Source organism: Skermanella sp. TT6, from assembly GCF_016653635.2.
GTDB lineage: Bacteria > Pseudomonadota > Alphaproteobacteria > Azospirillales > Azospirillaceae > Skermanella > Skermanella cutis.
This window is the reverse complement of sequence record NZ_CP067420.1, coordinates 1247501-1305171: the sequence shown is the minus strand read 5'-3', so window position 1 is coordinate 1305171 and position 57671 is coordinate 1247501. Positions and strand designations below refer to the sequence as shown.

Annotated in this window: 47 protein-coding genes, 4 tRNA genes, 2 rRNA genes and 1 CRISPR repeat array (2 of these 54 running past the window's edge); of the genes, 20 read left to right on the top strand and 33 right to left on the bottom strand. The window is 69.4% G+C overall.

The window, feature by feature from the left end:
* The 6 genes in view from IGS68_RS06025 to IGS68_RS06000 are tightly spaced (at most 20 nt apart) and all read left to right on the top strand, a layout consistent with a single transcriptional unit that may run on beyond the window.
* Positions 1-1998, top strand: partial view of a TonB-dependent siderophore receptor gene (locus IGS68_RS06025; protein ID WP_201078101.1) — the 3' portion only. 144 nt of this gene lie to the left of the window's left edge; only the last 1998 of its 2142 coding nucleotides appear in the window; its start codon lies off the left edge, out of view; it ends in the stop codon at positions 1996-1998.
* Between the two features lie 6 nt (positions 1999-2004).
* On the top strand, positions 2005-2784 hold the full coding sequence (locus tag IGS68_RS06020) for an ATP-binding cassette domain-containing protein (RefSeq protein ID WP_201078099.1): 780 nt from the start codon (positions 2005-2007) through the stop codon (positions 2782-2784).
* Complete coding sequence (locus IGS68_RS06015; protein ID WP_201078097.1) at positions 2781-3674, top strand: ABC transporter substrate-binding protein; 894 nt, start codon at positions 2781-2783, stop codon at positions 3672-3674. Before IGS68_RS06020 ends, IGS68_RS06015 begins: the two co-directional genes overlap by 4 nt.
* The gene (gene fhuB / locus IGS68_RS06010) at positions 3667-5700 is read left to right on the top strand and encodes a Fe(3+)-hydroxamate ABC transporter permease FhuB (RefSeq protein ID WP_201078095.1); all 2034 of its coding nucleotides are present in this window, start codon (positions 3667-3669) and stop codon (positions 5698-5700) included. Before IGS68_RS06015 ends, fhuB begins: the two co-directional genes overlap by 8 nt.
* A gap of 4 nt (positions 5701-5704) precedes the next feature.
* Positions 5705-6442, top strand: a complete 738-nt coding sequence (fhuF, locus tag IGS68_RS06005) for a siderophore-iron reductase FhuF (RefSeq protein WP_201078093.1) — start codon at positions 5705-5707, stop codon at positions 6440-6442.
* A gap of 20 nt (positions 6443-6462) precedes the next feature.
* Positions 6463-7068, top strand: a complete 606-nt coding sequence (locus IGS68_RS06000) for an MSMEG_1061 family FMN-dependent PPOX-type flavoprotein (protein WP_201078091.1) — start codon at positions 6463-6465, stop codon at positions 7066-7068.
* A 5-nt stretch (positions 7069-7073) separates the two neighbouring features.
* Here the strand turns inward: IGS68_RS06000 and IGS68_RS05995 are convergent, their stop codons facing one another.
* From IGS68_RS05995 to IGS68_RS05955, 9 genes are all read right to left on the bottom strand, one after another.
* Entirely contained in the window at positions 7074-8612 is a 1539-nt protein-coding gene (locus tag IGS68_RS05995) for an amidohydrolase family protein (protein ID WP_201078088.1), read from the bottom strand.
* Positions 8613-8629: 17 nt separating this feature from the next.
* Positions 8630-9469 carry a carbon-nitrogen hydrolase family protein gene (locus IGS68_RS05990; protein WP_201078086.1) on the bottom strand — a complete coding sequence of 280 codons (840 nt, stop codon included), beginning with the start codon at positions 9467-9469 and terminating at the stop codon, positions 8630-8632.
* Positions 9470-9482: 13 nt separating this feature from the next.
* Positions 9483-10289, bottom strand: a complete 807-nt coding sequence (locus tag IGS68_RS05985; protein WP_201078084.1) for an ABC transporter ATP-binding protein — start codon at positions 10287-10289, stop codon at positions 9483-9485.
* Entirely contained in the window at positions 10286-11197 is a 912-nt protein-coding gene (locus IGS68_RS05980; protein ID WP_201078082.1) for an ABC transporter permease, read from the bottom strand. The genes IGS68_RS05985 and IGS68_RS05980 overlap by 4 nt, the downstream gene beginning before the upstream one ends.
* A 73-nt stretch (positions 11198-11270) precedes the next feature.
* Positions 11271-12341: a substrate-binding domain-containing protein gene (locus IGS68_RS05975; protein ID WP_201078080.1), complete on the bottom strand. Its 1071-nt coding sequence runs from the start codon at positions 12339-12341 to the stop codon at positions 11271-11273.
* Between the two features lie 334 nt (positions 12342-12675).
* A complete protein-coding gene (locus tag IGS68_RS05970) occupies positions 12676-14271 on the bottom strand; it encodes a sulfatase-like hydrolase/transferase (protein WP_201078079.1) in 1596 nt (531 codons plus the stop codon).
* The gene (locus IGS68_RS05965; protein ID WP_201078077.1) at positions 14258-15661 is read right to left on the bottom strand and encodes a hypothetical protein; all 1404 of its coding nucleotides are present in this window, start codon (positions 15659-15661) and stop codon (positions 14258-14260) included. The genes IGS68_RS05970 and IGS68_RS05965 overlap by 14 nt, the downstream gene beginning before the upstream one ends.
* A gap of 3 nt (positions 15662-15664) precedes the next feature.
* Complete coding sequence (locus tag IGS68_RS05960; protein ID WP_201078075.1) at positions 15665-15889, bottom strand: hypothetical protein; 225 nt, start codon at positions 15887-15889, stop codon at positions 15665-15667.
* A gap of 214 nt (positions 15890-16103) precedes the next feature.
* On the bottom strand, positions 16104-16580 hold the full coding sequence (locus IGS68_RS05955; protein ID WP_201078074.1) for a hypothetical protein: 477 nt from the start codon (positions 16578-16580) through the stop codon (positions 16104-16106).
* Positions 16581-16773: 193 nt separating this feature from the next.
* On the opposite strand from IGS68_RS05955, the gene IGS68_RS05950 reads away from it, so the two are divergent.
* A complete protein-coding gene (locus tag IGS68_RS05950; protein ID WP_201078073.1) occupies positions 16774-17562 on the top strand; it encodes a peptidoglycan-binding protein in 789 nt (262 codons plus the stop codon).
* A 103-nt stretch (positions 17563-17665) separates the two neighbouring features.
* Complete coding sequence (locus IGS68_RS05945) at positions 17666-19603, top strand: di-heme-cytochrome C peroxidase (RefSeq protein WP_201078072.1); 1938 nt, start codon at positions 17666-17668, stop codon at positions 19601-19603.
* A gap of 358 nt (positions 19604-19961) precedes the next feature.
* On the opposite strand, the gene IGS68_RS05940 is transcribed toward IGS68_RS05945, so the two are convergent.
* The gene (locus IGS68_RS05940; protein ID WP_201078071.1) at positions 19962-21287 is read right to left on the bottom strand and encodes a DUF3422 family protein; all 1326 of its coding nucleotides are present in this window, start codon (positions 21285-21287) and stop codon (positions 19962-19964) included.
* A 313-nt stretch (positions 21288-21600) separates the two neighbouring features.
* On the opposite strand from IGS68_RS05940, the gene IGS68_RS05935 reads away from it, so the two are divergent.
* From IGS68_RS05935 to ligA, 3 genes are read left to right on the top strand one after another with little or no spacing between them, the layout of a single operon-like run.
* Entirely contained in the window at positions 21601-22425 is an 825-nt protein-coding gene (locus IGS68_RS05935) for an outer membrane protein assembly factor BamD (RefSeq protein ID WP_247881196.1), read from the top strand.
* A gap of 8 nt (positions 22426-22433) precedes the next feature.
* On the top strand, positions 22434-24113 hold the full coding sequence (recN, locus tag IGS68_RS05930) for a DNA repair protein RecN (protein WP_201081123.1): 1680 nt from the start codon (positions 22434-22436) through the stop codon (positions 24111-24113).
* Entirely contained in the window at positions 24113-26227 is a 2115-nt protein-coding gene (gene ligA, locus IGS68_RS05925; protein WP_201078069.1) for an NAD-dependent DNA ligase LigA, read from the top strand. Before recN ends, ligA begins: the two co-directional genes overlap by 1 nt.
* 3 nt (positions 26228-26230) lie before the next feature.
* Here the strand turns inward: ligA and IGS68_RS05920 are convergent, their stop codons facing one another.
* The 9 genes from IGS68_RS05920 to IGS68_RS05880 all read right to left on the bottom strand — a co-directional run bounded on the left by IGS68_RS05920 (position 26231) and on the right by IGS68_RS05880 (position 31974).
* Positions 26231-26515 (bottom strand): acylphosphatase, encoded by a 285-nt coding sequence (locus IGS68_RS05920; protein ID WP_201078068.1) that lies wholly within the window; start codon positions 26513-26515, stop codon positions 26231-26233.
* 97 nt (positions 26516-26612) lie between these two features.
* A complete protein-coding gene (locus tag IGS68_RS05915; protein ID WP_201078066.1) occupies positions 26613-26882 on the bottom strand; it encodes a 2TM domain-containing protein in 270 nt (89 codons plus the stop codon).
* Between the two features lie 14 nt (positions 26883-26896).
* Positions 26897-27538: a phosphoribosylanthranilate isomerase gene (locus IGS68_RS05910; protein ID WP_201078064.1), complete on the bottom strand. Its 642-nt coding sequence runs from the start codon at positions 27536-27538 to the stop codon at positions 26897-26899.
* Between the two features lie 9 nt (positions 27539-27547).
* On the bottom strand, positions 27548-28249 hold the full coding sequence (gene pyrF, locus IGS68_RS05905; protein ID WP_201078062.1) for an orotidine-5'-phosphate decarboxylase: 702 nt from the start codon (positions 28247-28249) through the stop codon (positions 27548-27550).
* A gap of 31 nt (positions 28250-28280) precedes the next feature.
* Complete coding sequence (locus IGS68_RS05900; protein WP_201078060.1) at positions 28281-29429, bottom strand: NAD(P)/FAD-dependent oxidoreductase; 1149 nt, start codon at positions 29427-29429, stop codon at positions 28281-28283.
* Between the two features lie 37 nt (positions 29430-29466).
* Entirely contained in the window at positions 29467-30402 is a 936-nt protein-coding gene (gene lhpI / locus IGS68_RS05895) for a bifunctional Delta(1)-pyrroline-2-carboxylate/Delta(1)-piperideine-2-carboxylate reductase (RefSeq protein ID WP_201078058.1), read from the bottom strand.
* 37 nt (positions 30403-30439) lie between these two features.
* Positions 30440-30847, bottom strand: a complete 408-nt coding sequence (locus tag IGS68_RS05890; protein ID WP_201078056.1) for a lipopolysaccharide assembly protein LapA domain-containing protein — start codon at positions 30845-30847, stop codon at positions 30440-30442.
* 83 nt (positions 30848-30930) lie between these two features.
* Positions 30931-31212 carry an integration host factor subunit beta gene (gene ihfB / locus IGS68_RS05885; RefSeq protein ID WP_037458738.1) on the bottom strand — a complete coding sequence of 94 codons (282 nt, stop codon included), beginning with the start codon at positions 31210-31212 and terminating at the stop codon, positions 30931-30933.
* Between the two features lie 324 nt (positions 31213-31536).
* Positions 31537-31974, bottom strand: a complete 438-nt coding sequence (locus IGS68_RS05880; protein WP_201078054.1) for a DUF6194 family protein — start codon at positions 31972-31974, stop codon at positions 31537-31539.
* A gap of 336 nt (positions 31975-32310) precedes the next feature.
* Here IGS68_RS05880 and IGS68_RS05875 point away from each other — a divergent pair, with 336 nt between their 5' ends.
* Positions 32311-33015, top strand: coding sequence for a hypothetical protein (locus tag IGS68_RS05875; RefSeq protein WP_201078053.1), 705 nt, complete (start codon positions 32311-32313; stop codon positions 33013-33015).
* A gap of 42 nt (positions 33016-33057) precedes the next feature.
* On the top strand, positions 33058-33762 hold the full coding sequence (locus tag IGS68_RS05870) for a hypothetical protein (protein ID WP_201078052.1): 705 nt from the start codon (positions 33058-33060) through the stop codon (positions 33760-33762).
* 68 nt (positions 33763-33830) lie between these two features.
* A CRISPR array of direct repeats spans positions 33831-38088; the repeat unit is 36 nt; unit sequence CCTGGGGCAGCCCCGATTTCGGGGGCTGACGACAGG.
* A 190-nt stretch (positions 38089-38278) separates the two neighbouring features.
* On the opposite strand, the gene IGS68_RS05865 is transcribed toward IGS68_RS05870, so the two are convergent.
* The 3 genes from IGS68_RS05865 to IGS68_RS05855 all read right to left on the bottom strand — a co-directional run bounded on the left by IGS68_RS05865 (position 38279) and on the right by IGS68_RS05855 (position 39485).
* Positions 38279-38431 (bottom strand): hypothetical protein, encoded by a 153-nt coding sequence (locus IGS68_RS05865; RefSeq protein ID WP_201078051.1) that lies wholly within the window; start codon positions 38429-38431, stop codon positions 38279-38281.
* A gap of 130 nt (positions 38432-38561) precedes the next feature.
* Positions 38562-39182 carry a hypothetical protein gene (locus IGS68_RS05860; RefSeq protein ID WP_201078050.1) on the bottom strand — a complete coding sequence of 207 codons (621 nt, stop codon included), beginning with the start codon at positions 39180-39182 and terminating at the stop codon, positions 38562-38564.
* A 117-nt stretch (positions 39183-39299) separates the two neighbouring features.
* Positions 39300-39485, bottom strand: coding sequence for a hypothetical protein (locus tag IGS68_RS05855; RefSeq protein WP_201078049.1), 186 nt, complete (start codon positions 39483-39485; stop codon positions 39300-39302).
* A gap of 1388 nt (positions 39486-40873) precedes the next feature.
* On the opposite strand from IGS68_RS05855, the gene cas6e reads away from it, so the two are divergent.
* The 4 genes from cas6e (at position 40874) to IGS68_RS05835 (ending at position 45518) form a co-directional block, all read left to right on the top strand.
* Entirely contained in the window at positions 40874-41518 is a 645-nt protein-coding gene (gene cas6e / locus IGS68_RS05850; RefSeq protein WP_201078048.1) for a type I-E CRISPR-associated protein Cas6/Cse3/CasE, read from the top strand.
* 81 nt (positions 41519-41599) lie between these two features.
* Entirely contained in the window at positions 41600-42748 is a 1149-nt protein-coding gene (locus tag IGS68_RS05845) for a hypothetical protein (RefSeq protein WP_201078046.1), read from the top strand.
* Between the two features lie 32 nt (positions 42749-42780).
* Positions 42781-44943, top strand: coding sequence for an ATP-dependent DNA helicase (locus IGS68_RS05840; protein ID WP_206379350.1), 2163 nt, complete (start codon positions 42781-42783; stop codon positions 44941-44943).
* On the top strand, positions 44940-45518 hold the full coding sequence (locus tag IGS68_RS05835) for an HNH endonuclease (protein WP_201078042.1): 579 nt from the start codon (positions 44940-44942) through the stop codon (positions 45516-45518). The genes IGS68_RS05840 and IGS68_RS05835 overlap by 4 nt, the downstream gene beginning before the upstream one ends.
* 48 nt (positions 45519-45566) lie before the next feature.
* On the opposite strand, the gene IGS68_RS05830 is transcribed toward IGS68_RS05835, so the two are convergent.
* Positions 45567-46379: an SDR family NAD(P)-dependent oxidoreductase gene (locus IGS68_RS05830; protein WP_201078040.1), complete on the bottom strand. Its 813-nt coding sequence runs from the start codon at positions 46377-46379 to the stop codon at positions 45567-45569.
* A gap of 213 nt (positions 46380-46592) precedes the next feature.
* Here IGS68_RS05830 and IGS68_RS05825 point away from each other — a divergent pair, with 213 nt between their 5' ends.
* On the top strand, positions 46593-47222 hold the full coding sequence (locus IGS68_RS05825) for a glutathione S-transferase family protein (RefSeq protein WP_201078038.1): 630 nt from the start codon (positions 46593-46595) through the stop codon (positions 47220-47222).
* 187 nt (positions 47223-47409) lie between these two features.
* On the opposite strand, the gene IGS68_RS05820 is transcribed toward IGS68_RS05825, so the two are convergent.
* The 4 genes from IGS68_RS05820 to aroA all read right to left on the bottom strand — a co-directional run bounded on the left by IGS68_RS05820 (position 47410) and on the right by aroA (position 51879).
* Positions 47410-47796 carry a hypothetical protein gene (locus IGS68_RS05820; protein WP_201078036.1) on the bottom strand — a complete coding sequence of 129 codons (387 nt, stop codon included), beginning with the start codon at positions 47794-47796 and terminating at the stop codon, positions 47410-47412.
* Positions 47797-47951: 155 nt separating this feature from the next.
* Positions 47952-49676 (bottom strand): 30S ribosomal protein S1, encoded by a 1725-nt coding sequence (gene rpsA / locus IGS68_RS05815; protein WP_201078034.1) that lies wholly within the window; start codon positions 49674-49676, stop codon positions 47952-47954.
* A gap of 138 nt (positions 49677-49814) precedes the next feature.
* The gene (gene cmk / locus IGS68_RS05810) at positions 49815-50480 is read right to left on the bottom strand and encodes a (d)CMP kinase (protein ID WP_201081121.1); all 666 of its coding nucleotides are present in this window, start codon (positions 50478-50480) and stop codon (positions 49815-49817) included.
* 61 nt (positions 50481-50541) lie between these two features.
* Positions 50542-51879: a 3-phosphoshikimate 1-carboxyvinyltransferase gene (gene aroA, locus IGS68_RS05805; protein ID WP_201078032.1), complete on the bottom strand. Its 1338-nt coding sequence runs from the start codon at positions 51877-51879 to the stop codon at positions 50542-50544.
* A gap of 190 nt (positions 51880-52069) precedes the next feature.
* On the opposite strand from aroA, the gene IGS68_RS05800 reads away from it, so the two are divergent.
* Positions 52070-52462 (top strand): TIGR02300 family protein, encoded by a 393-nt coding sequence (locus IGS68_RS05800; protein ID WP_201078030.1) that lies wholly within the window; start codon positions 52070-52072, stop codon positions 52460-52462.
* A gap of 138 nt (positions 52463-52600) precedes the next feature.
* A tRNA-Ala gene (locus IGS68_RS05795) sits at positions 52601-52676 on the top strand.
* 67 nt (positions 52677-52743) lie between these two features.
* Here the strand turns inward: IGS68_RS05795 and IGS68_RS05790 are convergent.
* From IGS68_RS05790 to IGS68_RS05765, 6 genes are all read right to left on the bottom strand, one after another.
* A complete protein-coding gene (locus tag IGS68_RS05790) occupies positions 52744-54108 on the bottom strand; it encodes a ribonuclease J (RefSeq protein WP_247881195.1) in 1365 nt (454 codons plus the stop codon).
* A 493-nt stretch (positions 54109-54601) separates the two neighbouring features.
* Positions 54602-54687, bottom strand: a tRNA-Tyr gene (locus IGS68_RS05785).
* A 38-nt stretch (positions 54688-54725) separates the two neighbouring features.
* Positions 54726-54801: transfer RNA gene (locus IGS68_RS05780), tRNA-Ala, on the bottom strand.
* Positions 54802-54903: 102 nt separating this feature from the next.
* Positions 54904-54978 (bottom strand) — tRNA-Gly (locus IGS68_RS05775).
* A 351-nt stretch (positions 54979-55329) separates the two neighbouring features.
* A 5S ribosomal RNA gene (rrf, locus tag IGS68_RS05770) occupies positions 55330-55444 on the bottom strand.
* 128 nt (positions 55445-55572) lie between these two features.
* Positions 55573-57671, bottom strand: a 23S ribosomal RNA gene (locus IGS68_RS05765); it runs 667 nt beyond the window's last position.

Genomic DNA, 57671 nt, shown 5'->3' with positions numbered 1-57671 from the left:
CCGACCGGCACGAGCCCGGTGCAGGGCTACGTGGCGCCGGTGACCTCCACCGCGACCAAGACCGACACGCCGCTGATCGAGACGCCGCAATCGATTTCCGTCATCACCCGCGACCAGCTCGACGATCGCGCCGTGCAGTCCATCACCGAGGCGCTGGGCTACACCGCCGGCACCTTCTCCAGCACCTTCGCCGACCCGCGCTTCGACGATCCCGTCATCCGCGGGTTCAGCGCCGGCCCCAACCAGTTCCTGGACGGGCTGCGCATCCTGCGCACCTTCGGGGCACCCGCGATCGAGCCCTACGGGCTGGAACGGGTCGAGGTGCTGCGCGGCCCCTCCTCCGTTCTGTACGGCCAGTCGGTGCCCGGCGGGCTGGTCAACATGGTCAGCAAGCGGCCGACCGAACAGAGCTTCGGCGAGGTCAACCTCCAGGCCGGAAGCCACGACCGCTACCAGGGCTCGTTCGACCTGGGCGGCCCGCTCGACCAGGAGGGGCAGTTCCTCTACCGCCTGACCGCGCTGGGCCGGAAGAGCGACACCCAGATGGACCATGTCGAGGACGACCGCTGGTTCGTCGCCCCGGCGCTGACCTGGAAGCCCGGTCCCGACACCAGGCTGACCCTGCTGGGCCGCTTCCAGCACGACGAAGCCCAGTCGCCGCCGGGCCTGCCCGCCGTGGGCACGCTCTTCGGCAGCCCGTTCGGCGACATCTCCACCAGCTTCTATCCGGGCGAGCCGACCTTCCGCGACAGCGAGCTGGAACTGTCCAGCATCGGCTACGACTTCGAGCACCGCATCGACGACACCTTCACGATCCGGCAGAACGCGCGGTACCTGCATCTGAGGTTCGACTACGACACGCTGTTCACGTCCGGCCTCGCCGCGGACCAGCGCACGCTCCGGCGCGGCAGCCTGGTCCAGCGGGAAAGCTCGGACACCGTCAATGTCGACACCTCCGGGCAGGCGAAGTTCGCCACCGGTCCGCTGGGGCACACGGCGCTCCTGGGCGTGGATTACCGCCGCTTCTGGGGCGACACCCGGACCGGCTTCGGCGCGGCCCCGTCGCTCGACCTGCTGAACCCGGTCTACGGGCAGGCGATCGCCCCGCCCCCGATCGGCACCGACAGGGACGACGACCTCAGCCAGCTCGGCATCTATGTCCAGGACCAGGTCAGGCTCGACAAGTGGCTGCTGACCCTGGGCGGGCGCCACGACTGGGTCGAGACCGAGCAGCGCAGCCGGATCACCGGCGCCGAGACCACGCAGGACGACAGCGCCTTCACCGGCCGCGCCGCCCTGATGTACCTGTTCGACGGCGGCTTCGCGCCCTATGTCAGCTACACCACCTCCTTCGACCCGGTGATCGGGACCCAGGCACCCCAGCGCGGCGGCGGCAGTTTCGAGCCGACCGAGGGCGAGCAGTACGAGGTCGGCCTCAAGTACCAGCCGCCCGGCAGCAACAGCTTCTTCACCGCGGCGCTGTTCGACCTGACCCGGACCAACGTCACCACGACCGACCCCGACTTCCCGACCTTCCAGGTCCAGACCGGGGAGGCGCGGGTCCGCGGCATCGAGCTGGAGGCGACCGCCAGCCTGATGCGGGGCCTGGACGTCACCGCCGCCTACACCTACCTCGACTCGGAAGTGACCGAGAGCAACACGGGGACCGAGGGGAACCGGCTCGCCGCCGTGCCCGAGCACCTGGCCAGCCTGTGGGGCGACTACAGCTTCCCCGAGGGCAGCCTGCTGGAAGGCTTCGGCCTGGGCGCCGGCGTCCGCCATATCGGCTCCCGCTTCGGCAACGAGGCCAACGACATCAAGGTGCCGGACGTCACCCTGTTCGATGCCGCGATCCGCTACGATTTCGACCGTTTCCGCGTGGCGCTGAACGCCAACAACCTGTTCGACAAGGAATACGTGACCTCGTGCGGCAGCGTCGGCGGCTGCTACTACGGCAACCGCCTCGCGGTGATCTCCACCCTGACATACCGCTGGTAGCACGCCTTGGACGGAAACCTCTACGAACTCCAGGGCGCCGCCTTCGGCGTGCCCGGCCGCGACCTGCTCCACCCGCTCGACCTGACCCTGGCCGGACGTCGGATCCACGGGCTGATCGGCCCGAACGGGTCGGGCAAGAGCACGCTGGTCAAGCTGCTGGCCGGGCAGCAGAAGCCCACGCGCGGGACCGTCCGGTTCGCCGGCCGGCCGGTCGGCGACTGGGCGGGGCGCGCCTTCGCCCGCAAAGTGGCCTACCTGCCCCAATTCACTCCCGCGGCCGACGGCATGACCGTGCGCGAACTGGTGGCGCTCGGCCGGTTCCCCTGGCATGGCACGCTGGGGCGGGTCACGGCGCTGGACCGGTCGGCCGTGGAGGAGGCGATCGCGCGCACCGGCATGGCGGGCTTCGCCGGGCGGCTGGTCGATACCCTGTCCGGCGGCGAGCGCCAGCGCGCCTGGCTCGCCATGATGCTGGCCCAGGACACCGAATGCCTGCTGCTTGACGAGCCGACCTCCGCCCTCGACGTGGCCCACCAGGTGGAGGTGCTGGCCCTGGTGCGCCGGCTCAGCCTGGAGCGGTCGCTGGGCGTCGTCGTCGTCCTGCACGACGTCAACATGGCGGCGCGCTACTGCGACGAGATCCTGGCGCTCGGCAACGGCCGCCTGGTCGCCCGCGGCTCCCCGGCGGAGATCATGCGGCCGGAGATGCTGGCTCGGATCTACGGCCTGCCCATGGGCGTGCTGCCCCACCCGGCGACCGGCCAGCCGATCGGCTATGTCCAGTGACGGAATCCGCCGCCATTTCCCGCCGGGCCTTCTGCGGGGCCGCCGCCCTGCTCGGCTTGCCGCCGTCCGGCATCGCCGCCGCTCCGGTGCCGTCGCGCGTCGCCGCGGTGGACTGGGCCATGCTGGAGACGGTGCTGGCGCTCGGCCTGATGCCGGTCGCCGGGACGGAGCTGGCCCACTATTCCCGATGGGTCGTGACGCCGCCGGTGCCCGGCCGGGTCGCCGACCTGGGCCTGCGCGGCGCGCCCAACCTGGAACTGCTGCTGCGGACGGCTCCCGACCTGATCCTCAGCTCCCACTTCTATGCCGGCATCCGGCACCGCCTCGGCCGGATCGCGCCGGTGCGGGAATCCTCGATCAACGCCCCGAACGGCCGCCCCTATGCGCGCGCGCTGGCCGAGACCGCCGAGCTGGGCGCGCTGCTGGGCCGGGCCGAGGCCGCCCGGACGCTGGTGGAGGCGACCGAAGCGGCCATGGACGCCCACCGCCGCACCCTGGCCGGAACCGCCCGGCGCCCGGTCCTGCTGATGAATTTCGGCGACAGCCGCCATATCCGGACCTTCGGCGCCGACAGCCTGCTCGGCTCGGCGCTGGAACGGCTGGGCCTGCCCAACGCCTGGACCGACCGGACGCAATACCGGGCCTCGGCCACCGTCGGCATCGAGCGGCTGGCGGAGATGCCGGACGCCGTCCTGGTCGTGGTCGAGCCGACGCCTCCCGGCGTCGAGCGGGTGCTGGACTCCAGCCCGCTGTGGCACGCCCTGCCCAGCGTGCGTGCCGGCTCGCTGGTCCGCCTGCCTGCCGTCAATTCCTTCGGCGCGCTCCCGGCCGCCGGCCGATTTGCGGACCTGCTGGTGCCGCGCCTGACCGGGGAGTCCGCCCATGGTTGACCTCGCCGCCCTGCGCCCGCGCGCGCCGGCCCTCCCGCGCGGACCCGCCCTGCTGGCCCTGGCGCTGGGGCTCACGGCCGCGGTCCTGGCGTTCCGGGAGCTCCATCTCCTGCTGCCCCTGGCCCGCTGGCCCGGCGCGCTGCTGGCGACCGACCTGACGGACATGGACCAGGTGCTGTTCCACTACAGCGCCCTGCCCCGCCTCGCGATGGCGCTGCTGTGCGGCGCGGCGCTCGGGCTGTCCGGCGCGCTGCTCCAGCGGGTGCTGCGCAACCCCATCGCGGAGCCCTCGACGCTCGGCATCTCGGCCGGCGCCCAGCTCGCCCTCGGCGCCGCGACGCTCCACGCGCCCGCCCTGATGGAGGCCTCGCGCGAGGCGGTGGCGCTGGCCGGCGCGGTGACCGCCATGCTGCTGGTCCTGGCGCTGTCCTGGCGGCAGGGGCTTCGGCCCGTCTCGGTCGTGCTGTCCGGCCTGGTGGTCGGCCTGACCTGCGCCGCCCTCGGCGGCACCCTGATCCTGCTGAACGGCGAGTACCTGATGTCGCTGTTCATCTGGGGCGGCGGCTCGCTGAGCCAGCAGGGCTGGAACGACGTCCTGACCCTGCTGCCCCGCCTCGCCGCGGCGGGGATCGCCGCGGCGCTGCTGATGCGCCCGCTGGTCTTGCTGGGGCTGGACGACGCGGCGGCCCGCAACCTCGGCGTGGCGCTCCACGCGACGCGGCTGGGAATCCTGCTGGTGGCGGTCTGGCTGGCGGCGTCCGTGGTGGCGCTGGTCGGGATCGTCGGCTTCGTCGGCCTCGCCGCGCCGACCTTCGCGCGCCTCGCCGGCGCTCGGACGCCGCGGCAGACCGTCGCCTGGGCTCCCGTCATCGGCGCCCTGCTGCTGTGGCTGACCGACGCCGCGACCCAGACCTTCGCCGGCGGCCAGGCCAGCCTGGTCCCGACCGGCGCCATGACCGCCCTGCTGGGCGGGCCGCTGCTGCTCTGGATGCTGCCCCGGCTGCACGCCCTGGCCGGGCCGACCGACGCCGGGACCGCCTCGACCGGCATCGGGCGCACCGTCCCGCATCCCTGGCGGCTGGTCGCCGGGCTGGCCCTGGCGCTGCCGCTGCTGTGCTGGGCGGCGCTGGCCCTCGGGACGGGGCCGGACGGCTGGACCCTGGCGACCGGCGACCAGTTCGACCGGCTGCTGCCCTGGCGCGGTCCGCGCCTCGCGGCATCCGTCGCGGCCGGCGCGATGCTGGCGGCGGCCGGGACCATCCTCCAGCGGCTGACCGGCAACCCGATGGCGAGCCCGGAGGTCCTCGGCATCAGCTCGGGCGCCGGGCTCGGCCTCTCCGTGCTGGTGCTGACGGTGGCGGCCCCCGGCCGGCTGGAGCAGCTCGGCGCCACCTCGGCAGGGGCGATGGCGGCCCTGGCGGTCATTCTCCTGCTGGCCCGCCGCTCCTCCTTCGCGCCGGAACGGCTGCTGCTGGGCGGCGTGGCGCTGGCGTCGTTCTGCGGCGCGGTCCTCGCCGCCATCATGGCGAGCGGCGACATCCGGGCGTTCCAGCTCCTCGGCTGGATCACCGGATCGACCTACGGCATCGAAGCGCAGGACGCCCTGGTGGCCGGCGCCGCCGCCCTGGTCCTGCTGCTGATGGTGCCGCCGACCGCCCGCTGGCTGGAGGTCCTGCCCCTGGGCGAGACCGCCGCCCGGGGCCTGGGGCTTCCCCTGGGGGGCAGCCGGCTGTGCCTGGTCGTCCTCGCCTCGCTGCTCAGCGCCGCCGCGACCCTGGTGGTCGGCCCGCTCAGCTTCATCGGGCTGATGGCGCCGCACCTGGCGCGCCTGGCCGGGCTGCGCCGGCCCCTGGCCCACCTCGCGGGCGCGGTGCTGCTGGGAGCGCTCCTGATGGGCCTGTCGGACTGGCTGGCGCGGACGCTGGCATTCCCCTACCAGCTTCCGGTTGGCCTCCTGGCGACGCTGGTCGGCGGCCCGTACCTGATGTGGTTGCTGGCCCGCCCGGCGGGCTCCGGCCGAGGCTGACGCGATGGAAACTCCCGACCTCACCCCGTTCGATTTCCTGTCCGGCCCGGCCGCGCGGTTCGGCGCCCGGCTGGTGCCGCCCTCATCCGCCCCGGACGCAATCCCGGCCTCCGCCCTGGCCGCCGAGGGCGGCCTGGATCTGGCGCTCGGAACCTTGCGCTCCCGCCATCCCGACGGGGAGGCACGGGCCTTGCTCTCGCTCTGGTCGCGCCACTATTTCTACACGCTGATCCCGCCGGTGGTGCTGGGCGCGCTGCTGGCCGGCCGGACGCTCCCGCTCGACCTCTCCAGGACCGCGGTCCACCTGAACGGCGACGGCGTCCCCGCCGCGATCGTCCTGCCGCATGCGGGAACCGCCGACGGCCCGGTCGCCGCGGCCGACATGCTGCGGGCGCTCGCCCGCGACCACCTGGAACCGCTGATCCAGGGCCTCGCCGCCCAGGCCGCCGTCTCGCCGCGGGTGCTCTGGGCCAATGCCGCCGGCTATCTGCACTGGGTGGTCGAACAGCTCGCCGCGGAGGATCCGGCCTCCCCGGCGGTCGCCGAGGCCGACGCCCTGATCCACGCGGGCGCCTGGCCGGACGGCTGGCGCAATGCGCTGGACGAACCGATGCGCTATACCGACGGCCCCGAGGGCCGGCAGGCCTGGCGGAAGGTCTGCTGCCTGCTGTACCGCGTCCCCGGAGGGACCCTGTGCCCTTACTGCCCCCTGGCTCTGCGGGCGAGCTGCCGCGAACACTGACCCGAAAGGACCCCCGCCCCATGGACCATGCCCCGACGGACTGGTTCGACGACGCCCACGGCATCCGCAGCGTCGAAGAGCTGGCCGCCCGCTATCCCACGCCGCACGAGATGGTGATCGGCAAGCAGATCGACCGGCTGGACGGCCATTCCCGCACGCTGATCGCGGCTTCCCCCTTCCTGGTGATGGCGACGGTCGGACCGTCCGGCACCGACTGCTCGCCGCGCGGCGGCAGGCCCGGCTTCGTCCGGGTCCATGACGACCATACGCTGCTGCTGGCGGACTGGCCGGGGAACAACCGGCTCGACAGCCTGCGCAACATCGTCCAGAACCCGGCGGTCGGCCTTGTCTTCCTGCTGCCGGGCATGGGCGAGGTGTTCCGGGTCAACGGCCGGGCGAGGCTGTCCGCCCATCCCGGCCTGCTCGACCTCTTCGCCGAGGACGGCAAGAAGCCCCGTTCCGCCATCGTCGTCACCGTGGCCGAAGCCTTCATCCACTGTCCGCGCGCCATCGCGGTCGCCGACCTGTGGAACCCGGAGAAGCACGTGGACCGGTCGGCGCTGCCCAGCGCCCGCACCGTCTTCGATGCCCATGTCGCGATGTCGGCCCGCAAGGCCCGGGCCTGAAGCCCTCAGAACATCGCGGACTGGCCGTAGAACGGCTTCGCCTCGCCCTCCCGGATGTAGCCGTCGTAGAAGGACTTGACGTGCGGGAACACGACGTTGCCGAGTTCCCGGCGGGCGACCTCGTCCGGCGTGCGCGGCCGGGAGAGGGTCTCGGCGATCTCCGCCAGGACTTGGTCGCGATCGATGCGGGTGAAGCGGCCCTCGGCGTAGACCAGCTCGCCGTCGATATAGACCGCGTCGACCGCGCTGGTCTTGGCCCGCTGGATCACGGCGTCCAGCATCGGGATGTCGGGGTCCTGGAACGGGTAGGTCGCGGTCTTCCAGTTGATCAGCACCGCATCGAAGAAGCGGCCGGGGTCCAGCCGGCCGATCTGCTCGCCGAAGGCGGTGGTGCGGGCGCCCGACTCCGTCGCCATCCTCAGCACCTGCGGGCAGGTCGGCACGTCGTCCTCCATCCCGGGCGTGCGGTGGACCCGCAGCGCCAGCCTCATCTCCTGGAGCATGTCGCGGTCGTCGTTGATCCCGGCTTCGTCCAGGCCCATGCCGACGGTGATCCCCTTCTTCTCGAAGACGTTCAGCGGCGCGATCCCGGAGCGCAGGCGGAAGTTGGACGAGCAGTTGTGGCAGATGCAGGTGCCGGTATCGGCGGCGATGTCGATGTCCTCCTCCGTCAGCCAGACGCCGTGGCCGAGCGTCATGCGCGGGCTGAGCAGGCCCAGGTCGTGGAGGTGGCGCACGGCGGTCTTGCCGGTGCGGCGCATCGCGTATTCCTTCTGGTACGCGGTCTCCAGCAGGTGCATGTGCATCGGCACGCCGGCGGCCTTCGACTTCTCGTTCAGCGCCAGCAGCCCTTCGTCGGTGCACCAGTGCAGGTTGGCCGGCGCCAGCTGGATACGGGTCAGGCGCTGGCCCTCGTTCTCGCGCGTCAGCTGGTCGAACAGCGTCAGGAAATCCTCGAACGGCAGGGCCTGGGACTTCAGGTATGCCAGCAGCTCGGCACCGAGCGGCCCCGGCAGGCGCGCGCAGAACGCCTCGTCGGCCTCGTAGACCAGCCGGTTCTGCTCGCGGACGGCATAGCAGTAGGACGCCCGCATGCCCAGGTCGCGATAGGCCCCCAGCACCTTCGAGGCGGCGCCGTGGACCGCGTCGTAGCCGCCCTGCATCCAGCCGTGGATATGCTGCACGGTGGTGATGCCGGACGCGATCATCTCGAAGGCGGAATAGAGCGTGTCGAGATAGAGGTCGATCCGCCGGGCCGGCATGCGGCTGGCGAACCACAGTTCCAGCGCATGGTCCGGCGAGCCGAGCTGGAGGGGCGTCAGGCCCACATGGTGGTGGCTGTTGACGAAACCCGGCAGCATGACGTGGTCCGGATAACTCCGCACCGCCGCCTGGGGCGCCAGCCGCTTCATCTCGTCGAGGGAACCGGCGGCGGCGATGGTTCCGCCGCGCGACAGCACCGCGCCGTCCTCGATGACGACGGGGGTGTGGCGATCCTGGATGCCGGTGACGACCCAGCGGGCCTGGACGATGAGGTCTCCCATGGGGGACTCCTTGGAGTTCATGATCGTTGGGGAATAAGAGGGCGGAGCCGGCGGGCCGTCGGGTTGCGTTCCGACGCGAGGGCCAGCCGGGCGGGATCGATGCCGGCCAGGACGGCGGGACCGGGGCCGGCGACGACGGCACCGTCGGGTCCGACCGCGACCGTATCGCCATCGTGGCGGACGGCGCGGCCGGTGACCGTTTCGGTACCGGACCGGGCGGCCGAGACGGCGTAGACCGCGTTGGCCCGGGCATGGGTGCGCAGCTCGGCCAGGAAGATGCCGTCGGGATCGCCGGGCGCCGGCCCCGCCACCGGCACGGCGACCACGTCCGCCCCCGCGGCGGCCGCCGCGCGCCAGCATTCGGGGAACCGCCGGTCGTAGCAGACCAGCGCCGCCAGCCGGATCGGACCGACAGGCACGGCGCCGATCCGTCCCGGTCCGGGCGCGAAGTGATCGGCCTCGCCGAAGCGATCGCCGGGAGCGGCGGGCGGCAGGTGGATCTTCAGCGCGATCGCCTCGGCGGTGCCCTCCGGCCGGGCCAGGACGGCCGCGTTGAACGGCTTGCCCGGCCCGCCGGGGGACAGCGCCATGCCGAACAGGATCGGGACGCCGAGGCGGGAAGCGACCCCGACCGCCCAGGCCGCGGTCGGGCCGTCCAGCGGCTCCGCCGGGTAAGGGCGGCGCCCGGGGTCCTCCGCCGCGGCATAGGGCACGGCGAACAGCTCGGGCAGCACCACCAGGCCGGCGCCCGCCCCGGCGAGCGCCTCGACGGCCCGCTCCGCCCGGGCCAGCGCGCAGGCCGGCCCGTCGTCGGCCGGCCCGAGGGAGGCCGCGCCGACCCGAAACAGTTTTTCCATCCCCGATGCGCCCTCAGACCGCTTCCTGCTCGGCGAAGGCGCGGTCCACCTCGTCGGCCAGCAGCTCGGTGAAGAGGTCGCGGTACTCGTGGTAGCGCGGGTCCCGGCTCGGCCTGGGACGCGGCAGGTCGATCGGGACGATGGTCTTGACCCGGCCGGGGCGCGCGGTGAAGACGACCACCCGGTCGGCGAGCGAGATCGCCTCGTCGATGGAGTGGGTGACCAGGATCACCGAGGCGCCGCTGTCCCGCCAGATCTGGAGCAGGAAGTCCTGCATCTTCGACCGGGTCTGGACGTCGAGCGCCGCGAACGGCTCGTCCATCATCAGCACCTTGGGCCGCATCGCCAGCGCCCGCGCGCAGGCCGCGCGCTGGCGCATGCCGCCTGACAGCTCGTCCGGCTTCTTGTCCAGCATGTCGCCCAGGCCCACCGACCGCAGCATGTCGGCGGCGACGGCGCGCCGCTCCGTCACCGGGACGCCCCGCACCGACAGCCCGAAGGCGACGTTGTCGGCGATGGTCAGCCAGGGGAACAGCGAGGCGTCCTGGAAGATCAGGCCGCGCTCGGCCGACGGTTGGGTCACCGGGATGCCGTCCTGCTCGATACTGCCGCCGGAGGCGCCTTCCAGCCCGGCGATCATGTAGAGCAGCGTGGACTTGCCGCAGCCCGAAGGCCCCAGCAGCACCACGAACTCGCCCGGCATGACGTCCAGGCTGAGGTTGCGCAGCGCGTGGACCGGCGGACGGCCTTCCGGCGTCCAGGTCTTGGCCACGTCCCGGATCGAGACGGCGGGATGGATCTGATCGTCGGCCGCGCTCATCGCGAACCTCCCTGGCCGGGGGCCACCCACCACAGCATGCGCCCCTGGATGGTGCGGAGCGCCCAGTCGAACAGGAAGCCCAGCACGCCGATGATCGCCATGGTGAAGAAGACCAGCTTGGCGTTGAACGTGGCCCGCGCCATGCTGGTGATCTGGCCCAGGCCGGTGCCGACCCCGACCGCCTCGGCGATCAGCACGACCATCCAGGCGGCGAACAGGTTCAGGCGCAGCGTCATGAACAGGCTCGGCAGGATGGCGGGAAGGATCACGCGCCAGAAGGTCTGCGCCTCGGTCGCGCCCATGATGCGGGCGACGTGCAGGTAGTTCTTCGGCACGCTCTCGAACTGGGCGACGGTGGACAGCACGATCGCGAAGAACACGGTGATGAACACCAGGAAGATCGCCGGCACGTCGCCGATCCCGAACACGAAGATCGCGACCGGCAGCCAGGCCACCGGGGAGATCGGCGCCAGCAGCAGGATCGTGGGCAGCAGCAGGTTTCGGACCAGCCTGACGTAATGGACCATGGCGCCGACCGCGACGCCCAGCACGAAGCCAAGCGTCAGGCCCAGCACGACGCGGCTGGTCGTCCACAGGATCGTCAGGAGGAGCCCGGTCAGCCCGCTGCCCGTCCCCCGGCTGCCGACCTTGTTGCTCTGGTCGAAATAGGCCAGCGTGCCGGGAATATCCTGGAGGAACAGGTGCGGCGGCGGCAGCAGCAGCGGGTTGGCCCAGCCGACCGCCCACAGGATCTCCCAGATCGCGGTGAACAGGCCGATGGACGCCAGCCCCCAGCCGAGGGAGACGAGATGGCGGCGAAGCTTCGGCGGGACCGAAGGACGGGCGGCGGCGCCCTGGCCGCTCCCCCGTCCCACGGTGCCGATCTCCGTCTTGGTGGTCATGCTCATGCAGCTTGCTTCCGGTAGCGGGGTGGCCGCGCTTGCGCGCGCGGCCTCTCGTGCCTCGGGTCGAAAAGCGGGATCAGGCGGCGGACTTCAGGTGGAGCGAGCCGTACAGCTCGCCGTTCTCGGCGATCACCTGATCCAGCAGGCTCCAGTCGAAGGCGCCGGCGTCGGGCATGTTGCGGATATAGCCCAACTCCTGCATCGACCGGCCCCGGTCGATGATGAATTGCTGCTGGTTGCGTTGGTCCACGACGATCGGCTGCTTGTTGGACGCGTCCAGCGCCGCTTCCATGGTCGTCTTGTAATAGCTGCCGACGGTGTCGTTGAGGGCGGCCTGCTTGTCGGACTCGGCCTGCGACTGGGCGACCATCAGCGCCTTGATCACCGCCTTGACCGCGCCCGGATTGCTCTCCAGCAACGGAATGCGGGCGGCCAGCACGCAGTCGGAATAGCCCTTGCCGTAGAGGTCGGTGCCGTCCGACAGCACGGTGGCGCCGGGGCGCCCCATCACGCACTGGGAGGCATAGGGTTCGATATGGCAGATCGCGTCCACGGCGCCGGCGATGAAGGCCTGGGCCAGCTCGGGCGAGGTGTTCAGGTAGCGGATATCGACGTCCTGGAAGCTCATGCCGGCCTGCTTCAGGTAGTCGTAGGGCAGCACCTCCAGCGTGTCGGCCTGGAAGGTTCCGAAGCTCTTGCCCTTCAGGTCGGCGGCCGACTTGATGCCCTCCTTCGCCACGATGATGCAGCCCTGGACGCCGCCGCCGGCCACGATGCGGACCGGCGCGCCGGCGTCGTAGAGGGTCATGAAGTTGGAGTACGGGATCATCGAGATGTCGACCAGCCCGGCTCCGAACATGGTCGTGATCTCGGTGTTGGACGGCGTCACGACGAATTCCAGATCGACGCCGTCGGCCTTGGTCAGTTCCCGCTCCTTGGCGAGGAAGATCCCCATGTTGCAGAAGCCCGAGCCGTGGGTCGCCTTGACCGTGGTCGCGGCATGGGCCGCCGTCGGGGTCAGCAGGGCCGCCAGATGGGCGGGGATCGCCACCGTCGCGGCGCCGGCGGCCGAGGTCTTCAGGAAGCCGCGCCGGGAAAATTCGGCCGACGAGAATTTGCGGAAGAAGGTGCCGTCACGATCGCACATGGTCCACTCCAGCCGGTTGAAAGACCGCATGGAGACCGCACGAAGTCAAATCTCCGCCCGACGAGGGGACCGGAGAGGCGCCTGAACTGAAAGTCCATCACTGCGCCTGCCATTGCACGGAGTCCATACAATGGGCACGCCAACCCGAAAGAGCTTCGATCGCTCTGCGCTGATGGATTGTTCTCTGCAACCCACGTGCCAGACCGGGATTCCGCCCCACGCCGCGCGAAGCGGCGCGATACCCGGCGCCTACCGGCCTCGGAATGCCCGGATAAACGCCAAATGCACCGAATCGGTGCATACGCCATTATGCCAGCCGACACCACTGCCCGGCTCACTCCGGTCCGCAGGTCCGGGCCAGTTCGGCCGGCGCGACGACGCGCCGAAACTCCGGCTGCTTCCAGCCGACGAAGACGCTGCGCGCCGGCAGAAGGGGCATCGCCGTACCGAAATAGGTGTTGAAGACCACCCGGTACAGGTTGGCCAGGCCGATGTCGCGGGGCAGGTCCCGCTGAAGCCGTCCGTCGCTGGCATGGACCGCGAGCAGCGGCGAGAACCGCTCCTGCATGCAGCTCCGCTCGGCGCTGTCATGGTCGAACCACAGGCCGCCGCCGTGGTCGCCGTGGATGATGACGACGGTGGGGCGCTTCGCCTCTCCGATGATCCTGCCTACCAGCCCCAGGATGCCGTCGTTGGTATAGAGCAGCTTTTCGACATAGCCGCGCCGGTACGCCTCCCGCTTCTCCGGCCGGTGCTCGGTATAGTGGGCGCCGTCGTTCATGCTCCAGAACCCGCCTTCCGGCGGCAGCGCCTCGCCGGTCCGCGTCACGTCGAAGGGGGGATGCGGCGCCAGCAGGTGCAGGTACAGGAAATACGGCCCCGTCAGCTCCCGCTCGTAAGCTTTGGCGAAGGTCTCCGGCGGGACGCTGGCCTCGCGGAGCCCCGCCTTCAGGGCGATCGGGTAGAAGACGGTCTGGCGAAGCCCGGTGATCTCGAAATTGCTCAGCACGTGCCTGTCCAGCAGCCGGTCGAGCTGGTCCATCCGGACGGGATCGTAGCGGATGTCCAGCGCCGCGGTCTCGTACCCCAGGCGCTCCAGGGTTGCCATCACCGGATTGTGCCGGAGGCGGGCGCGCAGGGCGTCGCGCAGGTCGGCGCCCGTCCTCTCCCCGCCGACGCCGTCGAGGTCCGAGGCGGTGAAGACGCTGGTCATGGTCTGGAGCGTCTGGCTGTAGGGCGAGGTGGCGCCATCCGCCACGGCGAACCCCATCGACCGCAACCCGTCCAGGAATTCCGAATTGTCGAAGCCGTAATAGCGCTCCAGCATGTCGGCGCGGGAATAGCCGTCGAGCACGATATGCACGATGTCGGGCAGGTCACCCCCGGGACGGACCGCCTCGAACGCGGCATCGCCCGGTCCCCGCTCTCCGCCGCCGTCCGCCGACGCCGTGTTGACCATCAATCCGCGATGGACCAGCGTGGCGGCGGGAAAAGCCACCATAACGGCCGCGGCGACGGTGGCGACCCGGCTGAAGTTGGCGCCCGGCCGGGCCCGCCATCCGATAAGCACCGCAGCGGCGACCATGCCGGCCAGGGCGTAGATGCCGGGAAGCTCCTCGATCCAGAAACTGAAGACGCCGTCGATCATCCGCTGGAGCAGACGGAAATCGAAGGTGATCACCAGGCCCAGCGCGACCCAGAGCGCCGCCCGGTGCCGATCGCCCAGCAGCAGGCCCAACCCGGCGGTGGCCGCCAACGCGGCCAGCACGCACACGGCCAGCGGGCGGACGACGTCGGACAGGTTGGTCATGCCCAGGTCGGCCGACATCAGGTAGAGCGGGAAATAGGCCGCGATCAGCAGCGGATACAGGGGAAAGCCAGCCGGCTCGCCGGCCCCGGCCGGCCTGCCGGACCGCTCAGCCCCGGTCATACCAGAACAGCCGGCGGCCGCTGTCTGCGACCGGCATCTCCCGCACGATCCGGGCGCGTCCGAGCAGCGCCGCCGTGAAGGCCTCGACGCAATAGCCGTCGAAGATATCCTCGCGCAGCGCCAGCATGCGCCGGACCGTGGGATCGTCCTTCGGCACGAACTCGATCACCCCGCGCGGGGCGAGCCCGGTCAGCCAGCCGACGGTCTGGTCCAGCGGCACGTTCCGGCCGATCACCAGGTGATGCTCGAAGGCGAGCGCCAGCAGACCGTCGGCCTGGCCGCGCCCCTGGATGCCGCGCCGCTCGTTCTGTTTCCAGCCCTGGTCGGGGCTCGGGTTCGCGGCGTCCTGGAACAGCGGCAGCAGGTTCAGCCGCTCGGAAACCGCCCGGTCGAAAGCCAGTTCCAGCGCCTTCTGGTCGAAATCGAAGCCGATCGCCGCCCCGGCTCCCGCTCCCAGCGCCACCGCCGAATAGTTGCCGCTGTTGCAGCCCAGGTCCCACAGCAGGGTCGGCCGGGTCGCCTCGGCGAACTCGGCGATGAAGCGGCACTTGGTCTCCTCCGCCGCATCCGTATAGGTGTTGTTGCGGGCATAGTCGCCCCAGACCGTCCTGCCGGTGTCGGCCGGCTTCAGCTTCTCGATCCAGCCCCTAAGCTGGGTCAGGATGCCGAGCAGCGACGGCTTCGGCAGGCCCTTGCGCCGGATACCGGCGGCTTCGGCCGTGCCCTTGTCGTTGGCCGACGCCTCCAGCCGCGCCTGGAGAACCACATAGGTCATCACCTGCCAGGACAGCTTCTTGCGGAACGGCAGCAGCCGGTTGAGATCGGCGGTCGGGATGCCCTCCAGGCTGCCGCGGTACCATTGGTTATGGGGAACGCCCAGTACCGCGCGCAGCAGCAGCGGGTTCAGGAACTGCTCGCAGAACTGCCTCAGGCCGGTCCAGTATTCCCCTTCCCGATAGCGCCGGAGCGACAGCAGGTCGATCAGCACCGGGCGCGGCCCGATGAACTGGACATTGTAGGCGCTGGCGTCGCTCAGCATGACATCGTCGGCCAGCAGCTCGATCTGGAGATCGAGATGCAGCAGCGCCGCCGCCTTCAGGGCCGGGAACGGCCATTCGTAGGGATACGACACGAAGGGGATGCGCGGATGCTCGACGACGATCGGCGCTCCCCGGACCTCAGCGCCTAGGGATAACGGCAGCAGGGCGGGATCGACCTCCTCCGACGCCACGAGGCGGCCGTCGGCAGCCAACCGGCGGAGCACCCCGCTGTCGCGGACGAAGGCATAGTCGGCGAGCGCCCGGGCGGCGATGGTGCGGAAAATCCGGCCGTCGGCCTCGAACACGTGTCCGGACGGGTCGCGGAAGGAACCGGGCTCGGCAGCGGTCATGCGTCAGCCGGCCTTGCCGTCGCGGGGATCTTCCCCGTCCCTCGGCGACACGGGCACGCGGCCGAAACGGCTTTTCAGCTTGCTCCAATACAGGCGGATGGCAAACAGACCTCCGGCGATACCGCCGATCAGACCCTGCAGGATCATGCTGCCCGTACCGGGGTCAAGATAAGCGTAAGCATTCCCGGTCGAAACGATCAACATTGCCGGAACCACCAGCAAAGCCATGCATATCCGGTTCATTCCGGTTGGCCTCCCACCATGCTCTTATCCTTGACGAAGACGACACGAGTCTTCGCGCGAATCCATCCGGATCAGACGGAAACGGGATTGGAGCACGGTAGGCGGGGCTCAACAACCCCACCCGACGTACATGAAAATGACACATCAGTGTAATAAACGGACGGGCAGGCTTCGGCGGCGGCGGGACGGTTCCGCCCCGTTACCGCAGGCTGGCCTGGGCCACCTGGCTCTGCCGGGTCAGCTCGTCGGGTCCCATCGCCACGGCGGTATAGAACGGCCCGCGCATCTCAGAGCAGTAATACTGGTCGCCCATGGCCAGCAGGCGCAGGGATTCGCCGTTGGAGATGCGGGTGTGCATCCTGTCGAACTCCGCCATGCCGCCCATCCGGTCCGCCAGCTCGCGCTGGGAACGGCGGAGGATCTCCGCGTTGCGGTTGGTGAAGCTGGCGTACCGGGCGAAAGCCGTGGGATCGCCCCAGACACGCCCGCAGGCGAGGCCCGCCAGCATCGTCCGCGTCTGCAGCGAGACGACCCGGTCGGCCGAGCTCTCGCCCAGCATCAGCGGCGTCTGCGCCGTTTCCAGTACAGGATCGTGTGTTTCCGCGCAGCCGGCCAGGATCAGCGCGCCGAGTAGAATGCTGACGACAGATCCCGCATTCGTGAAAAGGTTTTTCATTTTTGCCCACCGGAAAGTCAAAGCCTTGTGGAGCGTAGCACCTTCCCGCCCCGCAATTCGATAACGCTGACCGCGGGCGGAACCGTTGCCTCCATGAAGACTACCCCGACAGTTCCCCCATTTGTGCGCTGTACCCGGATCGGCGCCGGGGCATTCTTCAGGGACGATGGAATTTTCGATATGGCTGGCGTCGATGCGTGCGATCATCCTGCTCCTCACGATCCTGCTCGCAGGCTGCGTCACCGGCACCGCTCCGGACGCCGGCCCCGGCGTGGGCGCATCGGCAAGCGTCGGGCCGGCGAGCCCGCAGGCGCACGGCCAAGCCCAGGCCCAGACCCAGGCCGACGGGAGCGTGCGGCTGGTCACGCGCGTGCAGGATCTCCTCGCCCTGCTCGGCCATGATCCCGGAGGCGCCGACGGCATCGCCGGCCCGGCGACCAGGTCGGCCATGGCGCGGGCCGCCGCCGACCTCCGCATCCCGGTGCCGGAGGAACCCGACTTCCGCTTCGCCCGCGCGCTCGAAGCGGCCGTGACCGACCGCGTCCGCACCGCCCAGCGGCAGCTTGCCGTCCGGGGATACGATCCGGGGGCCGCCGACGGGCAACTCGGTCCCCGCACCCGCCGGGCGCTCGCCCGCTACCGCGCCGACAACGGCCTGCCGAACGGCCCGGCGATCGTGGCGGACTGGCCGGAGCCGGAACGGGAGGCGAAGCCGGTTCAGCCCGAGGCTCCAGCCCGCGATCCCGCCCCTCCCGGACCGCTGACGCCGGGCCGGCGAATCACCGTCCTGCTGCCCGGGGAGACGGAAGGACGCGTCCTGACGGTCGCGGACGACGGAACGGTGGAGGTGCCGGGCATGGGTACCGTCCAGGCCGCCGGGAGGCATGCGTCGGAGATCGAGAAGGATATCGCGGTCGGAATGCTCGACCGCTACATCGCGACCCTGGTCGGCGCCGTCCGCGTTGATGTCCTGCCGCCGTGAGCCTCCGGGACCCCTGCCCTCTGGGATAGACCCTCTTCCAAAGTAATACCACTTTCGTGTATCTGGAGTAGGTAGCCTCTATTCCAGTGGAAGAGATACGTTAATGAAATACACCCATATGGCATTGCTGGTCACGGCCACGCTGCTCGCGTCGGGCTGCGACAAGATCAAGGAATTCCTCCCGCCCGACCTGCCGCCGGCCCCCGTCGTCAAGGAGGCGAAGTGGCTGGACCAGAACTGGAGCCAGGCGGACCGGCACTGGTTCCACCATGCCACCCAGGGCACCTCGACCTTCCCGATCCCCTATTCCTGGTTCGTGGCCCTGGAGCAGCCGGAGATCACGATCTTCAGCGCCGCCCCCCTGCTCCGGGACGAGACCTACCTGTCGCGCTTCGGCTTCATCCCCAGCCCCAAGGCAACGCCGGGCCTCGCCGCGGCGGACTCCAACCGCTGGGGCCAGAAGGCCGGCGAGGTCAACCCCGACATGCTGCCGGTCGGGTTCGCCCGCACGCCCGGCTACGACGACCCCGCGACCGGCCGCAAGCTGCCCGACCAGGTCGGCCTGACCTGCGCCGCCTGCCATACCGGCCACTTGGAATACAAGGGCGTCAGCCTGCGCTTCGACGGCGGCACGGCGCCGGTCGATTTCGGCAAGTTCCAGACCGTGCTGGGCCTGTCGCTGGCCTATACCAAGTACCTGCCGTTCCGCTTCGGCCGCTTCGCCGACCGCGTGCTGGGGCCGAACCACACCGCCGACCAGAAGGCGGAGCTGAAGGCCCAGCTCGACGCGCTGATCGTCGCCGGCGAGGTGCTGTCCAAGAAGATGAAGGAGCTGCCGGGCGCCGACGCGGCCGAGGGCTTCGCCCGCCTGGACGCCCTGACCCGGATCGGCAACGCAGTCTTCGTCAACGCCCTGGTCGGCGCCAAGGACGCGCCGGGCTTCGACCCCTGGCAGAACTTCGCCCGCATCTCGGCGCCGGTGAAGTTCCCGCACACCTGGAACACCTCCTGGTTCGACTGGGTGCAGTACGACGCCTCGATCATGCAGCCGATGGTGCGCAACGCCGGCGAGGCGCTGGGCGTGGCGGCGAAGATCAACCTGACCAACCCCGGCCGCGAACTCTACGCCTCCTCCGTCCAGGTCGGGAACATCCACGACATGGAGGAGATGCTGGCCGGCTCCGACCCCCTCAGGAAGGTCCCCGGCCCCGACGGCCAGGAAGTGCCCCAGGGCTTCAACGGGCTGCTGGCACCGACATGGCCGGCGAAGGAGTTCGGCGCGATCGACCCGGCCAGGCGGGACGAGGGCCGCAAGCTCTACCGCGACCTGTGCCAGGGATGCCACCTGCCCCCGGTCAACGATCCGGACAAGGAATTCTGGTCCGACAAGTACTGGACCGAACTGCCCCAGGCGACCGGCAAATACCTGAAGGTCACCCAGGTCCCCATCTCCTTCGTCGGGACCGATCCTGGGCAGGCCGAAATCCTCCAGACCCGCACCGTGACGGTGCCGCCCTATGTCGCGATCGACTACAAGGACCCGTGCGCGCCGCCGTCGGCCGACGCGGCGCAGCCCGTGACCACCACCAGCTTCGCCGCGGCCCTGGGCTACACCGTGCAGCGGGCGACCGAGACCTGGTACCTGAACAACAAGGTGCCGCCCGAGCGGCAGGAGGAGATGAACGGCAACCGCGCCAACTGCCTCCAGGCCAAGGCGGTCTACAAGGCCCGCCCGCTCGACGGCATCTGGGCGGTCCCGCCGTTCCTGCACAACGGCTCGGTGCCGACCCTCCATGACCTGCTGCTCCCCGCGGCGCAGCGCCCCAAGAGCTTCTGCCTGGGCGGCCGTGAATACGACCCGAAGAAGCTCGGCTACGAGGCGTCCTGCGCCACGGGCACGACCGTGGTCGACACGACCGTCGCCGGCAGCCTGAACACCGGCCACGAGTTCAAGGACGGCCCCAAGGGCAACGGCGTCATCGGCCGCGCGCTGAGCGAGGCCGAGCGCATGGCCCTGCTGGAGTACCTGAAGAGCCTGTAGACCTCCCAGCTCATCGAGAGCAACCGTAGGTCGGCCTTCGCCCGCAAGGGCGAACGCCGACGCCCTGCATCGACGCGTCTGAGACGGTGTCGGCGTCGGCCTGCGGCCGAGGCCGACCTACGGCAATCCCCTCACCCGCCGCCACACCGGCCGAGAGTCGGCTGCCCTGGGATGGAACGACCTGATCGGGAACCGCCCCGGCGGGGGCAACGCAAGCGTGACTCAGGCTCTTGCCACAGATTACGGCGATGAACGAAGATACGGACCGGATTATCTGGGGATATCGCCGTGATCTGTGGCCGATTTCCTTCATTCCATGCCGGCCGCGAACAAGGCAGGCCGGATGAGGGCCGCCCCCTCACCCATGCCCCTCCCGCCCGGTCACCACCTTGCGGATCCGCCGCACCCCCTGCCAGACCAGCACCAGCACCACCGGCACCGCGATGCCGACCGCCAAGTCCGGGTCGATCGGCAGGCCGACGCCCTTCAAGGCCTTCGACAGGTACGAGACGATGCCGATCAGGTAATAGCTGATCGCGACCACCGACAGGCCCTCGACCGTCTCCTGCAATCTGAGCTGAAGACTGGCGCGGCGGTCCATGGAGAGGAGCAGGTCGCGGTTCTGCTCCTCCAGCGCCAGGTCAACCCGGGTGCGCAGCAGGTTGCTGGCGCGGCCGATGCGGGCCGACAGGGATTCCTGCCGCTTGGCGACCGCCTCGCAGGTATCGACCGCCGGGGTCAGGCGGCGGGCCATGAATTCCGCGATGGTCTGCATGCCCTCGATGCGGTCCTCGCGCAGCTCGGTGATCCGGCGGGTCACCAGGTCGTTGTAGGCCCGGGCGGCGGCGAAGCGGTAGGTCGTCTCGGCCGAGGTCTGCTCCGCCTCGGCGGCCAGCTTCGACAATTGCTGGAGCAGCGCCTGCTCGTCCTCCATGCGGGCGATATGGGTGGTCTGCTCGGTCAGACGGGCCAGTTCCGCCTCGATCCCGCGGATGCGCGGCAGCACGCCGCGGGCCAGCGGCAGGGCCAGCAGGGCCATCATGCGGTAGGTGTCGATCTCGAACAGCCGCTGGACCAGCCGCCCGGCCTGCCGCGGCTTGAGGCCGTGGTCGGAGACCACGTAACGCCCGAACCCGTCGGCATGGATGCGGAAGTCGGTCCAGCCGGTGGCGCCGCCGCCGGCCATCCGGGCGCCGACGAACCCGTCGGACCCGAACACCCCCTGGAGCCCCTCCGGCGTCGCCAGCGGCGAGTCGGACTGGACCAGCGACAGATGGACGCCGGTCAGCATCTCGCCCGCGATGCCGGCCAGCCATTCCGGCGGCAAGGCCATCAGCGCCGTGTCGGAGAAGCCGTCGCCGCCCTTCGTGTTCCCGGCGGGCCGGAACACCGTGTAGCTGCTGAACTCCGTATGGCGCTCCCACTTTATCCGGCAGGTGCCCAGGTCGGCGCTGTAATGGGTCGCCCCCGCCGGCGGCGGCGCCACCCCGGCGCGCTCGCACAGGCGGGCCAGATGGGCGCGGTCCCGCTCGCCCGCTCCCTCGCCGGACAGCATCGCGAGATGGGTCGCCCGGAGCGGGGCCCTCAGGCTCTCCGCCGGCCGGGCATGGACCTCGTTGGCCAGCGCCTCGCGCAGGGCATGGTCCTTCAGCGGGCGCAGGGGCGTGGTCAGCGTGGCGGTCATGGCGGCAGGCACTGGAATGGCTTCGGGTGCGGCAGATTAGCGGGTTTCGACGCCATTGGCTCGCGGGAAGTCGGTCGGGTCGGACCCGCCGAAAATTCGGGGGAGCCGGTTGATATGGCGCACGTGTTCTGGTAACGTTCCGGCTGGGCAACTCAACTTTATCATTGCGGAATGCTTCAGGGTTTTCGACAAATTAACCGGGCCGCCGCGATCGTCGCGGGCACGCTCTCCGAATCCGGCGCTCCAAACGGTGTCGCGTCCGGGTTGGAGCGTGCTATACAGGCGCCAACTCCGTACCCCGTGTGAAATGTCGATGATGACCCGTCTGTCTCCCGCCCTGATCCGCCTGGTCGCCGCCCCCCTGCTCGGCCTGAGCCTTGCCGCGTGCGCGTCCACCGAGGAGGCGCCCTATGTCGAGCGCCCGGTCGAAACGATCTATTCCGAGGCGGCCGCCGCCATGGATGAGGAACGGTACAAGGAGGCGGCGCGCCTGTTCGACGAGGTCGAGCGCCAGCACCCCTACTCGCAATGGGCGACCCGGGCGCAGCTGATGGCGGCCTACGCCCATTACCAGGCGCTGGCCTACGACGACGCGATCATCGCGCTGGACCGGTTCATCCAGCTCCACCCCGGCAGCGACGACATCGCCTACGCCTATTACATGAAGGGGCTCTGCTATTACGAGCAGATCACCGACGTGGGCCGCGACCAGCGGATCACCCAGCAGGCGCTCGACGCGCTGGGCGAGGTCACGCGGCGCTTCCCGGAATCGCCCTATTCCCGCGATGCGGCGCTTAAAATCGACCTGACCAATGACCATCTGGCAGGCAAGGAGATGGAGATCGGGCGCTACTACCTGCGCCAAGGCCATCAGAACGCCGCGATCGGCCGTTTCCGCACCGTCATCGAGAGATACCAGACCACCAGCCACGTGCCGGAAGCCCTGCATCGCCTGACCGAAGCCTACCTCGCCCTCGGCGTGGTGGACGAGGCGCAGGCGGCGGCGGCCGTGCTGGGTCACAACTTTCCGGGCAGCGAATGGTACGTAGACAGCTACGCCCTGCTGGTGGACGCGAACGTGCGGCCGGAGAGCAGCAGCAAATCATGGATCAGCCGGGCCTGGGCCTCGGTGTTCTAAGGCAGCCCATGCTGGTCGCGCTGTCGATCCGCGACGTCGTCCTGATCGAGCGTCTGTCCCTGTCGCTGAACGCGGGGCTGTGCGTCCTGACCGGCGAGACGGGTGCCGGCAAGTCGATCCTGCTCGACGCGCTGGGCCTTGCGCTCGGCGGCCGGGGCGACAGCACCCTGGTGCGCCACGGCAGCGACCAGGCCTCCGTCACCGCGGAGTTCGACCTGCCGGAGGACCACCCGGCCGTGGCCCTGGTGCGCGAGCAGGGGCTGGAGATCGAGGACACCCTCGTCCTGCGCCGGGTCGTCACGGCCGACGGGCGCTCGCGCGCCTATGTCAACGACCAGGCGATCGGCGTGACCCTGCTGCGCCGCCTGGGGGAGACGCTGGTCGAGGTCCACGGCCAGTTCGACACCCACGGCCTGCTCAACCCGCAGACCCACCGCTCCGTGCTGGACGCCTATGCCGGCCTCGCCACCATAGCGGCGCAGGTCTCGGCCGCGTACCGCGCCTGGCGCCAGGTCGAGGCCGCGCGCGAGGAGGCGGCGGAGGAGATCGCCCGCGCCCGGGCGGAGGAGGATTATCTCCGCCACGCCGTCGCCGAGCTGGACGAGCTCCGGCCCCGCCCCGGCGAGGAGGAGGAGCTGGCCGAGACCCGCACGGTCATGATGCACCGGGAGAAGGTGGTCGAGGCGCTGAACGCCGCCTTCGGCGAGCTGGCCGGCGAGCGCGGCGTGGAACGCGGCCTCAACGGCGCCCACCGCGCGCTGATGCGGATCATCGACAAGGCCGGCGGCCGGCTGGAGCCGGTGATCGGCGCCCTGGACCGCGCCCTGGCGGAGGTCGCCGACGCGGTCGCCACCCTCCAGGCGCTCTCCAACGACGAGGACATGGACGCCAATGCGCTGGAGAAGCTGGAGGAGCGGCTGTTCGCGCTCCGAGCGGCCGCCCGCAAGCACAATGTGGACGTGGACCGGCTGGCGGCGCTCCGCGAGGAGATGTCGCGCCGCCTCAACCTGATCGAGGACCAGGGCGACGCGCTGGAACGGCTCGCCCGCGAGGCGGCCCAGGCCCGCGACGCCTATCTGGAGGCGGCGAAACGCCTGTCCGACTTCCGCCGCAAGGCCGCGGGCAAGCTGGACGCCGCGGTCGCCCGCGAGCTGCCGCCGCTCAAGCTGGACCGCGCCCGCTTCACCACCGCGCTGGAGCCGCTGGACGAATCCTCCTGGGGTCCCGACGGCATCGACCGCGTCGCCTTCCTGGTGGCGACCAACCCGGGCTCTCCCCCCGGCCAGATCAACAAGATCGCCTCCGGCGGCGAGCTGGCGCGCTTCATGCTGGCGCTCAAGGTGGTGCTGGCCCAGGTCGGCACCGTGCCCACCCTGGTGTTCGACGAGGTGGACACCGGCATCGGCGGCGCCGTCGCGGCGGCGGTCGGCGAGCGGCTGGCCAAGCTGGGACGCGACCGGCAGGTGCTGGTGGTGACCCACAGTCCCCAGGTGGCGGCGCGCGGCGCCCATCACCTGAAGGTGCAGAAGCAGGTCCAGAAACAGGATTCGGAGGAAAGGGTGACGACGGAAGTGGTGGAATTGGGCGACCGGCAGCGGCGCGAGGAGATCGCGCGCATGCTCTCCGGCGCCAAGGTCACCGAGGAGGCCCGCGCCGCCGCGGAAAGCCTGATCGCGGGGCACGGCTGATGACGGCGGGCGCCCGCGAAGCCGTCCGCGACATCCCCGCCGACGAACTCTCCCCCGAGCAGGCCGCCGAGGAGTTGGCGGCCCTGGCGGCGGAGATCGCCCACCACGACACCCTGTACCACCAGCAGGACCGGCCGGAGATCTCCGACGCCGCCTACGATCTGCTCCGCCGCCGCAACGACGCGATCGAGCTGCGCTTCCCCGAGCTGAAGCGCGGCGACAGCCCGTCCCGGAAGGTCGGGGCCGCCCCCGCCGCGGGCTTCGCCAAGGTCCGCCACGCCGTGCCGATGCTGTCGCTGGGCAACGCCTTCGCGGGCGAGGACGTCCAGGAATTCGTCCAGCGCATCTGCCGCTTCCTGAACATCAAGGAGGCGGACCAGGTCGAGTTCGTCGCCGAGCCCAAGATCGACGGCCTGTCCTGCTCGCTGCGCTACGAGAAGGGCCGGCTCGTCCTCGCCGCCACCCGCGGCGACGGACAGGAGGGCGAGGACGTCACCGCCAATGTCCGGACCATCGGCGACGTGCCGGAGCAGCTCGCCGGCCCGGTCCCGGACGTGCTGGAAGTGCGCGGCGAGGTCTACATGGACCGGGCCGAGTTCATGGCCCTGAACGAGCGGCAGGCCGCCGCCGGCAAGCCGATCTTCGCCAACCCGCGCAACGCCGCCGCCGGCAGCCTGCGCCAGCTCGACTCCAGGATCACCGCGTCGCGGCCCCTGGGCTTCTTCGGCTATTCCTGGGGCGAGGTGTCGGAACCGCTGGGCACGACCCAGTGGGAGGTGCGCCGGCGGCTGGAGGACTGGGGCTTCCGCCCGAACAAGCCGGCCGAGCTGTGCTGCGGCGCCGACGCGCTGCTGCGCTACTACGACCAGGTGCAGGAGCGGCGCAGCACCCTGCCCTTCGACATCGACGGCGTCGTCTACAAGGTCAACCGGCTTGACTGGCAGGACCGGCTGGGCTTCGTCAGCCGGGCGCCGCGCTGGGCCATCGCCCACAAGTTCCCGGCGGAGCAGGCCCAGACCCGGCTGAAGGACATCACCATCCAGGTCGGCCGGACCGGTGCCATGACCCCCGTGGCCGAGCTGGAGCCGGTGACGGTCGGCGGCGTCGTGGTCAGCCGCGCCACCCTGCACAACGAGGACGAGATCCGGCGCAAGGACGTGCGCAAGGGCGACCTCGTCGTCGTCCAGCGCGCCGGCGACGTGATCCCGCAGATCGTCCAGGCCGTCCTGGACAAGCGCCCGGCCGACTCCGAAGCTTACGTCTTCCCCGACCACTGCCCGGTATGCGGCAGCGCCGCCGTCCGGCCGGAGGGCGAGGTGATCCGCCGCTGCACCGGCGGCCTGATCTGCGAGGCCCAGGCGGTGGAGCGGCTGCGCCATTTCGTCAGCCGCGACGCCTTCGACATCGAAGGGCTGGGCGAGAAGATCATCCGGGAATTCTGGGACGAGGGCATGGTCCGCCGGCCCGGCGACATCTTCCGCCTGCGCGAGAAGGACGCCGCCAGCCTGACCCGGCTGAAGAACCGCCACGGCTGGGGCGAGAAGTCGGCGGCCAAGCTGTTCGACAGCATCGACGCCCGCCGCAGCATCCCGCTCGACCGCTTCATCTTCGCGCTCGGGATTCCCCAGGTCGGCCAGACCACCGCCCGCCTGCTGGCCCGCAGCTACCGCGGCTTCGACCATTGGCGCGAGCAGATGGCCGCCGCCCAGGTACACGGCTCCGAAGCCTATGGCGAGCTGATCGGGATCGAGCAGATCGGCCCCTCGGTCGCCGACGACCTGCTGGGCTTCTTCGCCGAGCCGCATAATCTGGAAGTGCTGGACGACCTGCTGGCCGCCGGGGTCGCCGTCACCGATTTCGTGCCGCCCAGGGTCCAGTCCTCGCCCATCGCCGGCAAGACGGTCGTGTTCACCGGCACCCTCGAAACCGTGACCCGCAGCGAGGCCAAAGCCCGGGCCGAGTCCCTCGGCGCCAAGGTGGCCGGCTCCGTCTCGTCCAAGACCGACTATGTGGTGGTCGGCGCCGATGCCGGCAGCAAGGCGACCAAGGCCCGCGACCTCGGCCTCACCACCCTGACCGAGCAGGAGTGGCTGGACCTCGTCGCCTCGCAGTAGGGGTCAATAGGTCGCCCGCTGCTCGAACCCGTCCACGCTCGGGTAACCCGCCGGCGCGACCGCCACGCCGGCGACCCGGGCGTGCTTCGGTCCCCGCCGGCAGGCCTCGACCATGTCGTCCACCTGCCCGGCCGGCCCGGCGAAGACCGCCTCGACCGTCCCGTCGTTCCGGTTGCGCACCCAGCCGACCAGCCCGCGCGAGCGCGCCTCCTCGACCGTCCAGGCGCGGTACCACACCCCCTGGACCTTGCCCGAAACCGTGACGTTGACCGCCTTGGTGTCATTCATGGACGCGAACCCCGCAAACCCTTGGATCGGTGATGACGTTGCCAGTGGTGGAGGGGCGGCGTCCCGCCGCCCGTGGTGCGCGGGACGCGCACCCTCCTCACCGCTTCCATCGATCGAACAGCCCCATGGCGAAGGCGGCGTGGATCGCCAGCGGCGCTCCCCACGCGACCAGGGGGAAGACGAACCAGACCCTGCCCGGCGTCAGCAGGAAATTGATCGGCACCAGCAGGATCATGGCCGAGAAATAGATGATCAGGTGGTTCAGGAACCCGCGCAGCCGGCGCTTCGCCGGGCCGGCCTCATCCCGTTCCTCCACCTCTTCCCTGGGCTCTTCCCTGGGCTCGCCTTCGGACGGCAGCTCTTCCATGGCCCCGCCCCGGCTCAGCGGCCCGCCGCCTTCAGGAAGCCGCGGATCAGGTCCGGGTCCTTGTGGCCCGGCCGGTCCTCGACCCCCGAACTGACATCGATCGACGCGGCGCCGCTGACCGCGATGGCCTCCGCGACGTTGTCCGCGGTCAGCCCGCCCGACAGCATCCAGGGCTTGGACCAGGTCCGCCCGGTCAGGATGGTCCAGTCGAAGGCGATGCCGTTGCCGCCCGGAAGGGCCGCGACCTTGGCCGGCGGCTTGGCGTCGAACAGCAGCCGGTCGGCCACCGCGGCATAGGCCTCGGCGGCGTCCAGGTCCGCCGCGGAGGACACCTTGATCGCCTTCATCACCGGCATGGAGAAGGCGGCCCGGATCTCCGCGACCCGCTCCGGCGTCTCGTCGCCGTGGAGCTGGATCAGGTCGAGCGGCACCTGGCTCACCACATGCTCCAGGTACTCGTTCGTGGGATCGACGAACAGCCCGACCGTCCTGACGCCCGTCGGCACCATGCGCGCCAGCTCCGCCGCCAGGGGCGGGGCCACGTGCCGGGGCGAGCGCTCGTAGAACACCAGCCCGATATAGCGCGCCCCACCCTGGACCGCGGCGGTGACCGCGCCGGGATGGCTGACGCCGCAGATCTTCACCTGAACAGTCATGTCCGATTCCTAAAGTTCGCCGACGATGGCGCGGGCGGCCTCGGCCGGGTCCGGCGCCTGGGTGATCGGGCGCCCGATGACCAGGAAGTCCGCCCCCTGCTCGACCGCGTCGCGCGGGGTCATCACGCGCTTCTGGTCGCCCACGGCGGAACCGGCCGGCCGGATGCCCGGCACCATCAGCACGAAATCGTCGCCGCACTCGGCCCGCAGCGCCGCCACCTCGGCCGGCGAGCAGATGACCCCGTCCAGGCCGGAGGACCGGGCCAGCGCCGCCAGCCGCCGGGCCTGGTCCAGCACCGGGACGCCCTGCCCGACCGCCACCAGGTCGTCGTCGTCCAGGCTGGTCAGCACCGTGACGCCCAGCAGCCGGGGCCGCGGCAGGTCGGTCATGGAGGCCGCTTCCGCCGCCGCCCGCATCATCGCCGGCCCGCCGCCGGTGTGGATGGTCAGGAAAGTGGGCTGGAGCGGCAGCACCGCCCGCACCGCCGCCGCGACCGTGTTGGGGATGTCGTGGAGCTTCAGGTCCAGGAACAGCGGCAGCCGCACGCCGCCCATGACGGCCCGGATGCCCGACGGCCCCTGCCCGCAGAAGAATTCCAGCCCCAGCTTGACCCCGCCCACGAAGCCGGTCAGCCGCTCGGCCAGATCGCGCGCGGCGTCGATCTCGGGCGTGTCGATGGAAACGAAGATCCGGGAGGCCGGCGAGGTCATGATGATGTATCCGTCATTGTGTCCCGCTCCGTCACTGGTCCCGCGGGACGGGTTGGCGGCCGGCGGCCCACGAGGTCAATGTCGGTCCCAGGTCCGGGTTTTCCAAGGCCGCCGCCATGCGTTCGCCCAGCACGGGGCCGAATTTAAAGCCGTGGCCGGAGAATCCGGTCATCACCCAGGCCCGTCCCCCCGACGCTCCCGCCCCGTCCAGCGGCTCGACGACGAAGCGCTCGTCCTTCTCGCAGGTATAGAAGCAGGTGGCGGCGCTGGCGATCGAATAGCGGTCCGGATCGGCCAGCCGCGCGCGGCCGAACGCCCAGATGCGCTCCGCCTCCTCCAGCCCGGCCTCCCGGTCCCGGTCCGGGTCGCCGGCAAGGGTAAATCGGTGGTCGCCGATCTTCATGCCCGTCCCGGCCACCGGCGGCACCAGGTAAAAGCCGCAGTCCGGGTCGATGTCCAGCACCATCGGGTGCTTCGCCCAAGCCGCGCGCAGCCCCTCCGGCATCGTCAGGTAGGTCAGCACCTGCCGGGACGGCACCGCCCGCCCGGCCAATTCCGGCACCAGCCGCGGCACCCACGGCCCCGCCGCGACCACCAGCGCGTCGGCCCGCACCACCGACCTGTCGGCCAGCCGGATCGTTGCCGTCGCCGGGTCCAGGTCGAGCACGGCGGCATGGGGATGGATGGTGACGTTGCGGCCCGGCAGATGGTGCGCCAGCAGTTCGACGATGCGCCCGGCCAGCAGCACGCCGCCGGTCTCCAGGTGGAACGCCTCCCGGATCCCGCGCGCCTCGATCAGCGGGAACTCCGCCGCCAGCGCCGCCCCCGACAGCCAGCGCACCGCCCGCCCGCGTTCGGCCAGGGTCGCGGCGCTCTCGTGCAGCCAGGCGGTATCCTCGATCGAGCCGATGCACAGCGTCCCGGTCGGCTCGTACAGGCGCTGCCCCAGGTCGGCCCACAGCCGCTCCCAAGCGCCGTAGGCCTCGTCCACCATGTCGGTGTAGCCGCCCTCCGCCCCATAGGCGTGGCGGATCAGCCGGTGCTGGTCGACCGAGGACCCCAGCGGGTTCGGCACCGCGTGCTGGTCGTAGACGCTGACCCTGTGCCCCCGGCGCGCGAGCGCCCAGGCGGTGGAGAGGCCCATGATTCCGGCCCCGACCACCGCGACATGCATTCCCATGATCCCTTGGATCCCTTCGCGAGTATTCCTTCGCGCCTCAGGTGACTTCGACGGCGTACTGGGCGGCGGCGAGGTCTTCCAGCGCGGTGCCGACCGACTTGAACAGGGTGATCTGATTATAGAACCGCCGCCCGGCGCGGTCGCCGCGGGTCAGGTCGAACAGGTCGCCGGCGATGTCGTCCACCGTCATCAGCCCGGCCGCCAGCGGCTGGGTGATGTCGCCGGCCTCCTTCGTGGCGCCCTCGCGGGTATCGACGAAGATGCGGGCGCGGGCGATCGCCGCGTCGTCGGCCTCCCGCATCTCGGGCGTGAAGCCGCCGACCAGGTCCACGTGGACGCCCTCGGCCAGCCACTCCCCCCGGATCAGCGGCTCGCGCGACAGGGTGGCGCAGGACACGATGTCGGCCCCGCGCACCGCCCCCTCCAGGTCCTGAGTCGCGGAAACCTTCATCCCGCGCCGGTTGAGCTGCTTCGCCAGCCGGTCGGCCTTGGCCGGGTCGCGGCCCCAGACCAGCACCTCGCGGATCGGCCGAACGGTCGCGTGGGCCAGCACCAGATGGGGCGCCAGCGCGCCGGTCCCAACCATCAGCAGCCGGCTGGCGTCGTTCCGCGCCAGGTAGGAGGCCGCCAGGGCCGAGGCCGCCGCCGTCCGCTTGACGGTCAGCGCCGGCCCGTCGATCATGGCCAGCGGCGCGCCGGTCTTGCCGCTCAGCAGCAGGTAGGAACCCATGATCGAGGGCAGGCCGCGCGTCCCGTTGTCGGGGAACACGGTGACCAGCTTGACCCCGATATAGCGGCCGACCTGCCAGGCCGGCATCACCAGCAGCGTGGCGGCGTGCTGGTCGAAGGTCGGGATGGTGTGGTGGTGCCGGACCGGCGCGTCGCACCCCGAGCGGAACATCTTCCGCAACCTCTCGATCAGCGGCCCGAACTCTAGGGCCGCCTCCACCTCGGCGGCACTGATAGTCCTCATCAGCCCTTCCGTACTGCTTGCAGCCTCACGGCCGGCGTCACTGCGCCCGGGCCGTCTCGATCTGGGACATCGGCACCCGGCGCGCCGCGGCGTCGGACGTCAGCATCGGCGCGTTGCTCGCGGCCAGCCGCTGGGCCGCCTCGGCGACGCGCTTCTCGGCGGCGGTGCGCTCCTCCCGCTCGCGGGACAGCTCGCGCTCCAGCTGGGCGGCCTTGCGTCCGCGCACGCGGGCGGCGACGCGGTGCTTGCGGTCGGCGCTCCAGGCGACGAAGCCGCCGGCCAGGAAGCCCAGGACCAGCGCCGTGAGCGCCGCGACATAGATCGGCACCGTGATCGAGAACGGCAGCGGCCACAGGGCCAGCTCGACGGGATCGCGGTTCGACACGGCGAACGACACGATGACCAGGGCGATCGGGATGGTGATGATCCAGGACAGGTAACGCACGGGCTTCCTCGCCTCTTGAAGCTTCAATCACGGAGCGGCTCGGCCGAGGGTCGCGGCGACGCGGCCTCGGCGGACAGTGACCCTTACTCCGTGTTCAGACGTTCGCGCAACTGCTTGCCGGTCTTGAAGAAGGGAATAAACTTCTGCGTCACGTGGACGCTGGCGCCGGTGCGCGGATTGCGCCCGACCCGGGCGTCGCGCTTCTTCACTGAGAACGCCCCGAACCCGCGCAGCTCCACCCGGTCGCCGCGCGCCAGCGCCTCCGATATCTCGTCGAAGATGGTGGTGACGATCTTCTCGATGTCGCGCTGGTACAGGTGCGGATTCTGTTCGGACAGACGAAGAATCAGTTCAGACTTTGTCATTGGTCCCGACTCTCCCTGGTTGCGCGGGCGTTCCCTTGAACTGGGGATCTCTCTCCGCGGCCAAGCCCAACGGTGCCATGCCGGGACCGGCACCGTCAAGGTAAGTTCTTATGATACAACAGTTTAGAGCGGCCCCCGATCAGGTCGGACCGCTTCGGCCCACGCAGCCCGCCGATCCACTCGCCGCACCATGTTACGCCATGGCCGCAACCGACGGCTCGATGCAAGGCAAAGGTGATGCGGCCCGTCGATCGTAGGTTGCGCCCACGGCGCAACGCATCGCTTCGGCTGCCCCAACCCGGCCCAACCTGATCGGGCGCAACTCTAGCCCGATACGTTCTTGCCCATGCGCTCGTTGAACCGGGCGACCGCCCGGGCATGGGCCAGCCCGATCAGCGGCCGGCACTCCTCCTGGAAAGTCTTTGCGGAGGGATTGATGACGCTCACCCAGCCGTCCCAGCCATAGCTCGGATGGGGCATCAGCGTGTCTATCATCGTGAAGTCCCACGGTCCCGCGATCACGTCGCCTTTGGAAGGTGTCTTCCGCAGCCGGCCGAACAGCTCGACATAGGTTTCCCTCGGCACCCCCAGATCCAGGCGGAACAGCCCCCCGCGATCCAGCCGGCTGGCCTTGTCGCCCTTCCCGTCCTTCCGCTTCAGGGTCGCCATGTGCGTCCCCTGTTCCAAGCGGTCCTCCGGATTGTAGAAATACTCGTCCTGGCCCGGCCCGGGGATCACCCGCACCTCCGCGCACGTCTCCATGATATACCGATGAATCTCCTCCGGCGTCACAGCGCATCCTCCCCGGCTTTCAGACGCCCCCAATTACCACTTTCGCGAAAGAAACTCCCTGCGACACGTCAACCCTCGCCAGCCGCGAACCAAACATACCTTGAATTTTGCGCGAATCCCCTTTACTGGAAGACCCCTGCGGGCGAAGCGGCCGCTCCCGGCGCCGGCCCGATCGGGACCACCCCGGCCGGCCCGGGGCACAGGACCAGCGTCCATCGTCAGCCGATGACGGGTACCGGCCCCCAGACCCCGCCCGGACGCCTTTTCTTCCCCTCCCCGCGCCGTCCCCGGCAGGAGCGATCTCGCATGTCAGCCTTCTACGTCCGCATAGAGCTCGGCACCCCGGTCATCCTCAATCCCGTGCTCACGCTGGACGGCCTGCTGGCCCGCCTCGCCTTCGACCGGCTGGGCGACGCCGGCGCGGCGCTGGACGGCCTGCCGCTGGAACGCCACGGCGCGATCCACAAGGCGTCGATGCTGTTCGCCGAAGGCCCGGCCCCGCAGGCGCCGGTCAGCATGGTCCGGCTGGTCAATCCGGGAAAGACGCTGACCGCCGACATGGTGCGGCCGAAGCGGGGCGCGAAGCTGCCCAACATCCGCATCCACCGGGGCGAGTTCAAGAGCCTGCTCGACACCTACACCGCGATCCTGCCCCGCGCCCTGTGGGCGTTCGGCCGGGGCGACCCCGACGCCGTCCGGGAGGAGCTGCGCGGAGCCAAGGCGATCGGCAAGAAGCGCGCCCAGGGCTGGGGCGAGGTCGCCGACATCCAGGTCGAAGAGGTCGAGGTCGAGGCCGACGCCCGTTTCGGCCTGATGACGGCCGACGGCGAGCCCGGCCGGGCGGTCCCCTGGCCGCTCTGGCGGGAGATCGGCGGCCGGCAGGACGGCGTGACCACGACCATGGCGAAGACCGGGTTCCCCCGCTGGTCCTGCGAGCCGGAATTCTGCGCCGTGCCGTCCCGCCCCGTCGTGTCCCCGCGCGAGATGCGCGCCATGCTGGTCGGCCCCTGAAGCCGGACGCCCGCGGGGCGGACCCATCGCAGGAGATTTCGAATGGTGGACAGGCTTGACTTCGTCTTCGAGCGCTGGGCGCGCTATTGGCTTCCCCCGGAGGAGGAGACCGGCGACCGCCGGGCCGACGTGGACCGCGCGATCAACCGCACCCATGCCCGCATCGGCGGCGGCACGCTGCGGATCAACACCGGCCTGCTGGTGGTCACCGGCGCCTCTACCCTGGCGGTCCTGCCCGTCGAGCCGAGCCGGCCGCTGCCGGAGTGGATCGACCACCGCCCCAGGATCGACAAGCCCATGCTGTTCCTCAACGGCCTGCTTGCCGCCCCGCCGCCGCCGCCCAGCATGCTGGTCCAGTTCTCCCAGGCCGCCGTCGGCCCCGACGACCTGGTCCTCAACATGGGAACCGTGGTGTCGATCAGCACGGCCAAGGGAGCGGTCTGGGTCAACCACCCCCGCACCAAAGCTCTCGCCGCCCTCCTGTCCGGCCTGAAGATCGACCTGTGCCGAAAGGCGCTGGACCTCGCCCGCCGCCGCGACGCCGGCGACGGCGGCCGCTCGGTGCCCGGCAAGCCGAACAGCGGCAAGTTCGACGGCGACTGGATCGACCGAGAGTTCAAGGCGATCGCCGACCAGCTCGGCATCGGCCTGGACCGCCTGCACGACATCCTGGACGCCATGACCGAGGCGAACAGAACGGAAATCCAAACCGCCGTTCTACTCGCGAAGCAGGCCGAAACCGCATGAGGGGAGTGAAGTCCGCAGAATTTTTTGGGTGTTTTTGCGAGTTGGATCAATGTTTTAGTACAACATCTCCTGGGGCAGCCCCGATTTCGGGGGCTGACGACAGGTGGTTGACCTCGACCATGAACGGCTCGGCCCCTGGGGCAGCCCCGATTTCGGGGGCTGACGACAGGGCACCATGCCATCGCCGCCGCCTTGCATTCCCTGGGGCAGCCCCGATTTCGGGGGCTGACGACAGGGGTCAGGTCGAGCACGCCGGACATGCCGCACCTGGGGCAGCCCCGATTTCGGGGGCTGACGACAGGAAACCCTCCGCACGGACGGATGCACGGTCGCCTGGGGCAGCCCCGATTTCGGGGGCTGACGACAGGTCATCCAGGCGCATGAACTGCAGAACATCCCCTGGGGCAGCCCCGATTTCGGGGGCTGACGACAGGACGACGCGTTGCAGGTCGGCAACGCCCTCTCCTGGGGCAGCCCCGATTTCGGGGGCTGACGACAGGAGCACGGTGAAGGCGACGACGGCCCGGCGGCCTGGGGCAGCCCCGATTTCGGGGGCTGACGACAGGGCTCCAGGCCGACGCCCATCGACGACCGCACCTGGGGCAGCCCCGATTTCGGGGGCTGACGACAGGGACCTCCAATTTGACCAAAGGCCAGTATGGCCTGGGGCAGCCCCGATTTCGGGGGCTGACGACAGGATACCGAGGCCGGATCAACGGTGGTGCGGCCCTGGGGCAGCCCCGATTTCGGGGGCTGACGACAGGCAGCACGGCGATACTGAGCGAAGGTCACCTCCTGGGGCAGCCCCGATTTCGGGGGCTGACGACAGGGACGACCTGGTGCGCGTGTTCGCCGATCACCCTGGGGCAGCCCCGATTTCGGGGGCTGACGACAGGAAATCCGGCATGGCCGCGCATCTGTCGAAGCCTGGGGCAGCCCCGATTTCGGGGGCTGACGACAGGCCTTGCCCCTCGAATTTCCCGCACCATCCCCTGGGGCAGCCCCGATTTCGGGGGCTGACGACAGGTAATCGGGCGACGTGACGAGTTGTATGACCCTGGGGCAGCCCCGATTTCGGGGGCTGACGACAGGAGGGCGAGCCGAACACCATCCTGGCGGCGTCCTGGGGCAGCCCCGATTTCGGGGGCTGACGACAGGGTCCGACGACATCCCGACCGCGCCGAAGCACCTGGGGCAGCCCCGATTTCGGGGGCTGACGACAGGTGCCGTCGTCGGCGGGCGTCGGCCTGGAGCCCTGGGGCAGCCCCGATTTCGGGGGCTGACGACAGGTGCCTGTCTCTCCTGATGTTTGGATATTCCCCTGGGGCAGCCCCGATTTCGGGGGCTGACGACAGGGGCTGGCCTCCTCGGTCGTCACCAGCCGAACCTGGGGCAGCCCCGATTTCGGGGGCTGACGACAGGCTGACCGCTCCACCCGTCGCACCACGCGGCCCTGGGGCAGCCCCGATTTCGGGGGCTGACGACAGGCCAAAGCGCCCTCAACATGGTGAGTGGAATCCTGGGGCAGCCCCGATTTCGGGGGCTGACGACAGGCGCCATCGGCGGGATGAGCCTGTCCGATCCCCTGGGGCAGCCCCGATTTCGGGGGCTGACGACAGGGCATGATGATCACGCCGCCGATGACCGCAGCCTGGGGCAGCCCCGATTTCGGGGGCTGACGACAGGACACCAGCCCCAAAGCCGTATATCTCCCCGTCCTGGGGCAGCCCCGATTTCGGGGGCTGACGACAGGTGGATCGCCGCCACCATCGCGGGATACCGGCCTGGGGCAGCCCCGATTTCGGGGGCTGACGACAGGGGCCGACGCGATCGCCCCGCCGGACGAGGCCCTGGGGCAGCCCCGATTTCGGGGGCTGACGACAGGGCAGTATGACGGCGTGCTTCGGGTGGCGCGCCTGGGGCAGCCCCGATTTCGGGGGCTGACGACAGGCCGAACGGGTTTGTCTTCGTTACGAACTCACCTGGGGCAGCCCCGATTTCGGGGGCTGACGACAGGGACCTTGCCCTTGCGGTCGCCGGGCCGCAGCCTGGGGCAGCCCCGATTTCGGGGGCTGACGACAGGGCTCGGCGGCCGTCCACCTGCTGACCCCGCCCTGGGGCAGCCCCGATTTCGGGGGCTGACGACAGGGCCCAAGCACAGGATGCCGGATCGTATCCTCCTGGGGCAGCCCCGATTTCGGGGGCTGACGACAGGCGCCTCATCGCGGTCCTCTTCATCCAGCACCCTGGGGCAGCCCCGATTTCGGGGGCTGACGACAGGCAGTGGTCTCACAGGCCGCAAGGGACACGACCTGGGGCAGCCCCGATTTCGGGGGCTGACGACAGGCCTTCTTCAGCTCGGCCCGGCCGCCATCGGCCTGGGGCAGCCCCGATTTCGGGGGCTGACGACAGGGGTGGCCGCCAGCGACCTCAACGACCACGGCCTGGGGCAGCCCCGATTTCGGGGGCTGACGACAGGGCGCGAGATCATCGACGCGTACCGCGACTGCCTGGGGCAGCCCCGATTTCGGGGGCTGACGACAGGTGGCGGAGGGTCGGCAGGCGCTCGACGCGCCCTGGGGCAGCCCCGATTTCGGGGGCTGACGACAGGCGCTGGCTCGTCGCGACGGCACCGGCCGGCCCTGGGGCAGCCCCGATTTCGGGGGCTGACGACAGGTCGGCGGCGCACGCCTCGACGGTGCGGTAGCCTGGGGCAGCCCCGATTTCGGGGGCTGACGACAGGCGTAGAGGCCGTATCGCACGGATCCCGTCACCTGGGGCAGCCCCGATTTCGGGGGCTGACGACAGGTCGCGCTTGACCTGGGCGCCGCTGGCCTTGCCTGGGGCAGCCCCGATTTCGGGGGCTGACGACAGGAGGCGACGATCGCGGACGCGGCCGGCGAGACCTGGGGCAGCCCCGATTTCGGGAGCTGACGACAGGTCCGCCATCTCGATCACCACGTCGCCGCCCCTGGGGCAGCCCCGATTTCGGGGGCTGACGACAGGGCGAACGCGATGATGATGATCCACAACCGGCCTGGGGCAGCCCCGATTTCGGGGGCTGACGACAGGCAGGACGCGGCATGACCACTCCACCGGACGCCTGGGGCAGCCCCGATTTCGGGGGCTGACGACAGGAATACACGTTCGGCCAGGGCGACGTGTTCTCCTGGGGCAGCCCCGATTTCGGGGGCTGACGACAGGTCCGGGCGCTCGGGCCGCTCGAAAAGCTCCCCTGGGGCAGCCCCGATTTCGGGGGCTGACGACAGGTGGTCAGGTCGGCGATTGGGTCCGGCCGGACCTGGGGCAGCCCCGATTTCGGGGGCTGACGACAGGTCGAACTCCGCGCCGTCCTGGCGCTCTGGCGCCTGGGGCAGCCCCGATTTCGGGGGCTGACGACAGGAGAATGACTAAAGGGGACCCTGAGGCCCCCCTGGGGCAGCCCCGATTTCGGGGGCTGACGACAGGCGCGCGCCCTGGCGGGCCTTCGCCTTGGCCCCTGGGGCAGCCCCGATTTCGGGGGCTGACGACAGGTAGAGGCGCACGCCGCCCGGCAGGCTTTCGTCCTGGGGCAGCCCCGATTTCGGGGGCTGACGACAGGCGCTCCGGGATGCTCGCGCGGTCGGTGCCGCCTGGGGCAGCCCCGATTTCGGGGGCTGACGACAGGATTCGGGACCGTTGCCCGCACCGCGCCGGGCCTGGGGCAGCCCCGATTTCGGGGGCTGACGACAGGCTGGGCGGGCTCCTGGGCCTGCCGCTGGAACCTGGGGCAGCCCCGATTTCGGGGGATGACGACAGGTGGGCGACAAGGCGTGGTACCAGGGAGACCCCTGGGGCAGCCCCGATTTCGGGGGCTGACGACAGGGTCGGAATGGTTCGCTGTCGCCCGGACGAGCCTGGGGCAGCCCCGATTTCGGGGGCTGACGACAGGCGCAGCTCATGGATGCCATGGCGCGCGGGCCTGGGGCAGCCCCGATTTCGGGGGCTGACGACAGGCCCTTCTGGCTTGCGATGACGATTGCTTGCCCTGGGGCAGCCCCGATTTCGGGGGCTGACGACAGGGGCCATGCCGTCACTTGGCACACCGGCAGCCCTGGGGCAGCCCCGATTTCGGGGGCTGACGACAGGCGGAGGATGATGTACTCGACCTTTGGGTTGCCTGGGGCAGCCCCGATTTCGGGGGCTGACGACAGGTGGCTCACCCTGTCCCTTCTGCTGGCCCTGCCTGGGGCAGCCCCGATTTCGGGGGCTGACGACAGGGAGGTGGCCGCCTTCGCCGACGGCATGGCGCCTGGGGCAGCCCCGATTTCGGGGGCTGACGACAGAAGCGCTGCCCTGCCGGTGAAGACGTTGGCGCCCAGGGCAGCCCCGATTTCGAGCCATGCTTGACGATACGGGGCGGCGGAACCCAAGGCGGCAAACAATAAAAAAGGGGCGCCTTCCAGACGCCCCTTTATCGATCCCAGCGGCAATAAGTTGCCGCTCCCCCTGGGGGATGCGGGAAACGCAGCGGCAATCAGGCTGCTTTCTGCGCCTCTTCCGCCGGCACGTCCGTCTGATGGCGCCAGTTCCGATAGAGGCACGACAGCCCTTTCATTTCCTCACCCATGGACTTGCCCGACGCAATGAATGCTGTCCGGAATGCTTCGTAAAGCTCCTGCTCGCTCATATTCTCTCTCCCGCGCATTGCACGTTGATATAATTTATGGCTACACATCCCCCGGACGCTAACGTCGAGTTCAGGGTGAAGTTCCTTTGATACGCCAACGGCGCCCCTAGCGTACTGTCGATCAGTACCATTATGCAGGTACATCTGCAAAACCGCTGACCTCTCCCCAAGGTTTTCGCTCCCGCAGCGGCCACGACACCGCCAGGATCACCGGCTTCTCCCGCACCGCCCCGTTCCCCACCCCATTCCCCACCCCGTTGCCTTCCCCATTCACCGGCTCGGGCGCCAGCGGCACGCCGACGGCGACCAGAACGCCGTCCGGCCTGCATGTCAGCGGCCCCGGCGAGACCGTGCCCCGAACCGCCATCCCGCTCCGCGCCGCCTTCCGGATCAGCGCGGCGACCGGGCGCCGCCGCTCCTGGTCGCGCCAGTCGGTCCCGGCGAAGTTCTCCGGAAGACCCAGCAGGCCGGCCGCGGCGGGGAACATGCCGAAGCACTGCGGCGACCGCATGCCGCCCCGGTCCCGCGCCAGGACGAAACCGGCGCAACCGGGGATCAGCAGGTGCGGGGCGATCTCGGAATAGCGCGGCGGGCGCCGCTCGTTCCAGCGCTGCTCCCGGCGCCACAGCGTCAGCAGGGCGTCCAGCGCCGGATGTCCGGTCAGCCAGGGGAAGCCGGGATACCGGTACCCTTCGGCCGGGCATGGCTCGGGGTCGAGCGTCAGGGTTCCTCCCCGATGCAAGGCGCACATGGTCGCTCCGCGTTGAATTGGATCGCCGCCGCGGGCAGCACGACGGGACCGGACCCGTCATCGACAAGCCCGCTCCCGCGCCGTCCCGCGGATCATGCCCCCATGAGGGGGGGAGGACTATTGCAGCCGCTTCACCGGCTCGCCGCCCGCCGCGACCATGGCGCGGAAGGTGGCGCGGGTGCGTTCCTCGCCGATGCCGGAAACGGCCATGCCGGCCGCGATCATCGCGTCGGTCGGCTCGATCTCGGTCAGGGTCACGCCGCAGTCCTTCAACAGGCCGAGAACGTCCAAGGCAAAACCCATCGTCGGGGAATCGCCGCCCCGCTTCCCCGGAGGGGAGTCGTCGTCATTCATTCTGGAAAGCGCCTTCACGCAGCCATGCGGTTCATCGGAACATCGAGTCGGGAGCGGATCAGGGGAAGCGGATCACGAGAGCGATCGCAGGGCCGGACCATGGCGACCGGAACGGCAGGCGGCAGCGTTACGGCAAGCGTTCACGGCTCGCCGATCACCGATGCCCACAACCCGGAAAAGCCTATGGCGCCCTGCCCCTCAGCCCGATACCGGACCGGGCCGCAGGCGGACGGCGCGGAAGACGCAGGGTGTTCCCGCCGCCGCAAGGGCCGAAGCCCCTGCGGCGGCGGAGAACAAAGATTGGCGCAACAGTGCGCCGGTTGTGCTAAACGTGACACCAGCCATCGATTGTGTCCTTAACCAGAGGATCGGTGGTCAGGTCGGGCCTGGGAGCTCCAACTCCCTGCCCGGCCGCCCGGCGGGTACCGAGGCATGCGGACTCTGCGACGAGACCGCGAGCGTGTCAACGTTCATGAAAACTTTATGGGTAACTCCCGAAAAGTTTTCCCGGTATCGGCAACTCCCGCGCCCCGTCACCGACCCGTGTGCATCCGTGCGAATCCGTGTGCATCCGTGATCCCCCGGCTTTCGGGGCCGAAGGGTTTGGGCTAGGCCGGAAGGGAAGAAAATCTTAACGCGACTCCTGTACCTTCCGATCCGACCGGGAGACTTCGCATAGAGCGACCCAGGCACCCTTGCCCGTAGTGGTGCTGCACAGTGATTTTGATGATTTCTGCGGAGCGGGGTGACGTAGGTCGGCCTTCACCCGTCAGGGCGAACGCCGACACCCTGCGTCAACGCTCCGGCCACGATATCGGCGTCGGCCTTCGGCCGAGGCCGACCTACGGCAAACCGATCAAAACCACCGTGCAGGGCTGACAGGTCGGCGCCCGTAGGTCGTCGGCGATAGCGAAGCGGTAGCCGACAAAGCCGGCGCGTTGATGTCGGGTGCCGTTTTGCTCTACTCGACCTACAGATTTTCTAGAAAAAGTTGTAGCATACGGAGAAGGATCCCTTTTCTTCGTCCCCACGGCTTTGTCCTGGCGATCCTGAAGCTCGACGCAACCAGCTCCCGGCCCGCGTCCCGATGATGATGCTTGATGACATATGATGACAAGAGGCGGCGGGGCGTTTCCACATGCAAGTATTCATTAGCACTCGAATAGAAAAATCCTCATTTAGTCATTGACCCGATACTGCCGCGCAGCCAAAATTTGCAGGATAATCAGGCTCCCTCCGGCTCCGGCCAAGCATAGGCCCCGATACGTCAAGTTTTCGCCCGCCAAACCTCAAGCATCTCCGGTTGCAGTCCCGTCCAGCCCCGGCAGGAAAGATCCATGCTGCTCGACAAGTACCTGCCCCCGATCCCGGAACGGCCCGCCGCCCCGGCCGACCAGGATCCGGCGGACCAAGGCCCCGCCCAGCCCGAGACCCAGCCCCTGTTCGAGGTGTGCTTCGGCGTCCCCCCGGTGCTGGCCGCCGACACCTATGCCCTGCACCAGACGCTGGAGCTGACCATCGGCACGCGGGAACAGACCCGCTACCTCTATACGGTCGAGCGGGACGGCGACCGGGCGGTGTGCGTCGTGCGCAGCCCCGCGCTGCCGCCGCACCTGCTGGAGAAGGCGGTCCCCGTGGCCGTTCCGGACGCCGGGCAGGAAGCCGTGTTCCATGTCCACGCCACCCTGACCATGAAGCATGCCGGCGGCAAGCGCCGGCCGGTCCGCCGGGAGAACTCTGCGGCGCGGGTCGCCTGGCTGGACCGGCACGCCGCCGCCGGCGGGTTCCGCGTGGTGGAATCGGTGAACAGCACCGCCCAGCGCTGGATCACCCGCAAGGGCCGCCGCTTCTGGCTGGACGACACCCTGTTCGCCGGCCGGCTGGTCGTCACCGACCGGGCCGCCTTCGCCCGCACCCTGGCCGTCGGCCTGGGGCACGGGCGCGCCTGGGGCTTCGGCCTGCTCCGCATCGCCCCGGCCTGAAGCCCCGGCCTGAAGCCCCGCCCGCCGTCTCCTCCGCCCGCCCTCCCGCGCAACCGCGCCAGCCTCCGGAACCGACCCGACATGACCAAGACCACCCCCGCCCCGACCGGCGCCGCCCCGGACGCGAAGTTCACCGTCATCCTCGACGGCACGCTCACGGCGGTCTCGCCGATCGCGGTCAGCCCGCCGAAACCCCAGGGCGAGCGCGACGACGGCGACCGGGTGCAGCGCCTGCCGCGCATGCCGATCATGGAGGACGGCTCCATGCGGATGACCGCGTACCTCCCCGCCTCGACCATCCGGGGAGCGCTGCGGCGGGCGGCGGTCGCGGCGGCGATCGACCTGCTGGCGGAGAACGGCGCCCCGAAGCTGACCCCCAACGACTATCTTCTGCTGGCGCTGGGCGGCGTGAAGGACCGCAAGGACGAAGGCGGCGGCGCCGACGACACCAAGGGCGTCGATCTCCAGGCGGTGCGCGATTTCCGGCTGCGCAACCCGCTGGTCAGCCTGTTCGGGGCCATGGCGATCGATGTCGGCGGCAACCTGCGCGTCGGCCACGGCATCCCCGCCGTCCCGCTCGCCGATCCCGGCCATCTCGGAGTCGGAGCGCGGCACGACCCGTTCGCCCGCCAGCCCGCCCTGCTGGAGCTGTTCGACGCCGACGCCGCCAACGACTTCCTGACCCGCAACGACTTCCGGCTGGAGGGCAACCGGCTGGAAAACCAGGCCGAGCAGGCCAAGAGGAAGCTCGGAGAGCAGCGACGGTCCAGGACGGCCGATCCCGAGAAGGTCAAGGAGCTGACGGAACAGGTCGCGCGGCTCGATGCCGACGCCAAGGCGGCGTTCGAGCGCGCCGGCGGCAAGGTCAACATCCAGCAGCCGCTGGCCGGGTACGAGGCCCTGCCGGTCGGGCTGGAGATGCGCCACCGCATCGTCGCCGACCAGGTCCCGCCGGTCGAGCTGGCGCTTCTCCTCGCCGCGCTGGAACGCTTCGCGCTGGCGCCGGTGCTGGGCGCCCACGTCGCCCATGGCTGCGGCGAGGTGACGGGATCATGGTCCGTGTCCGTCGCCCGGCGCGGCGCCCCGGCGGAACCGGCCGGCACGATCGCGATGGACAATTACCGGGGCCTGAAGATCGACACCGACCATCCGGTGATGCTCGACGCGCTGGCGATCCGGAGCGACCTTCCCGCCCGGTCGCGCGCCTTCGACCTGCGCTCCCCGGACTGACCGCAAGGCCACGGATGATGACGCATGCTGACATGACCGGGGGTCACCAGGACCGCGCGGAGAGCTTCGACGAGCGCGTCCGCCGGGTGTTCCACCAGAACGGGCCGGTGCGCGGTCCCCAGCTCCAATATGCCGACCATGTCGCGGGCTTCCTGAAGGACGACACCCGCCTGATGCTCGCCGAAGCCCCGACCGGCGTCGGCAAGACCTGGGGCTATCTGGTTCCGGCGCTCCTCCATTGGGCGGAGACCGGCGCCCGCGTCATCGTCAGCACCCATACCCTGACGCTGCTGCACCAGATCGCCAGGAGCGAGTCCACGGGGAAGATGCTGGATTGGATCGAGGCGGAGACCGGCCGTCGGCCCAGCGTCGGGGTCCGGCTCGGCATGCGCAATTTCCTGTCGTACAGCCGGCTGGGGCAGGCCATGGCCGCGCATTCGAGCCCCGGAATGATGACGGATGCTGACAAAGAGGCGCTGAAATCGCTCGAACAATGGGCCAAGGATACCAAGGACCCCTCCGGCGGCCAGATCCAGGCGTGGATCGACGCCAACACCCCGCTCCCCTTCGGCCTGACCCCCGGTGAAATCTGCCTGCTCGCCACCTGCCCGGCCTCGGACCGCGCCGCCTACGAGAAGCACAAGGAGGACGCCAATGAAAACGCCGACCTGCTGGTGCAAACCCACGCCCTGACCCTCATCCAGGCCCTGCGCGGGGATTTTCGCCGGCAGGAAGCTCCCGGCATCCTGATCCTGGACGAGGCGGACGCGATCCCGGCGGTCGCCGCCGGCATGGCGGAGCGGCGGATATCGCTACAAATGCTGACATCCGCCGTCGAATCCCTGGGGGAGGCCGCCCTGGACTCCGCCGATCTGGACTCCGCGGTCGCGGCCTTCCAGGCTTGGTCGGAAACGATCCGCCCCCGGCCGGGCCGTCACGAGAAGCCGGGCCACGACAGGGCCGTGGTCCTGGTGCCCGGCACCGTCCGCGACCAGGCCGTCGGGCATGCTCAGGCCATCGCCGAGGCGCTGCGGGCCGCCGCGCGCGGCGCTTCCGAAGACCACGCGCTGAAGGACTCGCTTGTCGGCATGGCGGAGGGCCTGCGCCGCTTCGCCGGCCATAACGGCGGAAACGACCCCAAAAGGGACCGCTACAGCGGCTCCGCCATCGTCTGGCGTTTCGGGCAGGAACCGTCCTTCGTGGTGTCGGCGCTGCGGCCCGGCCGGCTGCTCTCCCGTCTCTGGAAGTCCACCGGAGAGGGGGAGCCCGCCGGCCCCGCCAAGATCATCCTGACCTCGGCCACCCTGGACCCGCCGTCCGACCCTCCGCCTGGATCGGGCGGCGACCGGCCGGTCCGCTTCCCCGCCTTCGAGCGCGAGGTCGGCATCCGCCGGGAGGAGTCCGTCAGCCGGCACAGCACGCGGACCTCCACCGGCCAGTTCGGCAAGCTCTCCTTCGTGCTGGCCGACCGCAAGGCTCCTCGCCCCAACCAGGACGAAGACCCGGAGGATGCCGACGGCGCCCTCACCGGCTCCACGTCACAGTTCCTGGACTATGCCGCCGGCATGGTCCGCGCCGCGATGGCGGAGGCGCAAGCGGCTGAGAAGCCCGGCAAGGTGCTGGTGCTGACGACCTCCTACACGGACGCCGCCGAGCTGGCCGCCCGGGTCCCCGGCCTCGTCGCCCATGCCAGGGGCACCCGGCTGGACGGCTGGCTGCCGGCTTACCGGGAGTCCAACCCCGCGGCACTGGTCACGCCGGCCGGCTGGGCCGGGCTGGACCTTCCCGGAATGGTCCAGCACCTCGTCATCACCCGGCTGCCCTTCGCGCCGCCCGATCCGGTGGAGGGGGAACTTCTCCGCCGCGTCCTGACCGCCGCCGGGTACGACGCCGAGCATGTCGCGAACGGCATCCTGAGGACCCGCACCCTGGACGAGGCGCGCCGCCGCTTCCGCCAGGGCCTCGGCCGCGCCCTGCGGAGGCCGGACGACGAGGCCAAGGTCTGGATCGCCGACCCGCGCTTCCCCCTGCCCGACCAGATCGTCCGCGACCGCCGGCGCGGGCTCTCCCAGGGGCAGGCCCAGCCGTTCGTCCGCTTCATCGCGACGATCCCGGAACGGTTCCGCAAAGGGCCGTTCTCGCCGTGGGACCGCGCGGAGATCCACCCCCACGTCCCCTCCCCGCAAGCGCCATGACGCTGATTATCGACACCGACGCCCCTTCCGCCACCCGCCAGCATCTCCGAGAGCCGCCGGACCCCGCCCTGGCCAAACAGCGGGTGAAGCTGCGCGACCGCGCCGGCCTGATCCGGGGGGAGGCGATCGTGGCCGCGATCGACGGCAACGACCTGATCCTCACCGACCTGCGGGAGCTGCCGGAGGAAGACCGCTTCCGGTCCGAGGGCGGCATCTCCCTGACCGCCTGGGGGGATCCCGGGGCGATCACCGGCGGCCGGCGCCAGCTCCGTCCCGAGCAGCAGGAATTCCGCCGGCGCCTCCTGGATGCCTATGGCGGCCGCTGCGCCGTGACCGACTGCGACGTGGAAGCGGCGCTTGAGGCCGCCCACCTGCGGGACTTCCGGACCTCCAACGAGGTCCGGGACGGCATCCTGCTGCGGGCCGACATCCACGCCCTGCTGGACGAGGGGCTGATGACCATCACCCCAGACCTCCGCGCCGTCTTCGCCCCCCAGGCGCTGGGCCACTACCGCGTTTTCGACGGCAAGCCGCTCCACCTGCCCGCCCGCCGGCGCGACTGGCCCCAGCCGTGAGCCCCGGCCTACGGTGACCGCGGCGACCCGACCTGATCGGGCAAGGCCCTAGACGAAGACCATGCCGCCATCCACCAGCAGCGACTGGCCCGTCATGAAGTCGCTGTCGGACGACGCCAGGAAGCGGGCGACGCCGACCAGATCCTGGGGCGCCGAGGGCCGGCCGAGCACCGCGATGCCGGCGAAGGTCTCGAACGCCTCGTTGTCGCGGCTGGTCAGCCCGTGCTCGCGGAAGCCGCCGTCGATCACCTTCCACATGTCGGTCGCCACCACGCCGGGGCAGATCGCGTTGGCGGTGATGCCGTCCTTGCCGAACGCCCGCGCGGCGGCCTGGGTCAGCGCCACCACGGCGAACTTGCTGGCGGAGTAGTGGGCCAGCGGCTCGTAGCCCTGCTTGCCCGCGATCGACGCGGTGTTGACGATCTTGCCGCCGCCCTTGCCGGTCCCGGTACCGTCCCGCGCCTGGGCCTGCATCTGGCGGATCGCCTCCTGCATGCCGATCAGCACGCCCAGCGCGTTGACGTCGTTGACGAAGCGCCAGTCCTCCTCGGTGATGTCCAGGAACGGCTTGGTCTGGGCGACGCCGGCATTGTTGAAGATCACGTCGAGCCGGCCATGGGCGCGCACCGTCTCCCCGATCATGGCGCGCACGCTGCTCCGGTCCCGCACGTCCACGGCGACGGCGACGGCGGTGCCGCCGGCCTCCCGGATCGACCCGGCGACCGCGTGGGCGTTCTCCTCCGACAGATCGGCGACGGTCAGTTTCGCTCCGTCGGCGGCGAGGCCCCGCGCGATCTCCGCGCCGATCCCGCGCCCGGCTCCGGTGACGATGATGCTTTTTCCTTGGATTTTCGTTGGCATGGCGTTCCTCCTTTGCCCGGGGCATCCAAGCAAACGCCGCACCAGATTTCCGCCTCCGGAAAAAACCCTGTCCCCGCAGCGACTTGCCCCGAAGTCCCCGAGCAGCCGCCGCCCCCTTCCGCGACAGTCCCCGCGACACTGTGCGACGGCTGTAGCGGCCGGCGGCGTGCTACCGTTTCCGCCGCCCCTTCCCTTCTTCCGCGGGAGTGTCCGATGAGGCTCTACATGACGCCCGGTTCGTGCTCGACCGGCATCCACATCCTGCTGGAGGAGATCGACAACCCGTTCGAGGCGGCGATCGTCAATCTGCCGGCCGGCGACCAGTTCAAGCCCGACTATGTCGCGATCAATCCCAAATCCACCATCCCGACGCTGCTGCGCGACGACGGCACCGCCCTGACCGAGTTCCAGGCCATCGCCTACTGGCTGGCCCGCACCAACCCGCGCGCCCGGCTGATGCCTGGCGATCCCGACGGCGACGCGCTGGTGATGGAGGTGATGGATTATGTGGTCGGCACCATCCACATGCAGGGCTTCGCCCGTATCTTCACGACATCGAGCTTCACCCCCGACCCGTCCGCCCCCGACCCGTCCGCCCACGATGCCGTCCAGGCCCGCGGGCGGGAGATCGCAGCCAAGGGCCTCGGCCTTATGGACAGGGTGCTGGAGGGCAAGGACTATGTCGCCGGCGCCTTCTCCATCGCCGACGCCGCCCTGTTCTATGTGGAGTTCTGGGCCGACAAGACCGCCATCGAGCTGCCGCCCAACTGCCGCGCCCATTACCACCGGATGCGCGCCCGCCCCGCCGTCCACCGCGTCCTCCGGGAGGAAGGATACCGCTGAGGCGAGCGCTCCAGGACGAAAACCCTAGACTTTTACGACATTTTTCCTATATGAAGATGCCGGGGCCGCATTGCCGGCCCGGCAACGTATGTGGCGGGGCGGTGATGGATTGGGCCACTAATGAACAGCGATGGGCAAAGATTCCGCTGGCAGCATCTTTATCCATCGTCGTTCATCTGTGGCCCGTTCAGCGCTCTACCTTGTCGTCCGCGTCCGGCCGGGCGCCGGCACCGCCCGCACCTGCGGCGACCTCCGGCGAGGTGCCCGGCGTCGTTCCGCCCACGCCCAGACCGGTCGTTCCCGACACGGTGCCCTCGTTGTTCTCCGGGCCGGGCGTTCCGGGGGTGGCGGTGGTGCTGGAGCCGGAGCCCTGCGCGCCTTCCAGACGCGACCGGCCGGCGCCGGTACCCGCCAGACCGGCTTCCTCCGCCACCCCGGCATTGCCCAGGATGCTGGTCTCGCGCTGGGAAACAACACCCTGCGCGCGGTCCTCCTTGCTGACCTCGACCTCGCGGCCAGGGTCATCGATCGGGGCGTCGCGGCCGGTGGTCGCGGTGTTCTTGTCGTCTGCCATGGCTCGGGCCTCCGGTCTGTTGAACGGTTCGTGCCGCTCCCAACAGACCTTCGACCCGCGGGGTTCCCCCCAGCCGCCTTCCCCCAAAGAGAAGGGCCGCCGCGGTTGCCCGCGGCGGCCCTTTCGACCGGAAGCCCGGATCAGCGCGACGGAGATTACTCGTCGCTCTGCTCCTTGCTCTGGGCGCGGCGCAGGGCCGCACCCAGGATGTCGCCCAGGCTCGCGCCGGAGTCGGACGACCCGAACTCCTGCATGGCCTGCTTCTCTTCTTCCACTTCCTTCGCCTTGATCGACAGGCTGATGCGGCGGCCGCCGCGATCGACCTGGGTGACCTTGGCGTCGACCTTCTCGCCGACCGCGAAACGGTCCGGGCGCTGCTCGGAACGCTCGCGCGACAGGTCGGACTTGCGGATGAAGCCCTGGAAGCCGTCGGCCACCGCGACCTCGATGCCGCCGTCGGTGATGGCGGTGACGGTGCAGGTGACGACGTCGCCCTTCTTCAGGCCGGCAGCGGCGCTCTCGAACGGGTCCGAGGAGAGCTGCTTGATGCCCAGGCTGATCCGTTCCTTCTCGACGTCGACGTCGAGAACCTTGACTTTGACCTGATCACCCTTCTTGAACTCGGCGATGGCTTCCTCGCCCGACTTGTTCCAGTCGATATCGGACATGTGGACCATGCCGTCGATATCGCCGGGCAGACCGACGAACAGGCCGAATTCGGTGATGTTCTTGACCTCGCCTTCCAGCTCGGTGCCCGCCGGGAACTTGTCGACGAACGACTCCCAGGGGTTGTCCAGGCACTGCTTGAGGCCCAGGCTGATGCGGCGCTTCTGCGGATCCACGTCCAGCACCATGACCTCGACTTCCTGGGAGGTCGAGACGATCTTGCCGGGGTGGACGTTCTTCTTGGTCCAGGACATCTCGGAGACGTGGACCAGGCCCTCGATCCCCGGCTCCAGCTCCACGAAGGCGCCGTAGTCGGTGATGTTGGTGACGCGGCCCTTGAACTTGGCCCCGACCGGGTACTTCGCCTCGACGCCTTCCCACGGATCGGCTTCCAGCTGCTTCATGCCGAGGCTGATGCGCTGGGTCTCCGGGTTGAAGCGGATGACCTGGACGGTGACCGTCTGGCCGATCTGGAGGGCTTCCGACGGATGGTTGATGCGGCGCCACGCGATGTCGGTGACGTGCAGCAGGCCGTCGACGCCGCCGAGATCGACGAACGCGCCGTAATCGGTGATGTTCTTGACGACGCCCTGGAGGACCTGGCCTTCCTTGAGGTTGGCGACCAGCTCCGAGCGGGCCTCGGCGCGGCTCTCTTCGAGCACGGCGCGGCGGGACACCACGATGTTGCCGCGCGAGCGGTCCATCTTCAGGATCTGGAACGGCTGGGGGGTGCCCAGCAGCGGGGAAATGTCGCGGACCGGACGGATGTCCACCTGGCTGCCCGGCAGGAACGCCACGGCGCCGGAGAGATCCACGGTGAAGCCGCCCTTGACCCGCCCGAAGATCACGCCGGTGACGCGGGACTGATCGTTGAACGACTTCTCCAGCAGCGTCCAGGCTTCCTCGCGCTTGGCCTTCTCGCGGGACAGGACGGCCTCGCCGTTCTTGTCTTCCATCCGCTCGAGATAGACCTCGACGGTGTCGCCAGGCTTCAACTCGGCATTGCCGCCGGGTCCGCCGAATTCCTTGAGGGCAACGCGGCCTTCCGACTTCAGACCGACGTCGATCAGCACGTTATCGTTCTCGATCGCGATGATACGGCCTTTGACGACGGTACCTTCCAGGCTGTCGCTGGTGCCGAGCGACTCCTCGAGCAGCGCGGCGAAGCTTTCCATGCCGCCCATGCTCTCGGATCTAGCTGCTGCTTGTGCCATTGAAACTCCTTGGGTTGATCATATAGCGCCCCCCGAACCGTCGGCATCCGATGGTTGAAACGGTAAGGGGACCGCCGCGCCGGACCTCATGCCCGGCGACTTTGAATTCCATCCTGGACGGCTGGCTCGGCAGCAGGCCTACGCACAATGATCGGAGAGGCCGGTTTTGGAGCAGATGAAGGTCATCGCCGCGTCCAGCGCCTGATCGGCATCCATCGACGAGGTGTCAAGCAAAAATGCGTCGGCAGCCGGTTTGAGCGGGGCTACCGCTCGCTGGCTGTCGCGCGCATCTCGTTCCTTCATGTCCTCCAGGACGGCTGCATATATAACGGCGACGCCGCGATCCCGCAACTCTTTCAAACGCCGCTCGGCCCGCGCCTCGACCGAGGCGGTGACGAACAGCTTGGCGTCGGCGTCGGGGCATACGATGGTCCCGATGTCCCGGCCGTCCAGCACCGCGCCCCGCGCCCCACCGGGCGGGTTGGAGGCGAAGCCGCGCTGGAACGCCAGCAGGGCCGCCCGCACCTCCGGCACGACCGCCACCTTCGACGCGGCGGCGGCGATCTCGTCGCCGCGCAGCGCCGGATCGGCCAGCACCCGCGGCGTGGTCTCGGGATGGAGCGCGCGGGCCGCGGCGGTCGCGGCGGCGGCGTCGCCGGGATCCCCGCCGGCGCGGATCACCGCTAGGCCGACCGCCCGGTAGAGCGAGCCGGTGTCCAGATGGGCGAAATGCAGCAGGTCGGCCAGCCGGCGGGCCAGCGTGCCCTTGCCGCTGGCCGCCGGTCCGTCGATCGCGACCACCAGGGCCCCGTGCGCGGCTTCAGGCATGGAATACCCTCTGATCTATCTGTTCAATACTGTCCGGTCAGCGCGCCTCGGGAGCGGAGATGCGCCCCCCGAGGCCGTTCATCAAGTCCACGAAGCCGGGGAAGCTGGTGTCGATGAAGCCGGAATCGTCCACCGCGACCGGCCGGGCGGACGCCATGCCGAGCACCAGGAAGCTCATGGCGATGCGGTGGTCCATGGCGGTCGCCACCGTCGCCCCGCCGGGCGGGCCGCCGCCGCCATGGACCGTCAGGCTGTCCTGCCCGGCTTCCACGCGCACGCCGCAGGCATGCAGCCCATCGGCCACCATGGCGAGCCGGTCGCTCTCCTTCACGCGCAGCTCGGCGACGCCGTGCATGGTCGTCGTCCCCTCGGCGCAGGCGGCCGCCATGGCCAGGATCGGGTATTCGTCGATCATCGACGGCGCGCGGTCGGGCGGGACGGCGACGCCCGTCAGGGCGCTGGACCGCACCCGCAGGTCGGCGACCGGCTCGCCAGCCTGGTCGCGGCGGTTCAGGAAGGTGATGTCGGCGCCCATCTCCACCAGCGTGTCGTACAGGCCGGTACGGCGCGGGTTCATGCCGACGTCGGTCAGGGTCACGTCGGAGCCCGGCCGGATCAGCGCGGCCACGGCCAGGAAGGCGGCCGAGCTGGGATCGGCCGGCACGTTCACGGTCTTGCCCGTGATCTCCGGCTCCCCCGTGATGGAGACCGCGAGGGCCCCGCCCTCGATCCGCTCGGTGGTGACGGTCGCGCCGAAATGGGCCAGCATAAGCTCGGAATGGTCGCGGGTCGGTTCCGCCTCGATCACCGTGGTGACGCCCGGGGTGTTCAGGCCGGCCAGCAGGATCGCCGACTTGACCTGGGCGGAAGCGACCGGCAAGCGGTAGGTGATCGGCACGGGGTTCTCCGTCCCGATCACGGCGAGCGGCAGGCGTCCGCCGGACCGGCAGACGAAGCTGGCGCCCATCTGCTCCAGCGGCGTGCTGACCCGCGCCATGGGGCGCTTGGTCAGGCTGGCGTCGCCGGTGAAGAAGGTCGTGATCGGATGGGTGGACACAAGTCCCATCATCAGGCGCGCCGCGGTTCCGCTGTTGCCCATGTCGAGCACCCGGGACGACTCGACCAGGCCGCCGACTCCGACGCCTCGCACCCGCCAGACGCCCTGGTCGTCCCGGACGATGTCGGCGCCGAGCGCCCGCATCGCCGCCGCGGTGTGCAGCACGTCCTCCCCGGTCAACAGGCCGTGGATGGTCGTCTCCCCGACGGCAAGCGCCCCGAACATGAGCGCCCGGTGCGAGATCGACTTGTCGCCCGGAACCCGGACGGTCCCGGACAAGGGGCCGGTTTGGACGGACTGGAGCGGCCTGGGCGCCATGCCTGTTGCTTCCCTCTGGCTGACGGCGGATGGGTGGCCGGTTCCTAGCATAGATGCGCGCCAGGGGTAAGGGGCGGCCGAAACGAGCCTGCCGCGCGCATCGTCAATTAGATTTTGACTTCAGCGTGGCGGCATGGCAGAGGGGCGTGCTTTGACCAATAGATACCGTGATGAGACCGGAGGATAAGGCGTGGCGAAACCTGAGTGGGGAACCAAACGCATCTGCCCCAATTGCGGGGCGCGCTATTACGACCTCCGTAAAGACCCGCCGGTTTGCCCGAGCTGCGGCACGACCTTCGATCCCGAGGCGCTGCTGAAGTCGCGCCGCGCCCGCCCCGCTCCCGTCGAGGAGGTGGTCAAGAAGGCCCCCGCCGACACGGAGGACGAGGAGGAGACGGTGGACGCCGCCGACGGCGAGATGGAGGAGACCGACGACGAGGCCGCGGTCGACGACCTGGACGAGGATGCCGACGAGACGGTCCAGGAGGAGGACGATGTCCTGCTCGAGGACGCCTCCGAGCTGGGCGACGAGGACGACATGGGCGAGGTCGTCGACGTCGAGGGCGAGGACGAGGAGCGCTGAGGCGGGCCGGCGAAGAATTTCGAGTGGAGGCGAATTTTTCACTTGAATGACGGGGTCGGTTTGAGGATAGTCCCCGGCACCGCGAAGCCGGGGGCACCCAGCCCCCACTGAAGGCGACGCGCCGGACTTCAAGAGATCGGGGCCATAGCTCAGCTGGGAGAGCGCTACAATGGCATTGTAGAGGTCAGCGGTTCGATCCCGCTTGGCTCCACCAAAACGAAAGAAGCCCCCGACCACGGCAGTGGTCGGGGGCTTCTTCTTTATGCGTCGTCTTGGCGGGGTCAGGCCGCGAAGGCGGATTTCGCGGCGTTGCGGTCGGCGCGCTGCTCCGCCCGGATGCCGAAGGTCGCCTCGACCGAGCCGGCCCAGGGCAGCAGGAACTGGCCGTCGTTGACCAGCCGGTGCGGCTCGATGTGGCCGACCACGGCGGTGCCGCTATCGGCGAGGCGGATGACGTCGCCGTCCTCCGGCACCAGCGCCCGCTCGACGCCGCAGCTCCGGGCAAGCCGGGCATGGGCCTCCAGGTGGTGGATCTCGCCATGGACCGGCACCGCGAAGCGTGGCCGGATCAGCTCGTACATGCGGGTGAGGTCGCCGCGCGCCGGATGACCGGACACGTGGATCGGCGCGTCGGACGGGGTCACGACCTTGACGCCCATGTTCGCGAGCAGCTTGTAGATCGCCTCGATCGCATCCTCATTGCCGGGGATCGTGCGGGCGGAGAACATCACGGTGTCGCCGCGGTGCAGGGCCAGCGAGCGGTGCTCAGCCCGGGCGATCTTGCTCAGGGCGGACCGCTCCTCCCCCTGGCTGCCGGTGCAGATCAGGACAAGGTTCCGGCGCGGCACCGATGCCGCCTCGGACAGGCTCAGGAAGGGGGGGAGGCCGTCCAGGTAGCCGCAGGCGCGCGCCGCCTTCTCCATCCGGAGCAGCGAGCGCCCGGCCAGCACCACCTTGCGGTCGTTGGCGGCGGCGGCTTCCGCGACGGCCTTCATCCGTGCCACGTTGCTGGCGAAGCAGGTCACCGCGATGGCGCCCTTGCGGCCGCGGAACGCCTCGATCAGGCCGGCGCGGGCTTGGCCTTCGGAGCCGGTGGTGCCTTCGACCTGGGCGTTGGTGCTGTCGCACACCATGGCGAGCACGCCTTCATCGCCGAAACGCTTGAGCGCGGCGAAATCGGTGGAAGCCCCGACCAGGGGTTCCGGATCGAACTTCCAATCGCCGGTGTGAAGCAGGTTGCCCGCCTTCGTCCGGATCGCCAGCGAGATCGGCTCCGGAACGGAATGGGTCACCGCGATCGTCTCGATATCGAAAGGACCGATCTTGAGACGGCCGCCGATCGGCATGGTATTGACCTGGACGGCGCGCGCGGCCCCGACCTCCTTCAGCCGTTCCCGGATCAGGTGGGTGGCGAACGGGGTCGCGTAGATGGGGCAGCTCAGGCGCGGCCAGAGATGATGGATGGCGCCGACATGGTCCTCGTGGGCATGGGTGACCACGAGCCCCACGACATCGTCCATACGCTCCTCGATGAAGGCCGGATCGGCCATGAAGGACTGTATCTCGGGCATGTCGTCGCCGGCGAAGGCGACACCGGCATCGACGATCAGCCATTTGCCGGCATGACCATAGAGGGTCATGTTCATGCCGATGCGGTTGCAGCCGCCGAGCGGGAGGAAGATTATTTCATCGGCACGCGGCACGGGGCCGCGGACGGGAGCGGAGGCCGAAGCGGAAGCGCGGGACTTCCTGGAGGGTCTTGCCGGGGCGACGGGAGCCGTGGAAACCGGCGGTTCCCCGACGCCGAGATCCTGGGCACTTCTGACGGATAGGGTGGATGTCCGCGACCTGCGGCGATCCCTTGGACTTCTCATACAGCTTGTTCTTTCTTGCTTGCGTCCGGAATGGGATGGAAAACCCCTCGGAATGGTCCGGACCGGTTTGAAACGACGCACCGGCTCGGCGCGCCCACTGGAATTCTGAAATGGCCTGCGGCCGTCGAAAGGCGGCGGCGCGCCCGGTATCGCTCCGGCGCAGCCGTTGCCGACGGAAAGCAAATCGGAAAAACGAAAAACCCGGCTACTCTGACCGGCACCGCCAAGCGATGCGATCCGAGGAACCGGGTGCTCTGATCTGTCATGGTGGAGGGGGCTGGATTCGAACCAGCGTACGCTGTCGCGGGCAGATTTACAGTCTGCTGCCTTTAACCACTCGGCCACCCCTCCGGATGGAACTTGCCTGAACCCGCGAGGGGGTGGTGTGATGGTGGAGCCAAGCGGGATCGAACCGCTGACCTCTACAATGCCATTGTAGCGCTCTCCCAGCTGAGCTATGGCCCCATGTCTCTGGTAAGTATCGTGTCGTTCCGCTGTCTCGTCCCCTGCCCCACTCCGGCGCCGACTTGCGTGGCGGCTGGTCCTTAGGACCGGACAGAAGAACGATGGAGCGGGCGAAGGGATTCGAACCCTCGACCCCAACCTTGGCAAGGTTGTGCTCTACCCCTGAGCTACGCCCGCAAACCTGTGTTCGGATCACCCTCCCCCCGGGGGGAACGGTGATGAAAATGATGTGTTCGGAAGAGGCTCTGCCTGCCGGCTAGCCGGCGCGCCCGGACGGGCGCCTTTCCTACCGGGCATTCCTGTTCCCGGTCCCCGATCGGTTCCACTCGAGCCGATGGGCCGGAGCTTCGTTCCCTCCCGGGGTCCCCGCGCTTCCAGTTCCTGATATGGGCAACTGTGGATCCGGGTATCCTGACGCCGGCATCCCTAACCGGGGGCGCCGACATCATCCTAGTTGATTACCTGTTTCAAAAGGTAAATTTTTCAACCGTTTTGCTCAACAGACCGACGGGACTCTGCGTCTGGCGGACCTGGCGGCGACCTACTCTCCCACGTCTTGAGACGCAGTACCATTGGCGCGGAGGGTTTTCACGGCCGAGTTCGGGATGGGATCGGGTGCGGGCCCCTCGCTATGACCACCAGGTCGGCCAGGCGCAGGGGCGCCGGGCTGCGGAGGATGAGTTCAAGTGACCTTGGACGGAAGTGATGCATGTTTCGATGGACCGCCGCCTGCGGCCTTGCCGCTGCGTATGGCGTCCGGAGCGCTCGGTCGGGATCAAGCCGGTCGAGCGATTAGTAAGGCTTAGCTTCACGCGTTGCCGCGCTTCCACACGCCTCCTATCGACGGGATGGTCTATCCCGGCTCTAAGGGGAGTGCTTGTTTTGAGGGGGGTTTCCCGCTTAGATGCTTTCAGCGGTTATCCCGTCCGCACTTAGCTACCCGGCGATGCGGCTGGCGCCACAACCGGTACACCAGAGGTGCGTCCATCCCGGTCCTCTCGTACTAGGGACAGCGCCTCTCAGCACTCCGACACCCACGGCAGATAGGGACCGAACTGTCTCACGACGTTCTAAACCCAGCTCACGTACCACTTTAATCGGCGAACAGCCGAACCCTTGGGACCTGCTCCAGCCCCAGGATGTGATGAGCCGACATCGAGGTGCCAAACCTCCCCGTCGATGTGGACTCTTGGGGGAGATCAGCCTGTTATCCCCGGCGTACCTTTTATCCGTTGAGCGATGGCCCTTCCACGCGGGACCACCGGATCACTATGGCCGACTTTCGTCTCTGCTCGACTTGTCGGTCTCGCAGTCAGGCTGGCTTATGCCATTGCACTCGTCGAGCGATTTCCGACCGCTCTGAGCCAACCTTCGCGCGCCTCCGTTACTCTTTGGGAGGCGACCGCCCCAGTCAAACTCCCCGCCATGCAGGGTCCCGGCTCCCGGTTCAGGGAGCGCGGTTAGATGCCAGAGATCCCAAGGGTGGTATTTCAAGGATGGCTCCGCGCAAGCTGGCGCCTGCGGTTCATAGCCTCCCACCTATCCTACACATGGGAACCCTGGCACCACTGCAAAGCTGGAGTAAAGGTGCACGGGGTCTTTCCGTCTGACCGCGGGTACTCCGCATCTTCACGGAGAATTCAATTTCGCTGAGTTGGTGTTGGAGACAGCGGGGAAGTCGTTACGCCATTCGTGCAGGTCGGAACTTACCCGACAAGGAATTTCGCTACCTTAGGACCGTTATAGTTACGGCCGCCGTTTACCGGGGCTTCAGTTCGGAGCTTGCACCCCTCCCTTTAACCTTCCGGCACCGGGCAGGCGTCAGACCCTATACGTCGTCATGCCAGACTTCGCAGAGCCCTGTGTTTTTAGTAAACAGTCGCCACCCCCTGGTCTGTGCCCCCCGCCCCCGCTTGCGCGGGAACGGGGCCCTCTTCTCCCGAAGTTACGAGGGTAATTTGCCGAGTTCCTTCAACACCATTCTCTCAAGCGCCTGGGTATGCTCTACCTGTCCACCTGTGTCGGTTTCGGGTACGGTCTGTATGGCAGGGCTGTTTCCAGGAACCCCTCCAGCGCACGGCCAATCCGATAAGGCCGTACGCACTTCGGGATTCGTCACCTCTGCCAGGCCCTGGAATATTAACCAGGTTCCCATCGACTACGCCTTTCGGCCTCGCCTTAGGGGCCGGCTCACCCTGCGCGGATTAACCGTGCGCAGGAACCCTTGGACTTCCGGCGAGAGTGTTTCTCACACTCTTTGTCGCTACTCATGTCAGCATTCTCACTTGCCATACCTCCAGGCGACCTCACGGGCGCCCTTCATCGGCCTAGGCAACGCTCCGCTACCGCGCTGGGATCGAAGATCCCGGCACCCGCAGCTTCGGTGGGTGGCTTGAGCCCCGGTACATTTTCGGCGCAGGCCGGCTTGTCTAGACCAGTGAGCTATTACGCTTTCTTTAAAGGATGGCTGCTTCTAAGCCAACCTCCTGGTTGTCATGGCCTTCCCACATCCTTTCCCACTTAGCCACCACTTGGGGACCTTAGCTGGCGGTCTGGGCTGTTTCCCTCTTGACGATCGACCTTAGCACCGACCGTCTGTCTGCCGGACTGTGCTCCACGGTATTCGGAGTTTGGTTAGGTTTGGTAAGCGGTGAGGCCCCCTAGCCCATCCAGTGCTCTACCCCCGTGGGCAACCATCCGACGCGCTACCTAAATAGCTTTCGCGGAGAACCAGCTATTTCCTGATTTGATTGGCCTTTCACCCCTAGCCACAGGTCATCTCCGACTTTTTCAACAGGCGTGAGTTCGGTCCTCCAGTGCGTGTTACCGCACCTTCAACCTGCCCATGGCTAGATCATCAGGTTTCGGGT

Coding starts and splice junctions, on each gene's coding strand:
- fhuB (WP_201078095.1), top strand. CDS start 3,667: ATGGTTGACCTCGCCGCCCTGCGCCCGCGCGCGCCGGCCCTCCCGCGC.
- fhuF (WP_201078093.1), top strand. CDS start 5,705: ATGGAAACTCCCGACCTCACCCCGTTCGATTTCCTGTCCGGCCCGGCC.
- IGS68_RS06000 (WP_201078091.1), top strand. CDS start 6,463: ATGGACCATGCCCCGACGGACTGGTTCGACGACGCCCACGGCATCCGC.
- IGS68_RS05995 (WP_201078088.1), bottom strand. CDS start 8,612: ATGGGAGACCTCATCGTCCAGGCCCGCTGGGTCGTCACCGGCATCCAG.
- IGS68_RS05990 (WP_201078086.1), bottom strand. CDS start 9,469: ATGGAAAAACTGTTTCGGGTCGGCGCGGCCTCCCTCGGGCCGGCCGAC.
- IGS68_RS05985 (WP_201078084.1), bottom strand. CDS start 10,289: ATGAGCGCGGCCGACGATCAGATCCATCCCGCCGTCTCGATCCGGGAC.
- IGS68_RS05980 (WP_201078082.1), bottom strand. CDS start 11,197: ATGAGCATGACCACCAAGACGGAGATCGGCACCGTGGGACGGGGGAGC.
- IGS68_RS05975 (WP_201078080.1), bottom strand. CDS start 12,341: ATGTGCGATCGTGACGGCACCTTCTTCCGCAAATTCTCGTCGGCCGAA.
- IGS68_RS05970 (WP_201078079.1), bottom strand. CDS start 14,271: ATGACCGGGGCTGAGCGGTCCGGCAGGCCGGCCGGGGCCGGCGAGCCG.
- IGS68_RS05965 (WP_201078077.1), bottom strand. CDS start 15,661: ATGACCGCTGCCGAGCCCGGTTCCTTCCGCGACCCGTCCGGACACGTG.
- IGS68_RS05960 (WP_201078075.1), bottom strand. CDS start 15,889: ATGGCTTTGCTGGTGGTTCCGGCAATGTTGATCGTTTCGACCGGGAAT.
- IGS68_RS05955 (WP_201078074.1), bottom strand. CDS start 16,580: ATGAAAAACCTTTTCACGAATGCGGGATCTGTCGTCAGCATTCTACTC.
- IGS68_RS05950 (WP_201078073.1), top strand. CDS start 16,774: ATGCGTGCGATCATCCTGCTCCTCACGATCCTGCTCGCAGGCTGCGTC.
- IGS68_RS05945 (WP_201078072.1), top strand. CDS start 17,666: ATGAAATACACCCATATGGCATTGCTGGTCACGGCCACGCTGCTCGCG.
- IGS68_RS05940 (WP_201078071.1), bottom strand. CDS start 21,287: ATGACCGCCACGCTGACCACGCCCCTGCGCCCGCTGAAGGACCATGCC.
- IGS68_RS05935 (WP_247881196.1), top strand. CDS start 21,601: ATGATGACCCGTCTGTCTCCCGCCCTGATCCGCCTGGTCGCCGCCCCC.
- recN (WP_201081123.1), top strand. CDS start 22,434: ATGCTGGTCGCGCTGTCGATCCGCGACGTCGTCCTGATCGAGCGTCTG.
- ligA (WP_201078069.1), top strand. CDS start 24,113: ATGACGGCGGGCGCCCGCGAAGCCGTCCGCGACATCCCCGCCGACGAA.
- IGS68_RS05920 (WP_201078068.1), bottom strand. CDS start 26,515: ATGAATGACACCAAGGCGGTCAACGTCACGGTTTCGGGCAAGGTCCAG.
- IGS68_RS05915 (WP_201078066.1), bottom strand. CDS start 26,882: ATGGAAGAGCTGCCGTCCGAAGGCGAGCCCAGGGAAGAGCCCAGGGAA.
- IGS68_RS05910 (WP_201078064.1), bottom strand. CDS start 27,538: ATGACTGTTCAGGTGAAGATCTGCGGCGTCAGCCATCCCGGCGCGGTC.
- pyrF (WP_201078062.1), bottom strand. CDS start 28,249: ATGACCTCGCCGGCCTCCCGGATCTTCGTTTCCATCGACACGCCCGAG.
- IGS68_RS05900 (WP_201078060.1), bottom strand. CDS start 29,429: ATGGGAATGCATGTCGCGGTGGTCGGGGCCGGAATCATGGGCCTCTCC.
- lhpI (WP_201078058.1), bottom strand. CDS start 30,402: ATGAGGACTATCAGTGCCGCCGAGGTGGAGGCGGCCCTAGAGTTCGGG.
- ihfB (WP_037458738.1), bottom strand. CDS start 31,212: ATGACAAAGTCTGAACTGATTCTTCGTCTGTCCGAACAGAATCCGCAC.
- IGS68_RS05880 (WP_201078054.1), bottom strand. CDS start 31,974: ATGGAGACGTGCGCGGAGGTGCGGGTGATCCCCGGGCCGGGCCAGGAC.
- IGS68_RS05875 (WP_201078053.1), top strand. CDS start 32,311: ATGTCAGCCTTCTACGTCCGCATAGAGCTCGGCACCCCGGTCATCCTC.
- IGS68_RS05870 (WP_201078052.1), top strand. CDS start 33,058: ATGGTGGACAGGCTTGACTTCGTCTTCGAGCGCTGGGCGCGCTATTGG.
- IGS68_RS05865 (WP_201078051.1), bottom strand. CDS start 38,431: ATGAGCGAGCAGGAGCTTTACGAAGCATTCCGGACAGCATTCATTGCG.
- IGS68_RS05860 (WP_201078050.1), bottom strand. CDS start 39,182: ATGTGCGCCTTGCATCGGGGAGGAACCCTGACGCTCGACCCCGAGCCA.
- IGS68_RS05855 (WP_201078049.1), bottom strand. CDS start 39,485: ATGGGTTTTGCCTTGGACGTTCTCGGCCTGTTGAAGGACTGCGGCGTG.
- cas6e (WP_201078048.1), top strand. CDS start 40,874: ATGCTGCTCGACAAGTACCTGCCCCCGATCCCGGAACGGCCCGCCGCC.
- IGS68_RS05845 (WP_201078046.1), top strand. CDS start 41,600: ATGACCAAGACCACCCCCGCCCCGACCGGCGCCGCCCCGGACGCGAAG.
- IGS68_RS05840 (WP_206379350.1), top strand. CDS start 42,781: ATGACCGGGGGTCACCAGGACCGCGCGGAGAGCTTCGACGAGCGCGTC.
- IGS68_RS05835 (WP_201078042.1), top strand. CDS start 44,940: ATGACGCTGATTATCGACACCGACGCCCCTTCCGCCACCCGCCAGCAT.
- IGS68_RS05830 (WP_201078040.1), bottom strand. CDS start 46,379: ATGCCAACGAAAATCCAAGGAAAAAGCATCATCGTCACCGGAGCCGGG.
- IGS68_RS05825 (WP_201078038.1), top strand. CDS start 46,593: ATGAGGCTCTACATGACGCCCGGTTCGTGCTCGACCGGCATCCACATC.
- IGS68_RS05820 (WP_201078036.1), bottom strand. CDS start 47,796: ATGGCAGACGACAAGAACACCGCGACCACCGGCCGCGACGCCCCGATC.
- rpsA (WP_201078034.1), bottom strand. CDS start 49,676: ATGGCACAAGCAGCAGCTAGATCCGAGAGCATGGGCGGCATGGAAAGC.
- aroA (WP_201078032.1), bottom strand. CDS start 51,879: ATGGCGCCCAGGCCGCTCCAGTCCGTCCAAACCGGCCCCTTGTCCGGG.
- IGS68_RS05790 (WP_247881195.1), bottom strand. CDS start 54,108: ATGAACATGACCCTCTATGGTCATGCCGGCAAATGGCTGATCGTCGAT.